We start from the raw sequence: 49640 nt of genomic DNA, 5'->3' as shown, positions 1-49640 counted from the left end.
TACATTTGATACTTCTGTAGAGGCTCACAAACTTGTAATTGGTCAAGCTAATGGTAATGGTATTATGGTGTATAACTATAACCCAAGCGATGAAACTCTAAAACTTGATTGGGTCGGTGAGCCTCCTAAAGTTGAAGAGAAAAAAGAAGAAAAAAGCAAAGGTTGGTTTGAATGGTAAGTGACTTTAAACTGTCTGAGCAAAGCGAGTTTTTAAAGTCACAAGCAGTTTTGCATACTTTTTCTGCATTGAAAAAAGTATGTCGTTACAGCTTACGCAGTAAGCAACGAAACTTTTTAAAAAATATTTTTTTATTCCAAACACCGCAGGAAGTTAGTACATTAGAATTGCCTGAATCAACTAGAGGTAATTACCCTTGTTATTATATAGATAGTGACAATACTAAACATACAGTAGCTTATGACCAATTAACTGATGCACAAAAACAATCAGCTAAATCAATGTTATGTATAGATCATTCGGCTATGTTGTACCCTACTGATGACTTTATGAATTATATTTATAAAGGACAATTATTTGGTGATCCTGATTTAGGTTTAGGATTTTTTGGTGATTATGATATGGATGAAGTTAGAGGTAATAATAGTAAATACAATAAAAGGTAAGCATGAATATTTTTAAGAAAATAATTTGTATATTAGGGTTATCAGCTACCGCAAATTTAGTAGTTGCTATGCCTACTACTCTTTCAGTATCAACTGATGGTAAATATGTAGTTAGTGCAAATAATGATGGTAATGTTTATTTATATAACTTAAATAAAAAAACTATTAAAAAGATAAATGATAAAACAGTTAATATCTTTAGTGCTAACTTTATTAATGATACCCATGATTTCATATATCAAACCTTTGATGATAATGTTGTCCATGTTGTAGATGCTGATAATCTAAAAACTATTAAATCTTTTACAGGGCAAAAAAACAGTGTTATGCAAGCTGTGAATAAAGATTTAAATACTTATGCTTTTGCTACACGAGGTGGCAATATGAATATTGCTAAAATAGATAATAATAAACTAGGTGACACATATTCGTATGGTAACCAGTTTATGGCTATGAATTCAAACTTAGTACCTACTTTTTATAAAAATAAGTTAATTACTGCTACTGGGAGAGGTTCTCTATTTATATTTGATATTAATGAAATATTTAAAAGTGAAAATAAAGATAATCCTAAAAATCAAATAGAAATTCATAAAAACTCTGGGGCTGTTATGAGTGCCATAGACCCTAATGGTGAGTTTGTGTATACGGCTGATAGTGGTTTAGCTGGAATAAAATATAATTTAGAAACAGGTACAGTTTCTAATACAGCTCTTTATTATCCAGATGATAATTTAAAAAATATTTCTTATTTGCAACCAAGAGAAGATGCTAGGAAACAATTTTTATACAATGGTCTTACAAACTTCAAATTTATAGATAAAGACAAGATTATAGTTACTTTTAAAGGAGTTTCTCAACCATATTTATGGGCTTTTACGTTTGATACTAATAAATTAGACTGGAGCAATAATACCAAGTGGAAAAGACCTGTTTTTTTCTCTAAAAATTATCTTCCATTAGTCGATAACCCTCTTGACTATGTTACAGGTAACTACACAATAGGACCAAGACCAAATGTAGATGGTTATAATACTACATTTGATACTTCTGTAGAAGCTCATAAACTTGTAATTGGTCAAGCTAATGGTAATGGTATTATGGTGTATAACTATAATCCTAGTGATGAAACTCTAAAACTTGATTGGGTCGGTGAGCCTCCTAAAGTTGAAGAAAAGAAAGAAGAAAGTAAGGGTTGGTTTTGGTAGGAAGTAATTCCCCTTCGGGCCTGTCCCAAACTTGATTTGGGATCTAAGGGGTGGCAGTCGTAGACTGACGGGGTAGTACTTTTAAAAACCACACCCCGCTAACAAGTTGGCACCTCTCTCAAGTGAAGAACATGAGGTAAAATTATGAAAAAAATATACTATTATATTAATAATTTCATAGGTTCTTTTAATATAAATATATTAAGAAAATTATGGGGCTATCAAATTTTAATAAAGGGCTCACTTTTATTAATATCTGCATTTTTTGCTGCTCTTGCATATATGTTTATTTATAGTGGTGGATATTATTTTAAACATCAAATGAATATTTTAAATATACCCTCTAGCTCTTTTAACTCTTCGTTCTTAGATACTTTTGACTTAACTAAATCAATAGAAGTTTTTGCAAGTGAAACTACAACAAAGATCACATCGCTTATTCTATTCTTAATAATTATAATCTGTAGCTATATAGGTCTTATTACAGCAGTATCATATTGTATTTATAATTATGTTATAAATACAGAAAGTATTACATGTAAGAACTATATAGGCAGAGGGATTGCACAAGCTATTTCTACAATATCCACAATCTCTCTTTTTCCTATTTTGATTATTGTATTGCTATCATATTTCCCAACAAGAGCAGAAGAGTTAGCTAGAACTGATATAGAAAATAAAATATTTGAAAGTATCAAAAGTAAAACAGAATATATTCCATTATACACTGATAATAATTTTAACTATGTTGCGTATCCTCAAGAAAGCACTATTTGTAGAACTCCATTATATAAAAATTACATAGATATAAAAGACATTCAAAAATATAAAAAAGATCAGTTCAAAATGACCTTGGCTCCAAAACTAAAACAGATAAAATATAATTGTTCTGAACTAGGCGATAAAAATTTTAGAAAAGATATTTGTAATAATTTAAAAAGTGAAACGATTGCTAATAACTCCATGGAAGATATTGCATATATTTATAAAATGAAAAATATTTACTGTGATAAAGAAACTCAAAAGGACTAACAATTGAACCAATCAGATAAATATAAACAACAACTTGAAATATGCACTTCATAACTAATTCACTTATACATTTTTATAAAATTTTATTTTTCTAAATCCTGAGTTATTATAGATGGACTTCTTTTCGAGACTTTATCAATGGGCACAAAATCTAAATACTCATGCTTGTAGAAAAGATTATCATCCTTTCTAAGTCTAAGTACCATATCTTCACTATTTAACTTATTATATGCTCCATTGATTAGTTTAGCTGTTTTATCATCTCTTAAAGCAAATAGCATATCATCATTATGCCATAGCGCATCTATACTATCTTCTGCTTTTACTTGGTCATATTCTGTCAGTGGCTGATAATGCTGTAGTGCTATTAGATAGCCTTTTCTGGTACTAAATGTAGATGCTAGTTTGTATCCCATAGCTATTCTGCGTTGTGATAATGCTTCATCATTAGATATTAAGTTAGCATCATTATCATTTAGATTATTTAGTAAATATAACAACTTACCTATTGCTGTTGGTGGTAATACTAATATCAACTCATCACTCACAGACTCTAATGCCTCTAATGTCGTTCCTATATCTACAGTCTTACCATTCGTTTGCAAACTCTCTAAATAGCTTTTGACATTACTATCTGTTGGGACATCATAAGTATCTACTAACATTTGATACAAACATCTTCTTTCTAACTTCTCCGCTACATCTTTTGATACTAATTCATCATCTAGATCAAAATTAGCTCTAGCTAATTGATAATAATAAAACTTCTCTAATGTATAGTGCTCATCTACAGTAGCTTCAAATATCAAAGCATCTCCAGTTGGATACTCCAAATCATGATTATGTGTAGACAATAGATACTTCGAATCAGCATATACTAACCATTTATCATCTTTATAATCTATCTGATAGGGTTTTGTTAATGTCTGCTTCTTGATATCACTTATTTTAAGTCTACCTAGATTTAGCTTTTCTATCTTTTTATCATGCTTTGTACTAACTGTCCTACTCCACAATAACAACCCATCTTTTATTTGATTATCTTTGTCTGTAGGGTATTTACTATGATTATCTCCCTCTAAGACATATTTATTATTTTTGACTGTTACTTTCGCTGTCTGTGATAATAGTATCTCACTATCTACATATTCCTCTGTAGTAATCAAATCAAACACTCCATAATCTTCATCTATTTCATGCTGATATGATTTATATGCGATAGCTGTCTCATTATCATAGTCAATATCTGCTATCACATCTGGTTTATACGGTAGTCTTGCTTGTTTCTCTGATATCTGTTTGAAATTATATCTACCTGCCATTAGTAAGCCCATATATAGCAAACTAGCTTGATATGTCTTGCCTATATCCAACCATCTATTTATATTATTCTCTGATAAGCTCTGTAAATACTTAACTCCATCATCTACTGCATCTTGATTTGCAAACTTATAGCCTGCCTTATATCCCAAGCCTTTTACTTTAGAATCTAAATCTGAATTTATAGCTCCCCAATTTATTAATGATGTATTACTATCTAATTTAGCCTTACTAAAATCTAGTGATACTATATTTGGATTACTAACTACTGACTGATCTAACATACACATACTAGCTCTTACAAAGCTTATATAGATATAATCTCTATTTGATAATAATACTTGTTCTAAATCTGGACTTGTATCAAATCTATTTGCTACTTGACGTTTACCATAGTTATATTTATATACTGAGTTTGTCTTTGATTTACTCAAATACTTCTGTTGTGAGTTAAATACTTCTCTAACCAAATTTGTAGGTACAAAATATAGCTTTGATAACTTAGGGCTATATATAACCTCACCTATATAATAAACATCATCTGCGACATCATCAGGATGTTTATATTCTGCTTGTTTGGTTTGATAATTTTGTAGCTTAAATGATGACTTACTGATATCAGCATCCATCATTAGCTTTTCGCTTACATTATATTTAACATCTCCTGCTTTGACATGCTTAAATGGTGCTTTCTCTGTGTGATTCTTTGCACTCATTCCAAAACTAGCACCTTTAACATCTAATTTCTCTGCTGAGATCTTGGCAACATTTGATTTGATATTAATATTCTTAGTAGCTGTAATAGCATGTTTACCAGGGCTAGTCTCTGTAAGTTTATTAGTACTAATAGTTGTACTATCTACTATTATGCTCTCTGTTCTATTAGCTGTCTTTGTTACTATTGTTTCTTTTTTGATTTCACTTTTAAAATCATTTGAATGATAAGATTCTTTGGCTGTCTTTGACTGTTGGGTTAGCTTAGTATCATCTTCATAGGTTGTTGTAATATTACCCTTACTAGTCTCTCGAACTTCACTTGATGATAGTAGTTTCTTCTTTTGAGATCCTGCATAATCCTCTTGAACTATACTGTTATCATTGACTACATTCTTTTGGACTTTGCCACTTTTATACTCTGATACACTACTTTGGCTCTTCGCTCCTGATTCATCCTTATCATCCCAATCAGATGGGCGATTATCATATATTTTGGCCATAACTAAGTTTACATTTTTTTAAAAGAATCTAACAAAAATGATAACTAAAAATAACATCAAGAGCTAGTGTTATTTTTTCAACTTTAATTCAAAATTAACTATGTTTATCGAATACACATAATCGATATCAAATTTGAAAAATCAAAACCTAATAAATTTTTCACTTCATCACTTTTTAGCAATGCTACTAAGCCTGCTTTGGTATTATCATGTTTGAATATTTTTTCTATCGTAGCGTCATTTTCAGTCAGCTGAATTTTCAAAAAATCTTTTTCTAAAAAAATCTTACACCCTTCTTTTAAACTTGGGTGATGTGCTAGACCATATTCGTATGCTTTTAATTGATTATCATTTAATGTCATATTTACAAACTCTCATCTTCTTTGACCCAACTTTGCATAGCTGCAATAAGCTCAGCAAAAATATCTGCCATCAGCAATAAATCAACTTCATGACCAACATTATCTTCTTTATTTAGATCTTTTATACCATCTAAGAATTTGATACTTTTAAACTGTAACTTAGTATTTGCTGTCATAGCAAGCTGCTCTTTCCAAGTTATAGCTAGCTCCGTAATGTACCCTCCACTATCAATAAATGATTTGATATTATCATTCAACATCGAGCTACCTTGACATGAGATATTTGCAATACTATCTCCTATAGCACTTGTGAGCTTACATTTTTCTGCTATTTCAATATCTACTGGATAAGTATCTTCGACAAGCCATTCTGTTAGAATATCTGTTTCTTCTTTAATGACAGGCTCAAACCTTGCTTCACATCTATGCAATAGATCTAAAACTTCTGTAATTTGTTTTTCTGAAACACTATCAATTATTAGATAGTTATTAGTCAGATCCAAATAGCCGTGAATCTTTCTAAACTTACTAAATGCTAGAGGTAGTAGCTTTTGCTCCATATCCTCTTTTATTTGTGTTTTTTCTTTTTTGCTTACATATCTAGTGAGCTCTAACTCTTGAATATACTCTTGTGCTTGTTGGTTGATAACTTGAGCAGGAAGAATTTTTTCTTCAGTAAGCAAACAAAATGCAGCTAAATGATTAAACTTAAAAAGGCATTGTTCATCTTTTATAAATGGGTTTGTAAAGCCTCTCGAAGATTTCTGAGAATTACTACAAGGAATAAATGCGAGTTTATTCATCGAATCTTCAAAAATATCTATATTAATATCAGTGACTTTGAATGCTGTAAGATTTTTAAAAAACATAAAAAACGATTAAATATAATAAAACTGTCTCAAAATAATAAAACATCTAATCATAAAGTAAAACTATTAAACTACAAATTTAATAGTTTATATGATTTAACTATCTCAAAACTCATGACTGTTGTTGCTGTATCTGCTGGGAAATATTTGATTATAGCTACTTTGTCAAAGATGATTTTCTTAGAAAACTGATATTCCAAAAGCTTGTCATAATTAGTAGCGCCATACACTAAGCTAACATGAGGATCTAAATTATATTCACTTTCTCTATCTAATTTTCTTCCACTAGCAAAAAGATTATCTAGCTGTATAGTTTTTGATAATTTGAGATAATAGTTCATAAAATAAGAATCTCTATCTATAGCTATACTATCAATATCTAATGAGATACTCTCATAATCAAGCTGACACGCCCAATATCCAAAATCTTCAACAATATTTTTAGCAGAGCTAAATAATGTCAAATGAGGTATAAATGATGGTTGTCTAGCAATATAAGAATTATAGTTTATACATCTAGCTAGAGCTAGGAGATATTTCTGTGCTGGTATTAGCCAAACACTATATTTATGAGATGACACAATTATTAACTCATTCTAACAAAAATTGTAATATTTGTTATAATAGCAAATCTTTAGTTATATAAATTATAAATTTCTAGGAATAAATATGTCACAAATAGTTGTTTGCGCAATGTACAAATTTGTAACGCTTGAAGATTATGAAGCTATGCGCCAGCCTCTGCTTGATACTATGATAAAAAACAATATCAAAGGTACACTACTTCTTGCTAATGAAGGTATTAATGGGACAGTAGCAGGACCTCGTGAAGGTGTAAATGTGTTATTAGCATATCTAAAATCTGATTCTAGATTAGCTGATATTGACTACAAAGAGTCTTATCATCAAGAAATGCCTTTCTATCGTTCAAAAGTAAAACTTAAAAAAGAGATTGTAACTCTTGGTATCGAAGAAATTGATCCAAATAAAGTCTGCGGAAAGTATGTAGAGCCTAAAGATTGGAATGCTCTTATATCTGATCCAGAGACTATACTTGTAGATACTCGTAATGATTATGAGATCGAAATAGGTACATTCAAAAATGCTATCAATCCAAATACAGAGACTTTTAGAGAATTTCCAGAATATGTCGATAAAAACCTAGATCCTAAAAAGCACAAAAAAGTAGCTATGTTTTGTACTGGCGGTATTAGATGTGAGAAATCTACAGCTTTAATGAAAGCTAAAGGTTTTGATGAGGTTTATCACTTACAAGGTGGTATCTTAAAATATCTAGAGGAAGTACCTAAAGAGGAATCCATGTGGGAAGGTGAATGTTTTGTATTTGACTCAAGAGTGGCTGTAAATCATGATCTTGAGAAAGGTAACTATGATCAATGTTTTGCTTGTCGTATGCCTATAACCGAAGAAGACAAAAAACGCCCAGAATATGTTAAGGGTATAAGTTGTCATCACTGCTACGATAAAGTTACAGAAGAGCAAAAAGCACGCTTTGCAGAACGTGAAAAACAATCTCAACTAGCTGCTGAAAGAGGATTTTCACATGTTGGTGATGATGCCAAAAAATTAGCAAAATTGAACAAACAACAAAAACAACAAGCAAAAGAAATGGCTCGTAAAAAAGCAAAAAGTAAAATTTAACTTCTACTTATAAACAATCAAAATTCAAATCATTTTTTTACAAGCAATTTTATATTCCTACTGTTAAAATATAATATATTTAAATATTTCTTTTAAGATATAATTCTCAACATAAAAGGCTATAACTCTTATGCAAGAAAAAATCACACAATTTGAGAACTTTTTAACTCAACTACAACAAAAAATCACATCTACTCTTGAGCAATCTGAAACTAGCTCGGCTAAATTTATTAGTGACAAATGGCAAAAGCCAAATACTCCTGAACAAAAACTCAAAGGCTATGGTAACTCTATGATTATAGAGGGTGGCGAAATCTTTGAAAAAGGCGTCGTTGCATTTTCTAGAGTACACGGAGATGCTTTACCACCATCAGCTACCGCAAAAAGACAAGAACTTGCTGGTAAATCATTTATTGCTACTGGTGTTTCATTAGTTATTCACCCTCGTAATCCTTTTGTACCAACATCTCATGCTAACTTTAGAATCTTTGTTGCTGGTGCAGATACAAATAATCCTATATGGTGGTTTGGTGGTGGTTTTGATTTAACCCCTTACTACCCTTTTGAGGAAGATGCTATTTACTGGCACCAGACTGCAAAAAATGTTTGCGATAAACATGACGCTAGCTACTATCCTAGTTTCAAAAAATGGTGTGATGAATACTTTTATATCAAACATCGTGATGAATGTAGAGGCGTTGGAGGTTTGTTTTTTGATGATTTAAATGATAAATCTTTTGATGAATGTTTTAAATTTGTGACTGATTGTGCAAATTCATACTTAGATGCTTATATACCAATAGTAGAAAAAAGAAAAAATATCGAATATTCACAAAAGCATAAAGATTTTCAACTTTACCGTCGTGGTAGATATGTCGAATTTAATCTAGTCTTCGACAGAGGTACAATATTTGGCCTTCAAAGTGGTGGACGCACAGAATCAATACTATCATCAATGCCACCTATGGCTACTTGGAAGTATAACTGGCAACCTGAGCCTGGTTCTGAAGAAGAAAAAGTATATGAATATATAAAGCCAAGAGATTGGATTAAATAGTGTTCACAAGTAAAAAACATATCATTTATGTAAAAATAATTATGTTACAATAAGCTCAAATTATTAGAGGTTTTTTTAAGATTATGAAAATTAATTTTTGTGCAGGTCCAGCTGTTGTGCCTACATCTATAATAGAACAGTTACAACAAATGATGATTGATTATAAAAATACTGGAGTATCTTTATTATCTATTTCACATCGTGATAAAGTTTTTGATGAAGTGCATGCCTCTATTCAAAAAAATCTCAGAAGTTTACTTAATATTCCAGATAACTACTCTGTGCTTCTAATGCAAGCCGGTGCTACGGCACAATTTGCTGCTATACCTATGAATTTAGCAGATAAGTATAATAAAGCATTGTATGTATGTAGTGGGCAATGGTCAGAAAAATCTGCTCAAGAAGCTGCTAAATTTACGTCTGTAGATGCTGTGAAATATGATGATAATATTGCTCAAAGTTTCCAAGCAGATACATACGATTATATATATTATACAGACAATGAGACTGTAGATGGTTTTCAGATTAACAAACTTGCCAAGTCTTGCAATACAGAAATAGTTTGTGACATGTCATCAAGCTTTTTATCAAAGCCTATCAATATTAGTGATTACGGTTTGATATATGCTGGTGCGCAGAAAAATGCTGGTATACCAGGCTTAACTATAGTTATCGTCAAAGATTCTTTAATCAAAGCAAAAGATAATATTCCAGTAGTATTTGACTATCAAGTTACCAAGAAATCAAATTCAGTTTACAATACTCCTTCTGTTATCTCATGGGTTACTTTTGAGTTGACACTAGAATATTTAATTAACAAATTTGATAATTTGAAGAATGTAGAATCTTTCAATAGCCAAAAAGCAAATCTACTCTACTCAGCTATTGATAGTTCAAAGATTTTCAAAAATGAAATTAAGCCAGAATATCGCTCTAACATGAATATTATATTTCATCTATCAAATGAAGAACTAACTGATAAATTTCTAAATGAAGCTAGTAAAGCTGGCTTTTATGGCTTAAAAGGACATCGAAGTGTCGGTGGCTGTAGAGCTAGTCTTTATAATGCTGTCAGTCTAGAAGATGTTGAAAAATTAGTACAATTTATGCAAGGTTTTGAAAATGAACAACTCTAAAATAATAACTGTAGATGGACCAAGTGGTGTCGGTAAAGGAACATTATCAAAAAAATTAGCAAAGCACTTTGACTATAAACTTTTGGATAGTGGCGCAATATACAGAATAGCTGCATTACACTGCTTCAATACTGGCGCTAATTTAGATAATGAAGATGATGTTTGTAGTAAGCTTGAATTACTAGATATATCGTTTAAAGTTCAAAATGATTCTATAATAGTCCTTCTAAATAATGCTGATGTGACTAAAGCTATCCGTACTGAACAAACTGGGATGCTAGCATCAAAAACTTCTGCATATCCAAAAGTACGCCAAATGTTACATGATAAAATGCTCTCTTTTGCAACTGCTGCTGGACTTGTAGCAGATGGTAGAGATATGGGTACAGTTGTTTTCCCTGATGCTAAATACAAACTCTTCTTAGATGCTAGCTCAGAAGTTAGAGCTCAAAGAAGATATGATGAGCTACTGACAAAAGGTGAAAATCCTAATTTTGATAAAATTAAAAATGATATTGAACAAAGAGATTTTCAAGACAGAAATAGAAAAGTAGCTCCTTTGAAGCCTGCTGATGATGCTATTTTAGTTGATACTAGCAACCTATCTATCGAAGAAGTTTTCCAAAAAGTTTTAAATCATATTAACAATCTTTAATTTCTCCACACCAACAACATAAAATATCACAACCATTAGCTCCTGAAACAACAGAATGTTGTGAGTTAATAGGGTTTACAAAAAAATCACCCTTGCTAAACTCTCCTCTTTCATCACTCATAGAACCATCTATAACATATACCCATTCAACATCTGGATGACTATGTTGGCTTAATTTTGCATTTGGCTCTAATCTAATAAAATCTATTTGAAAGTTTCTTGAATCATCTTTAGCTAATAACTTTTTAGAAATTCCTGGTTTAAATGCTTCAAGGTTGATATCTTTTAAATTTATTTTCATTGGGCTAACTCCACTCAAACTAAACACTGCTAATAATTCTACTTTATCATAGATAAAAATAACTTTATAATTACACGATTAAAAAAGATTTTAACCAAATTAATCAATGTCTGAAATTAATTCTCTAAATAAAAAGTTAAATAAAATAATTATTGAAACAAATGGTTTATCAATATTTAATACTCTTGAACTACTAAGTTATGAGAATCTAGATGAACATGAATCGCAATGTCTTCAAGATTTCATAAAAAAACTCAAATTATTTAATAATGATGAGCTAGATATAGAAGACTTACTAAATCACCCTATTGGTATAGCATTTTATGACTTTTTAAAGAGCTTCCCTCTTAAATATCATGAAGAGCATATCCACCTAACAGGCTCTCTCTCAGCAGAGTTTATTTACCCACGCCTCAAGAAACTTTTAGATGGTAAAAATGGTAATATTTATAGTCAAAAAATAGTAAATATCTATGGCGAAAATGCACTACCAATAAATTCTGTAGAAGATGTTGAAAAACTTATAGTTTTAAAAGATGGTGAAAAATTCTCGAGATATTTAGATCTTTTATATCTTGCAAAAATTATTCTCAATACAAAACAAGATCATATAGATGCCGCTTATCACATGGCTAGTGAACTATATCATAAACATAATGTAGGAAGTATTAGGCTCAAATTCACACTATCACGCTCTACAAGTGATGAAAAAGAAGCAATTTTAAATGAGGACTTAGCAACAGAAGAGGATGTAGTTCTTGGACTTTATGAAGGTTTTGAAAAATTCAAAGAAGAATATCCAGATTTTGGCTATGTACTTTCTCCATCATTTAGAAAAGAAGCTAATTTTTTTGATGCTACAAAGTTTAAAACAAAAAAAGAAAGTTTTGAATACCAAGTAAACTGTCTAATCGATATATTAGAAAAATATCCATTTCTACAGAATGTAATGAAAGATATAGATACTGTCGGTGATGAAAAAAATATCTATAAAAAAGCCCATTTTGAAACATTAAAACAAGGAATTAGAAAACTGCAATATTATGGTTTTAAAATTCGCTCACATCATGGAGAAACTTTCCATACACTAAAAAAAGGTGTTCAAGCAGTTGATAATGCTTTAAATATTTGGAATATTGATACGCTAGAGCATGGCCTGTCAATAGGTATCAATCCAAACTACTACTTTCAAAGATTGCTACAAAAAGTTCTAAAACTTAATCAGAACTCTCAGCCTCTTGATGACAAATCTATGGAATATCGAGAGATACAAGAAATTCATTGGAATGAAAATAACTCTTCAATTAGAGATAAAATCACAAATGGAATAAAACTAAATTCTGATGAAATTTTAGAATTTACAAAAATAAAATTCCATACAGCTATAGAGATAGAAAGATATCAACATGATGTTCTAAATAGAATTATCAGTAAAAATATTGGTGTTGTTGGTCTTCCTTCTTCTAATCTCAAATTAACTACAGCCATTCCAGACTACAAAGACCACCCTTTCAGCTGGTGGGAGAAAAAAGGTATCAAACTAGGTATTGGTACGGATAACTACATTACTTTAGATACTAACTATATTAGAGAAATGCTGATTATTTTATTTTCTGATGCACATAATCTAAAAATTACTAAATTGCTAATGGTGGCTTGTAAAGAAAATAGACGAGCTTACATTAGTAGCCTACTCTGGAAAATGAATAAGAAATAAATATTATTTAGATATTTTGAAGAGCTTCTTCAACCTTTTTTCTGTAGTTTTTATCAGCTTGAGCAAACTGGTCAAGCATTATTTCTTGGATATCTTGACTAGCATGTATCAATCCTTCTGCAATATTATTAGCTAACTGTTGCTGTTGAGATTCGCTCATTAATCTAAAAAGATCTCCAGCTTGTGAATAGTTATCTTCACCTTGTGCATCATAATAATCAATATAACCCTCTATTTCTATAGGTGGCTCTATATATTGTTTGGCATCTGAAGGAGAGTCAGAATGCGCATTTGGATAAAAATTAGGCATTTCATTCTGTGATACATTAAGAGCTGTACCAGCCATTGCTCCATCACGCTGATAATTATGCATTGGACATTTTGAAGCATTTACAGGTATATGACTTGCATTTACACCGACTCGATATCTATGAGCATCTTGATAAGCAAGTAGTCTAGCTTGTAACATCTTATCTGGAGATACTCCAACACCAGGCACCAAGTTATTAGGAGCGAAAGTAGCTTGTTCTACTTCAGCAAAATAATTATTAACATTACGGTTTAACTCTAAAACACCTATTTTTTGAAGTGGGAAATCTTTATGTGACCAAACCTTAGTTAAATCGAAAGGATTTATACTAAATTTTTTCGCTTGCTCTTCAGTCATAATTTGTAATTTAACATCCCATTTCGGATAGTTTCCACTTGCTATAGCATCAAACAAATCTTTTTGAGCTCCATAGCTTGGCTGCCTAGATGCTTCTTCATTTGTGAGATTTTTAATTCCTTGTTGTGTTTTAAAATGCCACTTAACCCAAAAACGGTTACCTTCTTGATTATAAAAGCTAAGTGTATGAGAGCTAAATAAATGCATATGCCTATAGTTCTTTGGGATACCTCTATCAGACATCAATATTGTCATTTGATGCAAAGATTGTGGGTTTCTTGACCAAAATTCAAACTGGGCCACAGGATCTGGTAGGTTAGTTTGAGGATTCTTTTTTTGTGAGTGTACAAAATCTGGGAATTTATTAGGATCTCTTATGAAAAATACTGGTGTGTTATTTCCTACAATATCAAAATTACCTTGCTTGGTATAAAATTTGATAGCTGCACCACGCACATCTCTAACATAATCACTAGAATCTTGACCTCCACCAACAGTAGAAAATCGTACAAAAACATCAGTCTGTTTATTCTGATCTCTTAAAAAATCAGCTACTGTCAAATCTGATAAGTCTTTTTCAAGAGTGAACGTACCGTACGCTCCTGTTCCACGTGCATGAACTACACGTTCAGGGATTCTCTCACGATTAAAATGAGCTAGTTTTTCAAATAATCTAAAATTATCAAATGTTAGCGAACCATTTTTACCTGCACTAATACTTGTATTATCATTAGGTACTGGAGCACCATTTGCTGTAGTTAGTATCTTATTCATGTTCTCTCCTCATTGAAATAAATATCAATCATTATTAAGCGCAGCAATACATATCGAACGCATTATTAAAATAGGCACTTAATGAAATAGTATATATATGAATAGAATTGGTCAATATTGTTAAGAACTTTAAGTCTAGAATAGTTTTTTGATAAAAAAATTAATAACCAGCTTTTATAACACTGCCATTAGCAATACCTGCTACTGACTTAAGATATGCGTTAGCTACTTTTTCTGCTTCTACAGGTTCATAACCCACAAAGAATGGTCCATATTTTGCTAATGCTTCTTTGACTACAGTTGGACTAACAGTATTTATACGGAAGTCCTTATACTCAAGAGTTGCTGCTTTTACAAACCCTTCTACTGCAGCATTTACTGTAGCTGCCACAGCACCTAAAGCAATTGGTTCAACATTCAATATCCCAGTAGTCAATGTAAATGAACCACCCTTATTGATATAGTTTGCACCAATTTGCACTAGGTTGATTTGTCCAAGTAGCTTATTTTTAAAACTGAAGTTCCAGTCTTCTTGAGTTAAATCATCAACAGCTTTAAAAGCTACTTTACCAGTAGTAGATACTAAAGCATCAAAAGGACCTACTTTTTCAAAGAAATTTTTGATAGATTCTATATCTTCTATATCAATACGGTGTGAACCATTACTTCCACTAAATGTTGCAGGAATAACTTCATAACCAGTGCTAATGAACTTATCATAAGTCGCTGATCCTATTACTCCGCTTGCACCTATTAGAACTATTTTTTTGCTCATTTGAGACTCCACTTATTACTATTTAGCTTCTAAGTATTTTAGAAGATTTTCAGGGGAAGACTCACCATAAGGATCATCTTCAGCGTTATCACGCTTACCAGGCTCTACAAACATCTTTTCGATTTCGTGATTATTAACAATCATCGCATATCTCCAAGATCTCTTACCAAAGCCAAGATTTGACTTATCTACAAGCATATCCAAACCTTCCGTAAATTCACCATTACCATCAGGAATTGGTTTAATATTTTTAACATCTAGTGCTTGTATCCACTTATTCATTACAAAGCTATCATTTACAGATAAAACATAAATTTCATCTATTCCTAGCTCTTTAAATCTAGCCGCATTATTCTCAAATCCAGGTAGTTGATAAGTAGAACAAGTCGGAGTAAACGCTCCAGGTAATGAAAAAACAATTACTCTTTTGTTATCAAAAATATCAGCAGATGTAACATCTTGCCATCTAAATGGGTTTGATCCACCAATACTTTCATCTCTTACTCTAGTCTTAAAAGTTACATTAGGTACTCTTTTAGTCATGTCTAACTCCTTGTGTTTTGTTAAGTTACACTGTTATTGTATTGCTTTAATAAATAATTTAAAATATATTATATTTATACTAGCTATAAGCTTTACTTATATGAATACTCGTACTCTTGAATATATCATTTCTGTATATGAAACTAAAAGCTTTATTACAGCGTCAGAAAAGTGCTTTGTCAGTCAACCAGCTCTTAGTATGCAAATAAAAAAATTTGAAGAGCTTATAGGTATACAAATCTTTGAAAGAGGTACAAAACAAGTACTTATAACAAAAGCTGGTATGAAAATAGTTAACCAAGCCTATAAAATTCTAGACGAAGTAAAAAACTTAAAAAAAATATCAGAACTGCACTTAAATAATGGAAAAATAAGTATCTCGATAGGAGCATTTCCAACATTATGTCCGTATTTAATGCCAAAAATACTACCTGCTATCAAGAAAGATTTCCCTAATCTGAGTATATCCATAATCGAAGAAAAAACTGATACTCTTGTAAGTATGCTTGATCAAGGTAAGATCGACTTTGCTCTTTTGGCGACTCCTACCGATAACTATCAGTTTAAAAGAAAAAAAGTCTTTAATGATAAATTCTACGTAGCTGTAGCAAAGACTAATCCCATAGCAAAAAGCAAAAAAATTTGCATAACTGAAATAGTTAAGCAAAATCTTATGCTATTAGATGAAGGACATTGTCTGAGAGATCAAACTTTAAAACTCTGCTCATTAAAAGATTTTAATAATAATGATTTCAAAGGTAGTAGCTTAGAAACATTAAGACAAATGGTATCCATTGATGAGGGCATTACACTAATTCCCGAAACAGCACGCATAAAAACTGAAAATGTTAAATATATTGATATTGATAATAGAGATTTTTACAGAGAGATTGATTTAGTTATGCGTAAAAGCTCTATCTATGAGGACTTATTTACCAAGATTAGTGAGATAATTTCAAAAAACTATAAATAGATTATTTAGCATTAGTACTTTCAAATATCTTATCTGCTGATTTGGCTACAAAACCTTGATATAACTTACCACTTTGATCAGGATAGCGTTTTGCAAACTCATAGTAACAACAAGGAATTTCTTTCCACCCCTCTATAAATTTAACTTCAGAGTTGCCTGAGATTGTACTTGATTGTTCTAAATAATCTGCTGGTGTTCCTTTGATTTCTCCACCTGAGCTATTCAATACAAAGCCATTCAATTTTAGAAAATCATTAACTTCAGAAACTTCGCTAAATTTTTTCAAATCGTTGATAAAGACAGTAAAATGATTCGCTCTAAAACCAAAAGCATAAAACCAAGCGGCATATTCAGACTCTTCGAGAAGCTTTTGATAAGTTTTGTAACTTATAAAGCTCCAACTTGCACCTGATGTTAACAAAGCCTCAGGATTCTTCAGTAAACTATTAGGTATACCTTCTACACAAGCTTCCATCGTTTTTTGTAAGAATGGGCTAAATTCACTAACTAGAAGCTTACTAATAAACACTTTAGGCTGATTATGATCACTATGTTCAAGATGAATAGCCTTTAATCGCTTGACGTCAAAGTCATAATGTCCACATACCTTATAGCCAATATCTATAAAGGGCTTTGATAGCACATTTATATCTATTTTTGGATTATCTAACGTTCTTAATGCTATATGATCATTGACAGGCTTTTCACCCTCAGCCACAAAAGAATCATAAACTTGCTTAACATGTGGATTAGTTTCAATATACTGATCCCAAAGTTTATCTAAAATCTTAAAACTCATAAACTAATCCTCCAGATTAAATTTGATTCCTTGAGCTAATGGTAAATCTTTACCATAATTGATTGTGCTAGTCTGACGTCGCATATATGCTTTCCACGCATCTGAACCAGCTTCACGACCGCCACCAGTATGCTTTTCACCTCCAAACGCGCCTCCAATTTCAGCACCTGATGTACCAATATTCACATTCGCAATACCACAATCACTGCCTGAACTAGATAAAAACTTCTCTGCATTTTGGATATTATCAGTAAATATAGAGCTTGATAAACCATATCTAACACTATTGTTGAATTTGATTGCTTCATCAATATCTTTGAATGGCATTATGTATAAAATAGGACAGAAATTCTCTTCTGCCACTATTGGCATATTAGCATTTGCTTCAATTATTGTTGGCTCAACAAAGAAACCAGCTTTTGCAATTTTTTTACCACCAGTTAAAATTTTACCGCCTTCTATTGTAGCTTGATCTACAGTTTTTAAGAAATTATCAACTGATGCTTGATCTATAAGAGGTCCCATAAGATTTTTTTGATCTAACGGATCTCCAACTGTAACTTGTTTGTAAGCATTGACCATTTTATCTTTGACCAAATCATAGATTGATTCATGTACAAATAGTCTTCTTAGAGAAGTACATCTCTGCCCTGCTGTACCAACTGCTCCAAAAACAGCTGCTGGTATTGCTAATTTTAGGTTAGCTGATTCATCAATAATTGTAGCATTATTACCGCCTAACTCTAGAATTGACTTACCAAATCTTTTTGCTACTTGTTGTCCTACATCTTGACCAACTTTTGTAGAACCTGTGAAAGATACTAAATTTACCCTTTCATCATTAACTAATGCCTTTGAAACCTCAATCTCTTTAGAAATTATTGTATAAAAAATTTCAGGATAACCATGCTCTTGAATTACTTTTTGACATATATTGTGTACAGCAATTGAACATAGCGGTGTCTTTTCGGACGGTTTCCACACCACAGTATTACCACAAATGACAGCTATAAAAGCATTCCAAGACCACACAGCTACTGGAAAGTTAAATGCAGAAATAACTCCAACTACTCCTAATGGATGCCATTGCTCATACATTCTATGATCGTGACGCTCAGAATTCATCATCACACCGTATAACATACGTGATTGTCCTACAGCAAAATCTGCCATATCAATCATCTCTTGAACTTCGCCATCACCTTCTTGCTTAGATTTACCCATCTCAAGAGATACCAAGCTTCCTAGATGATCTTTATTTTTACGGAGCTCTTCGCCAATAAGTCTAACTAACTCTCCTCTTTTAGGTGCTGGAACTTGACGCCATTGTTTAGCAACCTCCGCAGCCTTTGTAATAGCATATTGCATATCATCTAGACTTTGATTTTTAACTTTAGCCAAAAGCTCACCATTTGCTGGACTTAAAGTTTCTATAACATTTTTATTATCATCAGTTATATATGCTTCTAAACCTAAATTTAATTCTTGTAAAATACTCATTATGTCCCCCTAAATTAATCTGCTTGTATCAAAAGTCCTGAATTTCTATAGTACTTTCCGAATCTATTATCATAAAACTCTTGTAAACATATAGATTCTTGGTTTATAAATCCTGTAGGGTTATCTTTAGAGCTAAGCAATAGATCTATACTTACACACAAGCTTGTTGCAGTAGTTAATTGTAATGCTGAGAAATATTTACCAAACATACGTTTTGAAGGATATTTTTGTGCAAAATGACGCTCTGCTTTTAGACCTTTTCGGATACCATCTACTGATACATAGATAAGAACTACATCTTGATTAATTCTTGGAATCGCTCTTTCCATGATTTTAACCATAGTATCCAAATCTTCGCCTAGCTTCATATCTTGCATTAAGAATTTCATCTTATCACAATGCCCTGGATGACGGATACTTTTGTAGTTTATATTTTTAACCTTACCTGCATAAGTCTCGATCATCGAGCCAATACCACCAGAGGTATTAAAAGCCTCATAGGTAAGCCCATCTATTTTAATCTCTTCAACATCAGCTAATGGAGCTAGAGTTCTTTTTTTACCATCAACGACTCCTTCGCAAGGCTTTGCATATTCATTTATTAGGCCTTCTGTAGACCAAGTCAAACCATATTGAAGTGTATTCGAAACATTTAAAGGTAAAGCTCCCACCCTCATACGTACGGTATCAATTGAGTCGAACTCTTGCATAAGATTATTAGATACAATACTTATAAATCCTGGAGCTAGGCCACATTGCGGTGCAAAGAAACTATTTTCTGCTTTATCTGCTATACTTTTGATATAGTTGGTAGCCTCTACATCTTCTGTCAAGTCAAAGTAGTTAAGCTCTAACTCGCCTGCTATCTTAGCTATATCTTTATTAAGAAAAAACGGTAAACATGAAACTATAGTTTTTATATCATTCTGCTGCACATAGTTTTTTAAGTCTGAAGAGTTTGTAGCATCTAACTCTACGTATATCAAATTATCTACATTTTTTTCCAAAACTGGTTTGTCATGAGGAATGTATCTATCAATTAAATGAACAGTATAGTCACCACTTTCAACCAGTAAGCAGCTAACCAAAGACCCGACTCTGCCGGCACCAAGTATTACGATATTTTTCATAAATACCTCAAAATTACGCCTCTTGTACTTTAATTTATATCACTTGGACTGCTATGAGTAAATATAATTCGTGCTAGATTAATTAGATTACTTTGAAATTATTTAATAGAAAATAATAAAAATACAAATGATTAGTTAATTTAAAATATAATAAGAGCAACTTTATACTACTAAAAAATAAAATAATATACTTTTTTGAATTTGCCAATATCTACAATCCACAATAAAGTAGTCTTGCCTTGTTTTACATCTATTTTTTGACGAATATTATTAACCTGAATTGTATAGTTGCCACTATCAATCTGTTGTTCGAATAGGTCAATGCTATTGGGTAATAACAACCATGATCTCATATCTGCTCGCTTCGGATCAGTATTTGATAGGTCAAATTTTAAATGACTGCCCAAAAGCCCTCCTAGAGGAAAATTTTTATCATAATCATATTTAAATGCCTCAATAACAACACTTTGTGTAACAACTCTAGAGTAACTCTCTATGAGCGATTTCATAGCATATAGTGTCGTGTCAAGTAATGTCTCTGTATAAGTATCTACTAATGCACTACCTCCCGATGAAATTACTACTCTTTTCGGCTCAAAAAAACTATATTTTGTTTTGTATACAGGAAACTCCAGTTTCTTGATTCCTATATTGCCTAAATCAAGATTAACTTGTGCAGATTTACGTATATTGACAAGGCCTTGTTCATAAAAAACCACAACTCTACCCATTCCCATAGAAAAGGGAGATATTTCACCAGCTACTGCAGATCGATACTCATTAGCTGTTTGATCAAGATATTTGTTACCAATTGTATATTTTTGAGCATTTTCAAGGTCGTTCAAAGATTCCTGATAATTTTTTGAAATAGCTGAATCCAATAAACTTTTTAGATAGTAAGCCATTGGATTACCATAAGCATTAGGAATTATTGATGAAAATTCAAGCATGGCTTTTAATGACTTAAAGTTATCTAAGCCTAATTCATCGCTAGTGATATCATTTCTATCAAGATCCTCTTTAGCAAGCTCCTTCATACCACCTGCTATTATATTTTGTTCATTTCTCCATATTTTGGCAGTCTCTAAACTATCCAGTGATTTAAGTGCTTGATTAACATCATTCGTTTTTAAATAATTTAGTGCTTGATATGTATACAAAAAGCTTATTGCATAGTCTGGAATATTATATGATGTTTTGATGTCATAATAGTTGTATGTATTTTTATTTAATAAAAACTTTTTTGCTTGCTCTAATGACTGGTCTTTATCTTTAGGGATAGATTTAATCGCTAGATCATAAAATTTTATAGAATCTAAGTAATTATCGTTAAGCTGCAGTAATCTTCCAGACTCCAAATTATTAAGGTTTTTTAACTGCTTTATATTAGCGATATTATTATTTTCATTTATTGCTTCAGATATATTATCTTCTACGAGATTTTTTCGCACTGGAGCAAATATCCATGGATAATTATAAGATGCAAATTTTATTTTTGTGACATCTTTTTTTGTGGTTGTACACGAGCTCAAAAGAACTACTGACAACGCTAATATTAATAGCTTATTGGATTTTTTCTTTTTCATCTTTGATAACACCAATGCCAAGGCTCATAAATATACCCATAATCATTATCACGCGGAAAACTCATCTTAAAACCAAACCTGTGAGCATTTTTACTTAACCACTCAAAAGCTAATGTATTTTCAAAAGATTCTGTTAAAACTTCTTTTTCATCTCCAGTAGTCAAATCTATAGCTCTACCTGTATGATGCTCACTCTCTCCAGGCAGAGCATTTACTCGCATAATTTGTTCAAGTGTTTGACCACTAGCTAGTTTTCTATCTATAATTTTTTGCTGATAATCATAACTTCTAAAACCAGAAACTATATACAAAAGAATACACTCTTTTTCTGCTGCTTCTTTTAGTTCTAACCAAACTTGATGAGTATTCTTTTCTAAGAACAAATCTCGAGCAAAAAAATCCTTGCCAGCATAGATTAAGTCTTCCTTTTTAGCTTCGGGAAATATTATTTTTCTTACCATTTAGCTGACTCTTCCAACCTTAATAACTCACAAAGATATTTATCATGTTCAGAGGTATTAATAACTGTTTCATTAGCTGAGCGTAAATTTAATTTACCAAAATCAATATCTATATTATCTTTACTAGCATTTTTTGCAGTGTGTAAAGTAAGATTAGTTTGTCCCCCTGTCATTGCAAGATATACATCAGCCAATAACTCACTATCTAATAATGCTCCATGGAAAGTACGATGATCATTTCTAATGTAGTACCTTTTACAAAGAGCATCTAGATTATTTTTCTGAAGAGGATGTTTCTTCCTAGCAAGTTCCAAGCTGTCAACGATTTTCGCAACATGTTGTTCTAGAGTGCCATACTTATTATTTTTCAGAAGCCCAAGCTCCCAGTTTATAAATGGCACATCAAATGCAGCATTATGGATAATAACTTCGGCACCTTTAAGAAAATCAATCATCTTTTCAACATTTTCTTCAAAGAGTGGCTTATCTGCCAAAAACTCATTAGTTAGACCATGAACTGCTAAAGCTCCAGCCTCAACTTCATAATTTGGATTACAATAAAAATGTAGATTATTACCTGTAACTTTCCTATCAATGACTTCAACAGCCCCGAATTCTATAATCCTGTTACCTATTTTATAATCAAAACCCGTCGTCTCAGTATCTATAAAAACTTGCCTAGACATCAAAATTTCTCTATTTTGTTACTAAGCTTTATTATAACAGTAGATTACTATAAATATAACGTATAGTTGAGAGAAAGATAGTTCTGCCTCTCTTTAAAATTACTACTACGAGAGTAAATATTTGTATAATCTAAACCCAACCAAGAGCCATAGAAAGCATTGTATCTTACGCCAGCGCCGTATTGATAAGCAAAATTTGATTTATTTTGTAAAACTTGTGAATAATCAACATAAGGAATAAATCTTTTACCATATATTGTTGCTGTATAACTTGACTGTAATGACCAAGAAGCAACATTTTCTCCTGTACCTAAGAAATTATCATATATCAAAGCTGCACTAGGCCTTACGGAACCAAAAAAAGGTACACCAGCAATATTATTTGGGCTAACAGATGAAGAGTCATTGACTCCTCCAACACCCCTATCTGTTAAAAGAGCTTCTGCTTCAAAGTTAATATCTGAAATAGCTAGGCCATAATTCAAATCAAATGCGCCAACATTTCCACCATTTTTAGTTTGGAAACCTGATACATTTGAATACGCAGCTCCAAAAAACTGATAATCCCCTACTGTATCCATCTCGTAGACATATTTACTATTTAAAGAAAACCCCACACCACTTTTACTAGCAGCATTAGTTACACCAAAATAGCTATCAGGGTTTGCATTTAAAAGTACCGCATTTAGATGCAAATCTTGTGTATGATAAGAAAGATTTATATTCCCACCTGACTGCATAAAATATGTCCTAGTCAACGTCGAGACATAGTTCGAAACAATATCAAAGTTACCGTACATCACAGTTGAGTTTGCCACATAACCAAAAAATGGACTTTCTGAAAGGTTTCCTAGAATAAAATATAATGTATTTGGACGTACATTGAAGCCTTCATCACTGTGATCTTGATATAACGTAAACCCAACGAGTGACGTAAACCATTTAGAAATAGTTGATGCCGCATAAAAATCTACTGCATAAGAAAAAAGTCTATTTTCACCTCCTTGGGGAACTCTATTTAGTCTTTGCCAATCAATCAATGCTACTTTTGTTCCAAAGTAGATATAATTATCATCTAAAATACCTTGCTGTCTTGCTTGGAGCATAAATAGAGGATCTCCAGTATCTTCCTGAACATTCAGCATTGCATGAGTTAACGTTTCACTAACTCTAAAGCCGTTAAACCAAGAAGTTTTTATAGAATCAATATTTAGTGCTTGGTTAACTTTAGTATCAAAGGTTTTCTTAGCTAGTGCTCGTTTTTCACTATCTGTAAGAGCCTCACCTTCTTTGATTGATAAGTCTTGAATAGCTTGCTGCGCAACTTTCTCTTGCTGTGCTGTACTTAGTGGAGCTTTATTAAAGATATAATCTTGGTTAGGAAAGACTCTTCTATAAGCATTAGATTCAAGCCGACGAATATTATCAGGATCATAGCCACTTTCTACAGAACTAGCATCAGCTGAATCAGAACTTGTATCAGCACTGACAGCTACACTAAATGGGAATAATACTAAAATACTTGCTAAAGCTACTATCTTTCTAAACATGAAACTACAATTCTTTGCTATCTAAGTCCTTGTCATTTTCTTCTATTATGTCAACTATTTGTTGTTGGCTTAGTGCTTCACCTTCTTTTATTTCTATATCATCTATAGTATCAGCCACTCTTTTACTCACAGGAATTTTTTTGCCATTCTCTTCTATGTAATATGCATAACAAAAACTACATACAAACCCAAAGATAAGAAAAAAAGATAACCTTATATACTTCATTTTATATTTTTTTAACAAATTGAGATTTTAATTTCATAGCCCCAAAACCATCAACCTTACAATCTATATCATGGTCTCCAGTAACTAAACGGATATTTTTAACCTTAGTTCCAACTTTAATAACTTTTGATGAACCTTTTAATTTTAAATCTTTAATAACACTTACAGTATCACCATCAGCAAGTAGATTACCATTTGAGTCTTTGATAACCAACTGTTCATCAATAGATTCATTAATTTGCCATTCATAACCGCATTCTGGACATATTAGTAACTCACCATCTTGATAAACATATTCGGATTGACATTTAGGACATGAAGGATACTCAGACATAATAATCCCCTTTAAATTCTTTAGTGTGCATTAATATAACATTATAGTCTGCTAATTACTATCAATTATATTTAATCGCACCATATACTCAAACAATCTAATTTTATATAAATATTCTCAAATACATAGTCATAATATTATCTTGCTCTGAGAAAGTTTTTGCCCTTCCTTTAACATACGTATAGCTAAAACCAAGCCACCCATCAGCAAAAACATTATATCTAAAGCCAGTTGCCAAAGATGCTGCATAATTATCAGATGCTTGTTGGATCTGAGAGTAACTCACGAATGGTACAAAATCCTTATTCATAACATTCGCTGTATAGTCAAGCTGTGAAGACCAGCCAAAGACATTACCTCCACTAGTCAAAAAATCATTCGACTTTAAATCTGGAAAAATTGATGATGCAAAAGATTCTCTTAAATTAAAACCTCCCGAAACATCTGTCATTGAGGTTACACCTTTATCTGTAAACACAAATTCATTAACAAGCTCCAATTTGCTAATATTCATCCCCACATTAAAGTCCACAACTCCAACGTTGTCATTATAGTCATTTGTAAAGCCTGAGACATTTGAATATGCTGCTCCAACATACCAATAGTCTCCAACACTTTGTAAGTCTTGGGTATATTTCATATTTACAGAAAAACTTAACTTAGAGTTACCTTCATATGCATTAGCTACTTTCAAAAAATCATCCTTAGATGAAGCTAAGAATACAAAATTTGTCTGCAAGCCATCTTTATTATACGAAAGATTCACATTACCCCCAGATTGCATAAAATACAAACGTGTTAAGGTAGGTATAATATTAGTAGACTCATCAAAATTCCCAAAATTCACAGTTGATAGCGCAGCATATGAATAAACAGGTAATTTATTCAAATTACCTAATATAAAATATACTCCACCAGGAGTTGCTGACCACTTACCATCAATAGTATAGGTATTTAAAGAAGCAAAAACAGATGTCCAATCACCTAAAGTACTTGCTACATAATACTCTAGTGAATAGTTATTAATTGAACGTGATGATACACCATTTTGAGTATCTCGCCCCCAGGTTGGAATAAAAGAAGCCATTCCCCCCACATATAGATAGTCATCTTTTAGCAAACCGTTCTGGCGTGATAAAATGATAAACTCAGGATCTCCGGTTTCTTGCTGGGTATTAAGCATTGCTTGAGAAAGTATTACATTATTTTTTATCCCTTGATAGAATGGAGGCTTAACTTTATCAGCACGAGACAGCTTTAGAAGAGTTTTTCCAACATCAAACGTTGTCCCGGGAGCTATTGATTCTCCTTCATACTGTTCGACCGTATCTAAAGCAGAATTATCTTGAGAAGTATTAGCTTTTGATTTATCAGTATTAACTAACTTTTTTTGAGTATCTATATCTGCAACATCATTTGCCGCATAGACATCATAAGTCAGCACTAGCAAACTTATTAATATTAAAAAAATATTTTTCATCTATGAGCAAAAATCGTGATTAAATTAGAAAGTATAAGAATAAATGATAAATTATAGATCTACAACGTGATCAGATAGGTATTCAGCTACACCTTCAGGAGATGCTTTCATACCTTCATCACCTTTGTTCCAACCAGCAGGACAAACTTCACCATGTTCTTCATGGAACTGTAACGCTTCTACCATTCTAGTTATTTCATCCATATTTCTACCAAGAGGAAGATCATTAACAACCTGATGACGAACGATACCTGATTTGTCGATCAAGAAAGTACCTCTAAATGCCATACCACCTTCAGACTGAACATCATAAGCTTTAACAATTTCTTGATTAATATCTGCAACCATAGTGTACTGAACTGGTCCAATACCTCCGTCATTAATTGGAGTATTTCTCCATGCATTATGTGTAAAATGAGAATCTATTGATACACTTACAACCTCAACACCTAGCTCTTTTAGCTTAGCTGTTCTTTTGTCTAAAGCAATTAATTCAGATGGGCAAACAAATGTAAAATCTAGTGGATAGAATACCACAACAGCATATTTACCTTGGATAGCTTTAGCAAAGTCATAGCTATCAACAATTTCACCAGTTCCTAAAACAGCTGGTGTATTAAATACAGGTGCTTTTTTACCTACTAATACCATAATTCATTCCTCCATTTATACAAAGTTTTATGGTCAATATTAAAATTTAACGCTCTTAATTTTGCTTTCTAATTATACTTATGTCAACTCTATTTATCGTATATAATATTGATAACAATACTTATTAACAAAATTTAATATGCTTTTACCTGTTCACAAAAACACTAAACTTCTAATTTTTGACTGTGATGGCACAATCGCAAACAATATGAAAATACACGTTAATGCTTGGCTTAGTGTATTGAAAAATACCAAGCCAGAGGTCGAATCTATCGACTTTGATAAATATAACGGACTACCTAGTGAGTATATACTCAAAGAAGTATTCAAATTTGATGAAAGTGAAACACCCATAATCGCTGAAAAAATTAAAGAAGCTTCTTATGAACTATTAAGCCAAACTAGACCTATCCAACCTATAGTTGACTTAGTTATACACTATCATAATAAGATACCCATGATAGTAATATCTGGTGGCAAACAAGCCAATGTAATTAAGTCTTTAGATGTTCTGGGACTTACTGATTATTTTGACAGCATAATTACAGCAGATGACTCACACCCAAATAAAAGCTCACCTGATGCATTTACATTATTAGCGAATAAATACAATGTTAAACCTCGTGACTGTCATGTGTTTGAAGATGGTGTACCAGGTCTTATTAGTGCTCTAAAGGCTGGGATGACAGTAACTGATGTTAGAAATATTAACTTAGATATATAATTAATTAGAGTAAAATCACATGATAAAAAAAAGCTCACTATTAGGACTACTACTGTTATCTTCTTTGGGGTACACAGAAGTAGTAAATACGGCAACATGGACAACTAAAGATATCGAAAACGATTTCAAAACAAAATATTTCTGTAATAAGAATCTATCAAAAGAGGATTGTGATAAAAATTTTAAGAACATAAAAGATTATGGCATAGATGTCGGCTCTCTTGGTAATAAAAATATAAAATACATCCAACTTGATAAAATATCATATACTACAACCAATTCTTTCCCAGCTACAGGAAAAATAACATCTCATGTATCTGGACTTGTAATGCTTCCTAACACCAATCATCCAAAGGGAGTAGTCTTATACTATCACCCTACTGTATTTGATAATGCTGGAGTTCCTTCTAATCTAGATAAAAAAAATAAGACTAGCTTGTATCTAAATACTGTTTACGCTGGAGTATATGCCGCTAATGGATATATCGTTGTTGCTCCTGACTATATTGGTCAAGGAGATGACTATAAAAACTATCACCCCTATGTTTTATATCCGAAACAAACCATAAATACAGCTGTTGATTTATTGAATAATGCTAGTAGTGATATCCGCAAAAAATATGATCTGAAAGATAACTCAACACTAAATCTATTTTCAGTTGGTTATTCTGAAGGTGGAGCATATTCTATATGGACAGCCAAATGTTTAGGATGGCATGGTGACTGTGAAGGGGTAGATAAGTTAGATACACTATATAGATATAGAGCTGCTGCTGGATTAAGTGGAGCTTATGATGTAAGTAATACCACTCTAGACTTTATGACTGATAACAATGACTCTAGTAAGTATTTTTTACACAGTAAACTTATCACATCGATGCTAAAACCTGGTTTAATGGCAAACACTTTTATGAGTTATCTAAATTATAGCAATGTATCTAAAACTATAAGCACAAATGACATTGATAAAGGTTTCTTTGAAATGAAGTGTTCAACATTCTCACAAGAAAAGTGTAATCTTGAAAACAAACACTATAACTTCGATTCTTTATTTTTGCAGCAGCATTTACCGAATACACAATTTGCTGGAGCAATATTTAATAGTGCATTATACAAGAAGTTTCCTAATCAAGAATCTGCTTCTCATTACGCTATACCTACTGGTAACAACTCAATGTATGACTTATTTAATGAAAAAATATTTACCAATAAAGAACTTATTGAGACAATGAAAGCTGCAGATATTGTTAATTTTGGTAAAAAAACCAGAACTCCTTTGTATCTATTTGCACTCAAAGAGGACTCTGTAGTAACTCGACTTAATTATGATAAATTTATGCAAAATGCCAATGCTATAGTTGATGGTTTTATTTTGGATAATAACAAAATTGTTACAAGCACTACTGATTGGTTACCGGTACAGCTTGATATTAATGAAATTGACCATGTAACTGGTGAAACCTATGCTAATCTATTTGCATATAAATACATTGATGATATAAATAAGGTATACATATAAAACTATGATTGATGCTATTACACAGAGGACCGGTATTTTAGTCGATGAAACTGGTATTAATAAACTTGAGAATACTAACATCTTTGTAGCTGGATGTGGCGGAGTAGGCTCTTATGTGATAGAGGCTCTTGCCAGAGCAGGTATTGGCAAGCTTACTATAGTTGATATGGACGTAGTAGATCCATCAAATATTAACCGACAGCTAATCGCTCTTCATAGTACTATTGGAAAATCAAAAGTTGATATTATGAAAGAGCGCATCGCAGATATAAACCCAGAATGTAAGGTTAATGCTTTAAAGACTTTTATAAACCCAGAAAATACTCTTGAGCTACTTAGCAATGAAAAATATGACTATGTAATTGATGCTATTGATACACTTAATGCTAAAGTAAACCTCATTAAGGTAGCTCATCAAGACTTAGGTATAAAAACAATATCAAGTATGGGTGCCGGTGGAAAAACAGACCCAACGCAGATAAAAGTAGCAGATATATACAAAACTGATGTATGTGCTCTAGCAAGGGCGATGAGAACAAGATTAAAAAAATTACATGTTGCAAAGGGAGTCAAAGCTATCTTTTCAACACAAAAAGGTATAGACCCTCTCCCACCTAATGCTCCTGAGCCAAATCAAGATGGCAGATCTAGAGCTACAAATGGAACTCTTAGCTATATGCCTTCGCTATTTGGTCTTACGATAGCAGGTATTGTTATCAAAGAAATTGTTGGAAATCATTTTAATCAATAAAATATTTTAAACCCTAGAAATATACTCTCATATCATTTACCCTTAATGATTAATATAACTAAAAAGTCATTTAGAAAATGCCAAAAAAGTTTAGACTTAGATATGTATTACTTGTTGTAATTATTGTAGCAGCTGCCGTTTTTTTCTCGAGTAACTCCTCAGATGTACAAGTTGATGCAAATATGGGAGCTTGTGAAATATTAGATCAAAACCCTAACTGGAAATTATCACTAAAAAAAGCTCAAGATAAATATAATCTATCCCCAGCTTTTGCAATGGGTCTGATATACCAAGAATCTCGTTTCGATGCCGAAGCTAAAAGCAGTTACTCAACTGCTTATGGATATGCTCAAGCTATAAACAGTACATGGAAACACTTCCAAGAAGAAGTTAAGCAAAATGCTAAAAGAAATAATTTTGATGATAGTGTACAGTTTATAGGCTGGTATATGGCACAACTTTCAAAATCTCTAAAACTTAAAATGAGTGATAGCGAAAATCTATATATGGCATATATGCTTGGAGCAACTGGATATAAGCGCTACAAAGCTGGCACATTCAAAAATAAGGCTAAAATCGAAGAAGATAAAAATATAGCAAATAAAGTTAAAGCTTATACTAATTTATATAAGTCACAGTTGAAAGACTGTAAAATTTAGAATCTATACGCCAGTGTAGTCATTACTTTTGACTGAAGCTTCATTATAGCTTTTACAGGTTTAGGTAACTTTTTGCCTCCAGCTTTCTCTGCTTCAATTGCATGCTCAGATTCATCAAGGTACATTTGTTTAAGTATCTCACGTGAGCGATTATCATTAACTGGTAAGTTTTTTAAATGTGAATCCAGGTGTTTCATAACTTGTTTTTCTGTCTCCACAACAAAACCATAACTTAGACTATCACTAATAGAGCCAGCGGTAGCTCCTATACTAAAAGATGCCCAGTACCAAAATGGATTTAGTAAACTAGGCTTTGCCTCTAACTCATCTAGTCGCTCCGCACACCAAGCTAAATGGTCATACTCTTCGTCAGCTGCGTGATATAAGTGCTCTTTTGTTTCAACTGATTTTGCTACAGATGCTTGCCCTCTATAAAGTCCTTGAGCACAAATTTCTCCAGTATAATCAACTCGCATCAGTCCAGCTGCGTGTTTTTTATCCTCGTCAGATAACTTACCATCTCTTATATCACCAGCTGGAGACTTTCTATTGGGATTAAGAGGATGCTTTGTAAATCTTGCATAACTATCAATTTCTTCAACAATTCGATCTAAAAAAGATAATTTTCTCATAACTGAAGTCCTTTCTTAAATAAAACCAAATATCGCATTAGCTGCGACAATCGCAAACAACAGATTGAGTATCAAGAACACCCAACCCACCGTATAACCTTCTCTAATTGAAAATACAGCATAAATAGCCAGAACTATACCACATACAATCATAGGTTCATTTCTACTCAATAGTATACCAAAACATAACGCTACAAGCCCTATAAAAGCACAAACTCTAGCTATATTTATTTTATACTTACTAAAATAAGTAATTGAGAATATAATTGCCAATACTATGAATACTAGTAAATTATATATCTGAGAAAAACTAAAAAAAACCATAGTGGCACTAACAAATGCAATACCTTGCAAACCACTAAAAAACGGCTCTTTTTGGATCACAGCTGATAAGAATAAGAAAAAAGTTGCAAAAAAAACTATAAGATTTTTCTGAGCAACATCTGTTTCAACTAAACCAAACATAAATATTATTAGACCTACAATTCCCACTAGTAAGCCTACATTACTCATAATTTTTTTTAACATATAAAAAGACAAATCAGTTTAATTGAAAACTATTATAATTATAAACTATAATCGTTACAAAAGTTTTCATTGAATAACAGCTAAACTATTAGTTATAATTATGAAATATCTATTTTGATTCATTTTTTAGCATAATTAAGGAGATTTTAATGGCTAGAAAGAAAATAGCGCTTATTGGTGCTGGTAATATTGGTGGAACACTTGCTCATTTATCACTAATCAAGCAGCTAGGTGATGTGGTTCTTTTTGATATAGCTCCAGGCATGCCTCAGGGTAAAGCTCTAGACTTATTACAAACTTGCCCTATTGAAGGAGTTGATTTCAAAGTTAGAGGTACAAATGATTATAAAGATCTAGAACACTCTGATGTGGTAATAGTCACAGCTGGTGTACCAAGAAAGCCTGGTATGTCTCGTGATGATTTACTTGGCATCAACATTAAAGTAATGCAAGCTGTAGGCGAAGGTATCAAGCACAACTGCCCAGATGCATTTGTTATATGTATCACGAATCCTCTTGATATCATGGTAAATATGCTACAAAAGTTCTCTGGTGTACCTGATAATAAGATTGTTGGTATGGCTGGTGTACTTGATTCTGCAAGATTTAGAACTTTCTTAGCAGATGAGCTTAATGTCTCTGTACAGCAAGTTCAGGCTTATGTAATGGGGGGACATGGTGATACTATGGTACCTCTTACAAAAATGTCTAATGTTGCGGGCGTATCTCTAGAGCAACTAGTCAAAGAAGGCAAAATTAGCCAAGAAAGATTAGATTCTATAGTAGCTAGAACTAGAAGTGGTGGTGGTGAGATTGTAGCTTTACTTAAAACAGGTTCTGCTTACTATGCTCCAGCTGCTGCAGGTATACAAATGGCAGAAAGCTATCTAAGAGATAAGAAGATGGTACTCCCATGTGCTGCAAAAGTAAAAGCTGGTATGTATGGTGTTGACGAAGATCTATTCGTAGGTGTTCCAACAGAAATCTCTGCTAATGGCGTAAGGCCTATTGAAGTTGAAATTTCTGATAAAGAAAGAGAGCAACTTCAAGTATCAATTAATGCAGTTAAAGAGCTTAATATTGCCGCTGCTGAAATTTTATCAAAATAATTTTCTAGCATGTCTAGACAGTAACCATTGTACTGTCTACATCTCAAAAGTGATTCATCAAAGTCAAGTGTAATATTTGACTTTTTGGTATTCTAAAATCAAAAAAAATTGATAAAATTTCTTTAGTTAAAAAATCAATTATACTAAATTAGTATAGATTTGTTACTAATATAATATTTTTGAAATTACTTTAAATTTAAATAGGGTTTTTGTTTATTATGTCTAATGAAAAATACCTTGGCATCCATATAGATATATCTAAGGATCATGAGCTATCAGAACAAGCACAACAATTGCTTACTAATTACTATTGTCTAGAGAATGAACCCTCTCCACAATATGCTTTTGCAAGAGCTTCTGTTGCATACTCTTTTGGCGATATGAACCTTGCGCAACGCATATATGATGCTGCATCTAAAGGTTGGTTTATGTTTGCATCTCCGGTGCTTTCAAATGCCCCTCTTCCAGGTGCAAAAGTTAAATCATTGCCAATAAGTTGCTTTTTATCTTATGTTCCAGATTCATTAGAAGGCCTTATAGAACACTCATCTGAGCTTAGATGGCTGTCAGTAAAAGGTGGTGGTGTCGGTGGACACTGGTCAAATGTAAGAGCTGTTTCAAATAAAGCTCCGGGACCGATACCGTTTATGCACACAGTTGATGCAGATATGGTTGCTTATAGACAAGGTAAAACTCGCAAAGGCTCTTATGCTGCTTATATGGATGTTTCTCATCCAGATATAGTTGAATTCTTGGGTATACGTGTACCAACAGGTGATGTGAACAGAAAGTGCTTAAATCTACACCATGCAGTTAATTTAACTGATGACTTTATGCAAGCAGTTGCTGACGATGCAGATTGGAAACTTGTAGACCCTGATGACAAAACTGTTAGAGATATAGTCAAAGCTCGTAAAATATGGGAAACAATTCTAGAGACTCGCTATCGTACTGGTGAACCTTATTTAAACTTTATCGATACTGCGAATAGAGCGTTACCAAAATCACAAAAAGAGCTTGGTTTAACAATTAAAGGCTCTAACCTATGTAATGAGATTCATTTAGTAACTGATGAAAAGCGTACAGCAGTTTGTTGTCTTTCTTCAGTAAATTTAGAAAAGTATGATGAATGGAAAGATACATCTCTAATTAAAGATTTAATTAGATTTTTAGACAATGTTTTACAGTTTTTCATAGATCATGCTGGAGATGAAATTTCTAAAGCTAGATATAGTGCTTCTCGTGAAAGAAGTCTTGGCTTGGGTGCTATGGGCTTTCACTCATATTTACAGAAGCATAATGTTCCATTTGAATCTCAAAAAGCCAAAGAAATTAATGAAGAGATATTTAAGCGTATAAAAGAGCAAGCTGTAGAAGAGACTCTAATATTAGGATCTGAAAAAGGTGAAGCTCCTGATATGGCTGGTACTGGTCGTAGAAATGCTCACTTATTAGCAATAGCACCTAATGCCAATAGTTCTCTTATATTAAACACTTCGCCAAGTATCGAGCCTTGGAAAGCAAATGCTTTTACCTCAAGAACTAGGGTTGGTTCACATTTAACTAAGAATAAATACTTAGAAAGAGAGTTAGAAAAGGTTGGTAAAAATACTGAGGAAGTTTGGTCAGATATTATTACTAATGGAGGCTCTGTTCAACAGCTAGAATTCTTGAGTGATGATATTAAAGCTGTATTTAAAACAGCAATAGAAATGGATCAAGATTGGGTTGTATATTTAGGTGGACAACGTCAAAACCATCTATGCCAAGGTCAATCTCTTAATATATTTTTTCCAGCTGGAGCTTCTCGTGGTTATCTCCATAAAGTTCACTTCAATGCTTGGAAATATGGTTGTAAAGGATTATATTACTTAAGAACAGAGACTTCTAATAGAGCCGAAAATATTTCTAAGAAGGTTGAAAAAAATAGGCTTGTAGAATTCTCAGAGTTAAAACAATCTGAGAATGAATGTATCGCTTGTGAGGGCTAAAATATGAAAGTAAAAATATATACTAGAAATGGCTGTCCATTTTGCGTATGGGCGAAACAATGGTTTGATGAGAATGAAATATTCTTTGAAGAAACCATAATGGATGATCACTCTCAACGTCTTAGATTTTACGAAGAAATGAATCAAAGTGGTAAAGTTGCTTTCCCGATTTCAACTGTACCACAAATATTCATTGATGATGAGCATGTTGGTGGCTTTACAGATCTTAAAGCCAATGAGAAAGAAATCTTAGCTAAGAAATAGGTAATAATAGTGGAAGTAAAAATATATACAAAAACGAACTGTCCTTTTTGTGACCTCGCTAAAAGCTGGTTTGGTGCAAATGATATTCCTTTTACACAAATTACTCTTGACGATGATGAAAAAAGACTAAATTTCTATGCAGAAGTAAATAAGAATATCCTACTCGTTGAGGAACATGTTAAATCAGTACCACAAATATTCGTCAACGATGTACATATTGGTGGCTACGACAATTTAATGGCTAGAGCTGGTGAAGTTATTGCTCGTGTCAAAGGTTCTTCTCTAACAACTTTTTCTAAGACATACAAGCCATTTAGCTATCCTTGGGCTGTTGACCTAACTGTCAAACATGAAAAAGCTCACTGGATAGAAGACGAAATAGATTTATCAGAAGATGTAACTGACTGGAAAAATGGTAAAATTACTAAAGTTGAAAAAGAATATATTACTAATATTCTAAGGTTATTTACTCAATCGGATGTAGCTGTTGGTCAAAACTATTATGATCAATTTATTCCGGCTTTTAAGAATAATGAGGTCAGAAATATGCTTGGCTCATTTGCTGCACGTGAAGGTATTCATCAAAGAGCATACGCCCTTTTGAATGACACTCTTGGCCTTCCAGATTCTGAGTATCATGCTTTCTTAGAATATAAAGCAATGACCGATAAAATCGATTTTATGATGGATGCGGATCCTAGTACTCGTCGTGGTTTAGGACTTTGTCTTGCTAAGACAGTATTTAATGAAGGTGTAGCCTTATTTGCATCATTTGCAATGTTACTTAACTTCCAACGCTTCGGTAAAATGAAAGGTATGGGTAAAGTTGTTGAGTGGTCAATCCGTGACGAATCAATGCACGTCGAAGGTAACGCCGCATTATTTAGAATGTACTGCCAAGAAAATCCTTATATAGTTGATAATCAATTCAAAAAAGAAATATATCTAATGGCTAGCAAAGCTGTTGAACTTGAAGATAAATTTATTGATTTAGCTTATGAGATTGGTACTATCGAAGGTCTAAAAGCTGATGAAGTAAAAGAGTATATTCGTCACATTACAGATAGACGTTTAAATCAACTTGGTTTAAATGAAATATATAGTATTGATAAAAATCCTCTTACTTGGTTAGAGTGGATCTTAAATGGTGCTGATCATACCAACTTCTTTGAGAACCGAGTAACAGAATATGAGGTTGCAGGTCTAACAGGTAACTGGGATGAAGCTTATCAGCACTAATTCTACTTTTTATTAATTTTTCTTATAATTAGTTTCTTTTATATCCCTTACAAAAATTTTAAATATCTATTTCGTATAAAGCTATGTTTTAATATTCATAGGTAGTATAGATAAATATTAAAAATGGATTTTCAAAATTTAGAAAATATTATTAACCATGATATTTCACATGGCTTCTCAGGAGTAGCTGTGAATGTGGTTTTTCATAACAAACCTATTTATAAAAATAATTTTGGTTACGCATATAGATATAATCAAGAAGGAAATCTTGTCAGCAACCCACAATCTTTAAGAGATAATATGCTTTTTGATATAGCTTCTCTGACAAAAATTTTTGCAACCACTTATGCAGTCATGTACTTATATGAGCGAAAAAAAATCAAACTAGATGATAAGATAACAAAATACATTCCAGAATTTAAATTTGAGAATACCTCTTATATCCCAACTATTCGAGATTTATTAAATCATGCTACTGGTGTAGCTCCATTTTTTGATTTTTATAATAATCATATTGCAGACTCTCTATATAGCCAAGACAGAGAAACTACTATCAGATTCTTAAAAACAAAGATGTCTGTCATTGAACCAGCACAAAAGTATTGCATCTACTCAGATATAGGTATGAAAATATTAGGATGTTTAATTGAGACTATAACTAATCAAAGAATGGATGATTTCCTAGAAAAAAATATCTATTCGAAAGCTGGTGCTCAAAATACCTGTTTTAATCCTTTGGAAAAAGGCTATTTACCAAATCAAATAGTAGCAACTCAAATTGACGGCCATGCTAATTGTGGTACAACTAATTTTAATAATATAAAAACTGATACTCTTCGAGGCTTAGTTCACGATGAAAAAGCACTCTACTCAATGAGCGGTATTGCTGGTCATGCAGGATTATTTTCTACTATTGACGACATTACCAAACTAGCAGGCTTGTTATATCAAGAAAATACATTTTTTACTCAAGGCACCATAAAAGAATTTAGTCAACCATCTAACATTAACCCTTCTTTTGGATTAGGGTTTTGGACAGCAAATGGACGCAAGAACAGACCTTTTTTTGGTAAAAAATGTAGTGATCAAACTATAGGACATACTGGATTTACAGGTCAATGCTTTATTTCTGATTCTCAAAATAAGATTACCATTATAATTATGTCGAACAGTGTGCATAGTCCTATTATCTATCCTAGAATTTTTGAAGGCAAAACTTATAGAACAGGCATGTATGGACAATTAATAGACTCGATATATACGGAGTTAGGTTTATGAATTTAAATTTTAGATACAGTTTTAAGTTTATTCTTCCTGTATATATCATCTCAGCTATCATTGGTGGCTATGCCTTAGCAATTGTTGGAGGCATTGGTAAAGATATTCAATATAACTTCGACCTGGATAATCACCAGTTATCTATTTTATTAGGCTTAGTATTCCTAGGTGGTATTTTAGCAAAAGTTGTTTGGCTAGCTACAGATCGAATTGGTCGAAGAGCAATGATAATTTCTTTTGCAATAATGTATATTATAGGAACTTATCTTTTTGTAATATCTAATAGCTATAATACTCTAATAGTAGCCAGATTTATTCAAGGAGCTGCTATTTTACTTTGTACTTATGCATTTCCTATATATATTACAGAAATATCTCCAGCTAATAGAAGAGGTATGTATGTAACTTTATTTCAACTATTCTGGACAGCTGGAATGTGTTTATCAGGAGTTATAATATTTTTCTTTTATAATACTCTTAGCTGGTATCAATATTTATACATTACAATATTTCTTGTAATAGCTTTGCTCGGCTTGATTTGCATATTACCCCCGAGCCCTACTTGGCTTGTACTAAGAAAGAGGTATGATGATGCATATATAGTCATAAGTAAAACTCAACCCACTTTGACAAAGCAGGAAATACAAAAGCATATCGAAGAAGTTAGAGTTAGCCTCAGAGAACACAAGCCTAAGACTTTTTTACAAAAAATTTTAATTGGAAAAGATATTCGGCCTGTTTTATTAGTAACAACAATCTTAATATTAAATCAATTGACTGGTATTAATTTTATTATTTTTTCTTCAGAGCTAATTCTTTCACCATTAACAAATAACATTTATATAACTCATATAGCAAACTCTCTAATTTTAGTTGTTAACTTTGGAGTCACCATATTAACCATCTTTTATATAGATAAGTGGGGAAGAAAAAAAGTTATCTTTACAGGACTAACAATTGCATTAATAAGCATGATACTGCTAGTAGTATTATATAGCCTACCTACTTTTGACTATAATTACATACTAGTAATTTTGTTCTTAATAACATGTATTGCCGGATTAGCATTTGGTCCTTCTGGAGTCATCGTAACCCTTATAAATGAACTATTACCGAATAGAGTAAGAATTATTGGTATCTTCATAGCGGATGTAGTTTCAATGTTATTTGCATTCTTCTTTATTGGATATTTTTTACAAATAGGCGAGAGATACGGCTTTAATATTATGTTTGGAATTATTTTTATAAGTTCATTTGTATATTTATTGATTGTTAAAAAACTTATTCCAGAAACTGCTGGCAAAACATTAGAAGAAATAGAAAATGATTTTCAATAAATCCTAAGCTAATTATTAATTTTACATTTACATTTGATTATTTTTTGATAATATAATATAAATTTTAATTTATGAAATAATTATACAATGCCAAAAAGAAAAGTTATAAGTTTTTTTACTTTATTTATTTTTTGTTTATCTTATATATATGCTAACGTTGATCAATATCAGCAAAAAATGGTATATTTCGGCTATGGATCTCTGATTAAAAACTCTGATGGACTACATATAGGACCTTGGCAGGCTAATGGTCCTGATATGGCCGTAGATTTTTTGAGAGTTAGTGGATTATATTTTGCTCCTCCTACATCTAGTTCTGCATGTATTAAGCAAGAAGATGGGACTTGTAAAAAAATGACTGTTCCTCTTCCGGCTGCAATGTGCTTAAGTGTGAATGATAAGGATGGTAAAAGTACAGGCTATCTTTTAGCAAATCAAGTTAGACTAGCGGTTACATTTATCCCACAAGGTTTAATAACTCTCGATGCAAAAAGGACTGCTATGCATTATGCAGTTGTTGACAACGATATTAACTTCGACCAAGCAAGAGAAGAATTAGCAAAGAGAGAAGGGACTTCAACAATTGAAAATATAGCTTACATAAAGAGAGAAAATCAAGACTATAATAAATTTGAACTCTCGACAAAAGCAAAATCCTTGAATGAACAAGATATTAACGAAATAAAAAATTGGATGGATAATCAAGGAGTAGATGTTGTATTCTTTGCCTATTTTGATGCAAACTTCACAGAGCAGATGCAAGCATTATCAAATGCTTTAATTGATAAAATAGATGTATCTGAATGGAACTCAGAAAATGTTCATGGGTTTTATGACATGCTTAGATACTACAACTGGGGAGCTTTAGGAACTGCAAATAACTATATTGTTACTACTCCTGAAAATACCCAACACGCTAGTAAATTCTGGATTAACTCTCAGAATAACTTACTAACATATACAAAAGACTTGCTTAACAGTGGCATAAATCCCAAGGAATTTAGTCATTGGCATATCGACTGTAGTCAGTTTATCGCCAATGATCTTTAAAGTTCTTTGATCAATTAAATTCTAATGAATAAGTAGCTATTGTATTTAAAGCTTCATTATTAATTTTTCATTTCTTTTAAACTTTCTAACTCTTGTAAGGCTTCAAACCATTCTAATTCAGTTTGTTCTATTTTTTCTTTTAACTGAGAATGCTCAAGTAAAGTTTGCTGAAGTTTTTGCTTATCATCATATAAATCCTGATTTTGGAGAGCATCTTGCATTTGTTGATCTTGCTGTTGTAATTTTTCTAACGCCCTTTCAAGTTTTTTGACTTTATCCTGAAGTGGCTTAAGTTGCTTTCTTTTATCTGCAGATAATTTTCTATCTTGCTTTTTAGTATCATCACTAGATTCTGGTGACTTACTTGATATATTATTCTCAGTCTTTTTAACTTCAAGAATATACTTATAATAATCTTTCATATCCCCATCAAAAGGCTTAACCTGCCCTTCACCAACAAGCATATACTCATCAACTGTTGATTCTAATAAAAATCTATCATGCGAAACTAATATTATAGCTCCTTGGAAACTCTGTAATGCTACAGTTAAAGCCTCTCGAACGCCAATATCTAAGTGGTTTGTTGGTTCATCTAGTAATAAAAAGTTAGGCTCTTGATATACAATCATTGCTAGAGCTAATCTAGCCTTCTCACCACCAGAAAAGGTTCCTGCCTTTGCCAAAGCCTTATCGCCCACAAAGTTAAAACTACCTAAAAAAGTTCTAAGCTTTTCTTGAGTTGCTTGTGAGTCTAAGCGTTGCATATGTAATAATGGCGAGGCTTCAGAATCGAGCATATCTAATGAGTGTTGCGAGAAGTACCCTACTCTAAGATTTGGATGCTTTTCAATCTTACCTGATAAAATATCAATCTCACCAATTAGAGATTTAATCAAAGTTGACTTACCAGCTCCATTTAAACCCAATAGACCTATACGCATCTCATTATAGATATTTAGTTTTACATTATTTAAGATCTTCTTATCACCATAGCCAAGATCAGCATTTTGTAGACTAACTAAAGTTCCACCTAAATGCTCTTTAACTTGTTTAAATTCAAAGCCAAATTCAGAATCTGACTTAACAGCTTCTATTCGCTGTATTTTTTCTAACATTTTGACACGACTTTGTGCTTGTTTTGCTTTTGATGCTTTAGCTTTAAATCTATCAACAAAACTCTGTAAATGAGCTATATGCTTTTGTTGTTTCTCAAACTGCTTTTGTTGTAGTACTTTTTGCTCATAAGACTGCTTTTCATAAGATGAATAGTTACCAGCATAAGTATCTATATTCTTATTATCGATATGAAATATTTGCTTGACAACATTATCTAGAAAGATTCTATCATGTGAAATAAGTAGTAAAGAACCTTTATATTCCTGTAGATACTCTTCTAACCATAATACAGCATCTAAATCTAAATGGTTAGTTGGTTCATCGAGTAGTAAAATATCTGACTCTTGTAGCAGTGCTTGAGCAAGATTTAAACGTATCTGCCAACCACCTGAGAGCTCTTTTACCTTTTGTTGCAAATGACTAATACTAAAACCTAAACCTGAGAGCAATTTACCAGCTTGAGACTCTATTGCATAACCTCCTAAAGATTCATATTCTTCATGATATTTTGAGTAATCTACAAAGTTCTCAGACTCTAAAGATTTTTGCATTTGGATCTTCAATTGTTTTAAAGATTCTATACCATTGACTACATAATCTATCACTTTAGCTTCGAAATCATTAACCTCTTGCTTAACAGTAACTATACGGGTATTTTTAGCAATCTCAATATCGCCCTTATCTGGTGTTAAATTGCCTTGTACAAGGTTAAAAAGTGTCGTTTTACCTGTACCATTTTTGCCCACAAGGCCTATTTTTTGATTAGGAAAAATTGAAAAGTTAATACTATCAAAAAGTTCTTTTATCTCTACTTGATAAGATACATTTTTAAAGAAAATCATTTGTTTTAATATAAGTATTTCATTAGCTAAATTATATACGTTGAGTATTTATATAAAAGTGATTTTCAAATATAAGCTACTGATTTAGCTTATTTAGTAATGATAGATACACAAAGCAAACAATATAAGCAACTACAGTACCCCAATTAATACCCATAATTGGATATAACCAATATATCAATAAGTCATAGATTAATAATATAGAAACTCCATAAGAGAAATGTTTTAACACACCTGGAAATAGCTGATCTTTGTATGTAAATATCAAAACTGTAGTCACGGACGTTAGCATAACTGGAAATGATGAAAAAATACCGGCCCACTCATGACCCACTATACGAGACACTCCAGTAATCACTAAGACTAATGAAGCAACTAAAATAATCCTAAATGTAATAACAATTAGTTTATTAGCAGGTTTAAGCTTAACAGCTACCTTTGTATGCTTATTATCAGCAACTCTTCTGAAAAAAAGAATCGTGATAAACATGGCGACCAAGAATATCATGAAACCAGAGAATATATTAATACTAAATTTTGTAAGAATATAGCCACTGATAAAATAAATAATAAAACCAACAAAAAGAGCGCTTAAAGTATTAAAATAACGATTATTAAGAAATAATTTGCCACCTAAATAAAAACCTATTGTAAATAACAAAGTACAACAGAATCCTGCAAAAGCATAAGGCATTGAATCTATCAAAAACTGTAATCCATTCTCACGCGCATAAAAATAAGTAAAAAGACCAACACTAAGTGGTAAACCTGAAAATAAACCTCCTAATCTAGGACTTTTCTCAGATATATATATTAATCCTAGTACCATTAAAGCTGATAATATTATTTTTATAGTAATCAACAACATATAAAAAATACCTTTATAAAATATAGACTAAAAGTTTACACTATTTGGTATTTTTATAAATCATTTTACAGATCTAATAATGCTATACTATTCAAAGCATTTATTTATATTGGTATCTATGATGCAAAATGTAATTATTGTCTTATTTAATGAGTTTGAAACCTTAGATGTTTTTGGGCCAGTTGAAATTTTTGGGAGTTTCAAAGAACACTTCAAACTTGAGTATTATTCTCTAGAAGGTGGTAATGTATATAGTAGTCAGAATGTCTGTATAAATACCAAAAAACTTTCAGATGCTAATTTTAAAAACTCGATATTATTTGTGCCTGGGGGTATTGGTACAAGAGAGTTAATATACAATACAAAATTAATAACTGAATTAACTAGACTAGCAAATAATACTAAATATATACTTACAGTCTGTACCGGCTCATCCTTATTTTCACAAACAAATCTGCTTAATAGCAAAAAAGCCACCTCTAATAAAAAAGCTTTAAAATGGACAAAATCTATAGCTCCAGATGTAAATTGGATAGACAAAGCTAGATGGGTAAAAGATAGTAATATTTATACAAGCTCTGGCATAAGTGCAGGCATAGATATGTCTCTTGGTTTTATCGCGGATATCTTAGGCTATGATGTAGCTAAACAAAAAAGTATTGAGTTAGAATACTCATGGCAAGAAGATGCAAATGTTGATGAATTTGCAGATATTTATAAGTAGTTAGTCATTTGCAAAGAGTTTTAAAACGCTATCAAGCTGAGGCTGTTGAATATTCCAAAATATAATATTAGCTCCAATATAATTCTTATCAAAATCATATAATTCTGCTGGTGTAAATTTCTTCAATGTTTTTGGATTTGTGTATGTATAATCAGGCTCTTGAACTGCAATAGCTATAGTATTTATATCTGCCTTATATTTATATAAAAATTGATAACTATTTTTCATCTGACTTTTTCGATATGGTACTGTGTCAGGATTACCTATGCCGATATTATTTTTGATTGCTATATCAAATATCTCTTGCATAAAGCCATGATCATTATTCCATTCACACGGTAAGAAATTGATATATTGGACTACTTTGCTTTGCTTAAACTGTTTTTTAAGATAAAGCATATTGCTAACTACTGAACCTACATAAGTCTGACAAAACTTATCCGTTAAAAACTTATCATCTATATCAATAGATGTTTCAGGTAAGTTTATACCTGCTATTTTACCATCATATTTTTTAGCTAGCTGATCTATCAACTTATGAAATCTCTTGTTTACTTTAGGATTCCATTGTTTAGTAACCCAACCAGCACCTAAAGGCTGCCCCTCTCCTGCGAAATCAGTTTGTCTGAGCACTCCATCATCATAGGTTTTAGATTGTAAGTATTCTGGAACTGGAATACTCTTAATTTCAAATGATTTATCTTGTAGCTGTATAAATAGCTTTTTATTATATTTTTTGAGTAATTGATAATCCTCCTCGATATCTGAAAAATCATAGTTATCTTCTTCTGGCTCCAACCTTTTCCAAGAATAAACTATTTGAGCACCTTTTACCTGAGGATTATCAATTACTTTGAGATGATCTTTTACAGAATCTCCTCCTAAAAATAAATATAGCTCTGGATTACTCGCAAAACATAAATTAAAGGCCATAAAACTTACTACAAGTATAATTATCTTTTTCATATATATCCTAAATTAAAAACTACAAACCATTAGAGTGTATAATAGCGAGTAGTTGTCAACCAAAAACTTATACAGCAAATTTACGATGAGTAAAACAAGAAAAATCATACATATTGATATGGATTATTTCTTTGCTCAGGTAGAGGAAAAAACAAATCCGAGCCTCAAAGATAAACCATTTGCTGTAGGTGGTACAAATCCCAAACGCGGTGTAATATCAACATGTAATTATATAGCTAGAGAATATGGTGTACATTCTGCTATGCCAACAGCTATCGCTCTTCAAAAGTGCCCAGATCTTATACTTCTAAATACGGACTTTGCAAAATATAAAGCAGATTCTGCAATTATTCGTGAGATATTTTATTCTTTTACAACTAAAGTGGAGCCTCTATCTCTTGATGAAGCGTATCTAGATGTTACGGATGTTACAGTATATAAAAATAGTGCAACACTAATTGCTCTAGCGATTAAGCAAGAAATTTTTAACAAAACGGGACTCACAGGATCAGCTGGAGTAGCTCCAAACAAACTACTTGCAAAGATAGCTAGTGATATTAACAAACCTAATGGCTTATATGTAATCACTCCTGAGCAAGTTAATGATTTTGTTAAAAATTTACCAGTTAAGAAACTTTTTGGTGTTGGTAAGGTCTCCCAAGAAAAACTAAAAAGTATGAATGTCGAGACTTGTTCAGATTTGCAGCAACTAAGCTTAGCTACTCTAGTAGATAAGTTTGGTAAATTTGGAAGTAGTTTATATAACTATGCTAGAGGTATAGATAATCGTGAAGTTAATCCAGTTCGTATTCGTAAATCTGTAAGTGTTGAAAATACATACCTTGAAGATCTAAAGACTCTCGAGGCCTGCCTAGAGAAACTACCAAGTTTATATGATAAATTGACTAGTCGTATAACTGACGAGCATTATAAGTCTATTATTGGTATTGTTGTCAAATTTACAGATACAAAATTTAATAAAACCAGTCTGACTAGAGTAGCAAAAATACTAGATAAAGAAGTGATAAAAAATCTAATAATTGAATTACATCAGAAACAAAATCACCCTATTCGATTGATTGGTATAGGTGTAAGGCTTGGAGAAGTTGATGACAGGCAGATGAACTTATTCTAAAATCTTTTTATATTCTTCTAGAACTCTGAAAATCTCTTGTTCATGCTCTAACTGATTTAACTTCATGCGAAACTCTTTTGAACTAGGTAAATCAGCAAGATAAAAACTTGCATGAGTTCGAATTTCTTTAACTGCTACTTTGGCCGTTTTTAGTTTAATAAGTCTTCTTAAATGTTCTCCTAGTACTTCAACACGCTCAATTGGTGTTGGTGGTGGTATTAGCTCGCCATTATTTAAATACTCAGCAATTTGCCTAAAAATCCAAGGATTACCACGAGAGGCACGCCCCACCATCACAGCATCAACCCCTGTATGGTCAATCATCGCTTTAGCACTATGTGGGCAAAATACATCGCCATTACCTATTACTACAGTATCTACAGCTTTTCTAACATCACGGATAATATCCCAATTTGCTTTACCAGTATACATCTGCTCACGCGTACGCCCATGTATCGCAATAGCACTTACACCAGCATCTTCACAAGCCTTAGCCACCTCAATAGCATTTATATTTGCATCATCCCAACCAATACGCATCTTTACAGTTACTGGTTTATGTACTACCTTGACAACTGCTGTTAGTATCTCATGGATTCTATCAACATCTTTAAGAAGTGCTGCTCCAGCTTGTAGTTTTTTAGCAATTTTTGGCATAGGACAGCCCATATTTATATCCAGAAAATCACATTCCGTATTCTCTGCAATATATTTTGTCGCACCAACAAAACTCTCCAAATCTGTACCAAATATTTGTATCCCAAGAGGCTTCTCACTGTTTTCCATATAGAGCATTTCCATAGTTTCCCAGTTACGCTCTACTACGGCTTTGTTACTTACCATCTCGGTATATATCAGTCCTGCTCCATGCTCTTTACATATAGTACGAAATGCACTATCACAAAAACCTGCCATTGGTGCAAGTACGACATTATTTTCTATTTCAATATCAGCTATTTTAAAGCCCATCTTTTACACCATCTAATAGAAACCATTGCCCCATTTGTTTGGGTTGGCCAAAGCTTATACCATATTTTTTAAACTCTTGTTGAACTTCATCTACCTGATTTTCAACGATTCCAGATAATGCTAATCTGCCACCTAATTTTAAGCTACCAGTTATATTTTCAACCAAGCTTATCAGCACATTAGAGAAGATATTTGCAACGACCAAATCAAATTGTTGTGTAGGAAAATTATCAGTAAATTGCGTTTTATTAGCTACGCTATTCTCTTGAGCGTTTTTTATAGATGATTCTATTGAATTTGGATCAATATCTATACCTTCGGCATACTTTGCACCTAATTTAACAGCACCTATAGCGAGCACTCCAGTACCGCAACCATAGTCTAGAACTGTCGTATCTTTGCCAACATGCTGCTCTAGCCACTCTAAACACATTTTAGTTGTTTCATGATTACCACAACCGAATGCAATACTTGGATCAACTATTATATAAGTATGCTTATTATCTTGGGGTGGTTGCTTCCAATTTGGGTAAACAACTATATTTTTACCAATCTCTATAGGTTCATAATCATATAACCAAGCTGCTTCCCACTGCTGGTCTTTAATTATTTCGTAATCTATTTCGCTTTCAATTATATTTTCAAACTTTTGTTGAATATTAGCAATGATAACATCTATATTATGATGGTTCTCATATAAGACTGTAATACTGACTATATCATCGGATTTATCTATTCTTGTTACAGAACCTGCATTGTTATCAAAGAGATAATCCTCGACTATATCAAAATATTTAGATTTTAGCGTAAATTCTAACTGGTGCCATTGTTGCATTTTATAAAAAAATAATTCAAAACTTTATATATCGTAAAATAATACTAAATATACTAATTAACGGCTAGATTAAATTTATTATTTAGTGTCTGATAATTAACCTTATTTCAACAATCTTCATTTTAATTTTCTTATTTTGACCTAGTTCTTCTTAACCAAAAAATGATTAACAATCCTCAGTACATGCACTGCCATATATCCAGCACTAGCCACTAACAAGCCTGCGACAAAACTACCTAAAAACAACGGTTTCCAAAACTCATGTAAATGATTGAGCATATAAGAACCAAATGTTTCCCAGTCTGAGATATAAACCTGCTCTCCAAGCAAAAAGCATCCAAATATATAATTACCCAAATACATTGGCACCCATGTTAAAGGATTACTAATCCATACTGTTGAAATCGCTATTGGCATATTAGCTCTCAAAATTATAGCTGAAATAACTACAGGAGTCGTTTGCAGGGGCAAAGGAATCATCATCCAAAAAAAGCCGACAAAAACACCTCTTGCTACAGTGTCATAATTAGCAATCCATAGACTTTTATCTGTAATTCTATACGCAGCAAAGCCGAGTAATTTAGAGTTTTCTAATCTTCTTCTCTTTCTAATTAGTTTTCGAGCTCTTCTTGTATTCATACGCTTATCTTCTACAAAAAGTTTCTACCAAGAATCAATATCCATACATTAATAAATGTTTTCTTATATTTAAGCTCAGAATATATAACCCAACTCTATGGCTGACTATAAGACCAAAATAGTCTATTTGCGTCATCACCTGGGCTAAATTCTACTTGCTTATTATCGATATATTCACCATATCTTGAATTAATGAATTGTCTATCTGGTGGCACATAAGCAGCACCTTGAGCTCTCTCTTGTTCAACTTCAGGACCATAATACATTGTATATGGATTTGCTGGACGCATATAAGAATAGCTGATTGCTACACTCATCAAACCAAGTGTCATTAAAATTATCTTTTTCATTTCATATCTCCTTTAAAAGGCTTTTAGGCCAAAATTAATTATAACCTTTTTTAGTTACTTATATGAAAAAAATTTAACTTTAGACTATCGATATTTTGTTACAATTATTCTTAGCAAAAATATATACATAAGTAACTATGCAACAATATAGTAACAAATATAATAAAAAAGCTATTTTGTTAGTTAATCTGGGTACACCAGATAACTATGATGCAAAATCGATCAAAAAATATCTCAGAGAATTTTTATCTGATCGAAGAGTAATAGAAGCTAATCCTTTATTATGGAAGCTAATTTTAAATTTAATTATTCTACCAATTCGGTCAAAAAAGAATGTTCATACTTATGAAGCCGTATGGAATAAAGAGCATAATAAGTCGCCTTTGCTCCTATACACCGAGAATCTAGCAAAAAAATTAGATCAAAAACTCGATAACTATATAGTAGATTGTGCGATGCGTTATGGTAATCCAAGCATTGAAAGTAAGATCAAAAGCTTACAAGATCAAGGAGTTACTGAGATAATAGTATTTCCACTATATCCTCAATATTCTGCGACTACTACTGCAACTGTGTATGATGAGGTTTATAGAGTATTATCAAAGCTAAGATGGCAACCCACTATCAAAGCAATAAATCCTTACTATGATAATAAGTTTCATATTCAAACTATTAGTCAACAAATTAGAAATTATCTGCAAGCTACAGACTCATATCCGGATATAATTTTATTTTCTTTCCACGGCTTACCAAAGGAATATTTTGATAAAGGTGATCCCTACTATTGCCATTGTCACAAAACTTATCGCTTGGTTAAAGA

General features: G+C 32.1%; 51 protein-coding genes (1 of these 51 cut by a window edge). 23 read left to right on the top strand and 28 right to left on the bottom strand.

Translation table 11 applies throughout. The features are described 5' to 3' along the window. Positions 1 to 171 precede the first annotated feature (171 nt). From FQ699_RS09555 to FQ699_RS09545, 3 genes are all read left to right on the top strand, one after another. Positions 172 to 624: a hypothetical protein gene (locus FQ699_RS09555; protein WP_146422119.1), complete on the top strand. Its 453-nt coding sequence runs from the start codon at positions 172 to 174 to the stop codon at positions 622 to 624. A 2-nt stretch (positions 625 to 626) separates the two neighbouring features. Then, entirely contained in the window at positions 627 to 1832 is a 1206-nt protein-coding gene (locus tag FQ699_RS09550; protein ID WP_146422118.1) for a WD40 repeat domain-containing protein, read from the top strand. 144 nt (positions 1833 to 1976) lie between these two features. Then, positions 1977 to 2864: a hypothetical protein gene (locus tag FQ699_RS09545; protein WP_146422117.1), complete on the top strand. Its 888-nt coding sequence runs from the start codon at positions 1977 to 1979 to the stop codon at positions 2862 to 2864. An 83-nt stretch (positions 2865 to 2947) separates the two neighbouring features. On the opposite strand, the gene FQ699_RS09540 is transcribed toward FQ699_RS09545, so the two are convergent. The 4 genes from FQ699_RS09540 to FQ699_RS09525 form a co-directional block, all read right to left on the bottom strand. Then, positions 2948 to 5401 carry a hypothetical protein gene (locus FQ699_RS09540; RefSeq protein ID WP_146422116.1) on the bottom strand — a complete coding sequence of 818 codons (2454 nt, stop codon included), beginning with the start codon at positions 5399 to 5401 and terminating at the stop codon, positions 2948 to 2950. Positions 5402 to 5505: 104 nt separating this feature from the next. Next, entirely contained in the window at positions 5506 to 5763 is a 258-nt protein-coding gene (locus FQ699_RS09535) for a hypothetical protein (RefSeq protein WP_004287836.1), read from the bottom strand. 2 nt (positions 5764 to 5765) lie between these two features. After that, entirely contained in the window at positions 5766 to 6632 is an 867-nt protein-coding gene (locus FQ699_RS09530; RefSeq protein ID WP_146422115.1) for a recombination-associated protein RdgC, read from the bottom strand. Positions 6633 to 6703: 71 nt separating this feature from the next. Beyond that, the gene (locus tag FQ699_RS09525; RefSeq protein ID WP_146422114.1) at positions 6704 to 7213 is read right to left on the bottom strand and encodes a hypothetical protein; all 510 of its coding nucleotides are present in this window, start codon (positions 7211 to 7213) and stop codon (positions 6704 to 6706) included. Positions 7214 to 7301: 88 nt separating this feature from the next. Here FQ699_RS09525 and trhO point away from each other — a divergent pair, with 88 nt between their 5' ends. The 4 genes from trhO to cmk all read left to right on the top strand — a co-directional run bounded on the left by trhO (position 7302) and on the right by cmk (position 11142). After that, positions 7302 to 8294: an oxygen-dependent tRNA uridine(34) hydroxylase TrhO gene (gene trhO, locus FQ699_RS09520; protein ID WP_146422113.1), complete on the top strand. Its 993-nt coding sequence runs from the start codon at positions 7302 to 7304 to the stop codon at positions 8292 to 8294. A gap of 130 nt (positions 8295 to 8424) precedes the next feature. Further along, a complete protein-coding gene (gene hemF / locus FQ699_RS09515) occupies positions 8425 to 9351 on the top strand; it encodes an oxygen-dependent coproporphyrinogen oxidase (protein ID WP_146422112.1) in 927 nt (308 codons plus the stop codon). An 83-nt stretch (positions 9352 to 9434) separates the two neighbouring features. Continuing rightward, positions 9435 to 10487 (top strand): 3-phosphoserine/phosphohydroxythreonine transaminase, encoded by a 1053-nt coding sequence (serC, locus tag FQ699_RS09510; RefSeq protein WP_146422111.1) that lies wholly within the window; start codon positions 9435 to 9437, stop codon positions 10485 to 10487. Next, positions 10474 to 11142 (top strand): (d)CMP kinase, encoded by a 669-nt coding sequence (gene cmk, locus FQ699_RS09505; protein WP_146422110.1) that lies wholly within the window; start codon positions 10474 to 10476, stop codon positions 11140 to 11142. The genes serC and cmk overlap by 14 nt, the downstream gene beginning before the upstream one ends. On the opposite strand, the gene FQ699_RS09500 is transcribed toward cmk, so the two are convergent. Then, positions 11129 to 11443 carry a cupin domain-containing protein gene (locus FQ699_RS09500; RefSeq protein ID WP_146422109.1) on the bottom strand — a complete coding sequence of 105 codons (315 nt, stop codon included), beginning with the start codon at positions 11441 to 11443 and terminating at the stop codon, positions 11129 to 11131. The two genes, cmk and FQ699_RS09500, sit on opposite strands and share 14 nt — an antisense overlap. A 106-nt stretch (positions 11444 to 11549) precedes the next feature. Here FQ699_RS09500 and FQ699_RS09495 point away from each other — a divergent pair, with 106 nt between their 5' ends. Then, positions 11550 to 13160 (top strand): amidohydrolase family protein, encoded by a 1611-nt coding sequence (locus tag FQ699_RS09495; RefSeq protein WP_146422108.1) that lies wholly within the window; start codon positions 11550 to 11552, stop codon positions 13158 to 13160. A 7-nt stretch (positions 13161 to 13167) separates the two neighbouring features. Here FQ699_RS09495 and FQ699_RS09490 read toward each other — a convergent pair whose 3' ends face one another. The 3 genes from FQ699_RS09490 to FQ699_RS09480 form a co-directional block, all read right to left on the bottom strand. Next, on the bottom strand, positions 13168 to 14601 hold the full coding sequence (locus FQ699_RS09490) for a catalase (RefSeq protein WP_146422107.1): 1434 nt from the start codon (positions 14599 to 14601) through the stop codon (positions 13168 to 13170). A 160-nt stretch (positions 14602 to 14761) separates the two neighbouring features. Then, positions 14762 to 15376, bottom strand: coding sequence for a short chain dehydrogenase (locus FQ699_RS09485; RefSeq protein ID WP_146422106.1), 615 nt, complete (start codon positions 15374 to 15376; stop codon positions 14762 to 14764). 18 nt (positions 15377 to 15394) lie between these two features. Further along, positions 15395 to 15919, bottom strand: coding sequence for a peroxiredoxin (locus FQ699_RS09480; protein WP_146422105.1), 525 nt, complete (start codon positions 15917 to 15919; stop codon positions 15395 to 15397). 100 nt (positions 15920 to 16019) lie between these two features. Here FQ699_RS09480 and oxyR point away from each other — a divergent pair, with 100 nt between their 5' ends. Then, complete coding sequence (oxyR, locus tag FQ699_RS09475; protein WP_013923043.1) at positions 16020 to 16892, top strand: oxidative stress transcriptional regulator OxyR; 873 nt, start codon at positions 16020 to 16022, stop codon at positions 16890 to 16892. A gap of 1 nt (position 16893) precedes the next feature. Here oxyR and FQ699_RS09470 read toward each other — a convergent pair whose 3' ends face one another. The 11 genes from FQ699_RS09470 to FQ699_RS09415 form a co-directional block, all read right to left on the bottom strand. Beyond that, a complete protein-coding gene (locus FQ699_RS09470; RefSeq protein ID WP_146422104.1) occupies positions 16894 to 17691 on the bottom strand; it encodes a DUF1338 domain-containing protein in 798 nt (265 codons plus the stop codon). 3 nt (positions 17692 to 17694) lie between these two features. Continuing rightward, entirely contained in the window at positions 17695 to 19191 is a 1497-nt protein-coding gene (gene amaB / locus FQ699_RS09465) for an L-piperidine-6-carboxylate dehydrogenase (protein WP_146422103.1), read from the bottom strand. Positions 19192 to 19205: 14 nt separating this feature from the next. After that, positions 19206 to 20321: a saccharopine dehydrogenase family protein gene (locus FQ699_RS09460; RefSeq protein ID WP_146422102.1), complete on the bottom strand. Its 1116-nt coding sequence runs from the start codon at positions 20319 to 20321 to the stop codon at positions 19206 to 19208. 170 nt (positions 20322 to 20491) lie between these two features. Beyond that, positions 20492 to 21907, bottom strand: a complete 1416-nt coding sequence (locus tag FQ699_RS09455) for a COG3014 family protein (protein ID WP_146422101.1) — start codon at positions 21905 to 21907, stop codon at positions 20492 to 20494. Continuing rightward, positions 21904 to 22368, bottom strand: coding sequence for a M15 family metallopeptidase (locus FQ699_RS09450; protein ID WP_146422100.1), 465 nt, complete (start codon positions 22366 to 22368; stop codon positions 21904 to 21906). Before FQ699_RS09450 ends, FQ699_RS09455 begins: the two co-directional genes overlap by 4 nt. Next, the gene (dnaQ, locus tag FQ699_RS09445) at positions 22362 to 23054 is read right to left on the bottom strand and encodes a DNA polymerase III subunit epsilon (RefSeq protein ID WP_013923037.1); all 693 of its coding nucleotides are present in this window, start codon (positions 23052 to 23054) and stop codon (positions 22362 to 22364) included. The genes FQ699_RS09450 and dnaQ overlap by 7 nt, the downstream gene beginning before the upstream one ends. A gap of 47 nt (positions 23055 to 23101) precedes the next feature. Then, on the bottom strand, positions 23102 to 24604 hold the full coding sequence (locus FQ699_RS09700; protein WP_179951702.1) for a hypothetical protein: 1503 nt from the start codon (positions 24602 to 24604) through the stop codon (positions 23102 to 23104). Positions 24605 to 24608: 4 nt separating this feature from the next. Then, positions 24609 to 24830: a hypothetical protein gene (locus tag FQ699_RS09430; RefSeq protein WP_146422099.1), complete on the bottom strand. Its 222-nt coding sequence runs from the start codon at positions 24828 to 24830 to the stop codon at positions 24609 to 24611. Position 24831: 1 nt separating this feature from the next. Further along, positions 24832 to 25164, bottom strand: a complete 333-nt coding sequence (locus FQ699_RS09425; protein ID WP_013923034.1) for a zinc ribbon domain-containing protein YjdM — start codon at positions 25162 to 25164, stop codon at positions 24832 to 24834. A gap of 103 nt (positions 25165 to 25267) precedes the next feature. Next, on the bottom strand, positions 25268 to 26644 hold the full coding sequence (locus FQ699_RS09420; RefSeq protein WP_146422098.1) for a hypothetical protein: 1377 nt from the start codon (positions 26642 to 26644) through the stop codon (positions 25268 to 25270). A gap of 51 nt (positions 26645 to 26695) precedes the next feature. Further along, on the bottom strand, positions 26696 to 27295 hold the full coding sequence (locus tag FQ699_RS09415; protein ID WP_013923032.1) for a peroxiredoxin: 600 nt from the start codon (positions 27293 to 27295) through the stop codon (positions 26696 to 26698). Positions 27296 to 27434: 139 nt separating this feature from the next. On the opposite strand from FQ699_RS09415, the gene FQ699_RS09410 reads away from it, so the two are divergent. The 4 genes from FQ699_RS09410 to FQ699_RS09395 all read left to right on the top strand — a co-directional run bounded on the left by FQ699_RS09410 (position 27435) and on the right by FQ699_RS09395 (position 30948). Then, positions 27435 to 28019, top strand: coding sequence for an HAD family hydrolase (locus FQ699_RS09410; protein WP_146422097.1), 585 nt, complete (start codon positions 27435 to 27437; stop codon positions 28017 to 28019). Between the two features lie 22 nt (positions 28020 to 28041). Further along, positions 28042 to 29538: an alpha/beta hydrolase family protein gene (locus FQ699_RS09405; RefSeq protein WP_146422126.1), complete on the top strand. Its 1497-nt coding sequence runs from the start codon at positions 28042 to 28044 to the stop codon at positions 29536 to 29538. A gap of 4 nt (positions 29539 to 29542) precedes the next feature. Continuing rightward, on the top strand, positions 29543 to 30289 hold the full coding sequence (locus FQ699_RS09400; protein WP_146422096.1) for a tRNA threonylcarbamoyladenosine dehydratase: 747 nt from the start codon (positions 29543 to 29545) through the stop codon (positions 30287 to 30289). Positions 30290 to 30366: 77 nt separating this feature from the next. Continuing rightward, the gene (locus tag FQ699_RS09395) at positions 30367 to 30948 is read left to right on the top strand and encodes a transglycosylase SLT domain-containing protein (RefSeq protein WP_146422095.1); all 582 of its coding nucleotides are present in this window, start codon (positions 30367 to 30369) and stop codon (positions 30946 to 30948) included. Here FQ699_RS09395 and coq7 read toward each other — a convergent pair. Together coq7 and FQ699_RS09385 are read right to left on the bottom strand one after the other, a co-directional pair. Then, positions 30945 to 31580 (bottom strand): 2-polyprenyl-3-methyl-6-methoxy-1,4-benzoquinone monooxygenase, encoded by a 636-nt coding sequence (gene coq7, locus FQ699_RS09390; protein ID WP_146422094.1) that lies wholly within the window; start codon positions 31578 to 31580, stop codon positions 30945 to 30947. The two genes, FQ699_RS09395 and coq7, sit on opposite strands and share 4 nt — an antisense overlap. A gap of 15 nt (positions 31581 to 31595) precedes the next feature. Next, the gene (locus FQ699_RS09385) at positions 31596 to 32108 is read right to left on the bottom strand and encodes an MFS transporter (protein WP_146422093.1); all 513 of its coding nucleotides are present in this window, start codon (positions 32106 to 32108) and stop codon (positions 31596 to 31598) included. A 149-nt stretch (positions 32109 to 32257) separates the two neighbouring features. Here FQ699_RS09385 and mdh point away from each other — a divergent pair, with 149 nt between their 5' ends. From mdh to FQ699_RS09350, 7 genes are all read left to right on the top strand, one after another. Continuing rightward, on the top strand, positions 32258 to 33217 hold the full coding sequence (gene mdh / locus FQ699_RS09380) for a malate dehydrogenase (protein WP_146422092.1): 960 nt from the start codon (positions 32258 to 32260) through the stop codon (positions 33215 to 33217). 218 nt (positions 33218 to 33435) lie between these two features. Beyond that, positions 33436 to 35208, top strand: coding sequence for a ribonucleoside-diphosphate reductase subunit alpha (locus FQ699_RS09375; protein ID WP_146422091.1), 1773 nt, complete (start codon positions 33436 to 33438; stop codon positions 35206 to 35208). Between the two features lie 3 nt (positions 35209 to 35211). Beyond that, positions 35212 to 35472 (top strand): glutaredoxin, encoded by a 261-nt coding sequence (locus FQ699_RS09370; RefSeq protein WP_041263737.1) that lies wholly within the window; start codon positions 35212 to 35214, stop codon positions 35470 to 35472. Between the two features lie 6 nt (positions 35473 to 35478). Beyond that, the gene (locus FQ699_RS09365; RefSeq protein ID WP_146422090.1) at positions 35479 to 36711 is read left to right on the top strand and encodes a ribonucleotide-diphosphate reductase subunit beta; all 1233 of its coding nucleotides are present in this window, start codon (positions 35479 to 35481) and stop codon (positions 36709 to 36711) included. A 123-nt stretch (positions 36712 to 36834) separates the two neighbouring features. Further along, on the top strand, positions 36835 to 37989 hold the full coding sequence (locus FQ699_RS09360; protein ID WP_146422089.1) for a serine hydrolase: 1155 nt from the start codon (positions 36835 to 36837) through the stop codon (positions 37987 to 37989). After that, complete coding sequence (locus FQ699_RS09355) at positions 37986 to 39326, top strand: MFS transporter (RefSeq protein ID WP_146422088.1); 1341 nt, start codon at positions 37986 to 37988, stop codon at positions 39324 to 39326. Before FQ699_RS09360 ends, FQ699_RS09355 begins: the two co-directional genes overlap by 4 nt. Before the next feature lie 87 nt (positions 39327 to 39413). Next, positions 39414 to 40376, top strand: a complete 963-nt coding sequence (locus tag FQ699_RS09350; RefSeq protein ID WP_146422087.1) for a hypothetical protein — start codon at positions 39414 to 39416, stop codon at positions 40374 to 40376. Between the two features lie 59 nt (positions 40377 to 40435). Here FQ699_RS09350 and abc-f read toward each other — a convergent pair whose 3' ends face one another. Then, a complete protein-coding gene (gene abc-f / locus FQ699_RS09345; protein ID WP_146422086.1) occupies positions 40436 to 42334 on the bottom strand; it encodes a ribosomal protection-like ABC-F family protein in 1899 nt (632 codons plus the stop codon). Positions 42335 to 42410: 76 nt separating this feature from the next. Further along, positions 42411 to 43202: an MFS transporter gene (locus FQ699_RS09340; protein ID WP_146422085.1), complete on the bottom strand. Its 792-nt coding sequence runs from the start codon at positions 43200 to 43202 to the stop codon at positions 42411 to 42413. A gap of 121 nt (positions 43203 to 43323) precedes the next feature. Here FQ699_RS09340 and FQ699_RS09335 point away from each other — a divergent pair, with 121 nt between their 5' ends. After that, positions 43324 to 43926 (top strand): DJ-1/PfpI family protein, encoded by a 603-nt coding sequence (locus FQ699_RS09335; RefSeq protein WP_146422084.1) that lies wholly within the window; start codon positions 43324 to 43326, stop codon positions 43924 to 43926. Here FQ699_RS09335 and FQ699_RS09330 read toward each other — a convergent pair whose 3' ends face one another. Next, on the bottom strand, positions 43927 to 44892 hold the full coding sequence (locus FQ699_RS09330; protein ID WP_146422083.1) for a hypothetical protein: 966 nt from the start codon (positions 44890 to 44892) through the stop codon (positions 43927 to 43929). A gap of 85 nt (positions 44893 to 44977) precedes the next feature. Between FQ699_RS09330 and dinB the strand changes: the two genes are divergently transcribed. Then, positions 44978 to 46027, top strand: a complete 1050-nt coding sequence (gene dinB / locus FQ699_RS09325) for a DNA polymerase IV (protein WP_146422082.1) — start codon at positions 44978 to 44980, stop codon at positions 46025 to 46027. On the opposite strand, the gene dusB is transcribed toward dinB, so the two are convergent. The 4 genes from dusB to FQ699_RS09305 all read right to left on the bottom strand — a co-directional run bounded on the left by dusB (position 46019) and on the right by FQ699_RS09305 (position 48820). Beyond that, positions 46019 to 46996: a tRNA dihydrouridine synthase DusB gene (gene dusB / locus FQ699_RS09320; RefSeq protein WP_146422081.1), complete on the bottom strand. Its 978-nt coding sequence runs from the start codon at positions 46994 to 46996 to the stop codon at positions 46019 to 46021. The genes dinB and dusB overlap by 9 nt on opposite strands. Beyond that, positions 46986 to 47831 (bottom strand): 50S ribosomal protein L11 methyltransferase, encoded by an 846-nt coding sequence (prmA, locus tag FQ699_RS09315; protein WP_146422080.1) that lies wholly within the window; start codon positions 47829 to 47831, stop codon positions 46986 to 46988. Before prmA ends, dusB begins: the two co-directional genes overlap by 11 nt. Positions 47832 to 47972: 141 nt before the next feature. Then, complete coding sequence (locus FQ699_RS09310) at positions 47973 to 48470, bottom strand: DUF2062 domain-containing protein (protein ID WP_146422079.1); 498 nt, start codon at positions 48468 to 48470, stop codon at positions 47973 to 47975. A 95-nt stretch (positions 48471 to 48565) separates the two neighbouring features. Continuing rightward, positions 48566 to 48820: a hypothetical protein gene (locus FQ699_RS09305; RefSeq protein ID WP_013923010.1), complete on the bottom strand. Its 255-nt coding sequence runs from the start codon at positions 48818 to 48820 to the stop codon at positions 48566 to 48568. Between the two features lie 137 nt (positions 48821 to 48957). Between FQ699_RS09305 and hemH the strand changes: the two genes are divergently transcribed. Next, positions 48958 to 49640 carry the 5' portion of a ferrochelatase gene (gene hemH / locus FQ699_RS09300; RefSeq protein WP_146422078.1) on the top strand. 319 nt of this gene lie beyond the right edge of the window, so the window shows 683 of its 1002 coding nt (coding positions 1-683); the start codon lies at positions 48958 to 48960; its stop codon lies beyond the right edge, outside the window.

The organism is Francisella salimarina, assembly GCF_007923265.1.
GTDB lineage: Bacteria > Pseudomonadota > Gammaproteobacteria > Francisellales > Francisellaceae > Francisella > Francisella salimarina.
Note: the sequence above shows the minus strand (reverse complement) of the source record. Positions and strands in the feature narration are given on the sequence as shown.

Bases quoted from the DNA above. Each gene is read 5' to 3' on its own strand.
- FQ699_RS09555 (WP_146422119.1), top strand. From the start codon at position 172: ATGGTAAGTGACTTTAAACTGTCTGAGCAAAGCGAGTTTTTAAAGTCA.
- FQ699_RS09550 (WP_146422118.1), top strand. From the start codon at position 627: ATGAATATTTTTAAGAAAATAATTTGTATATTAGGGTTATCAGCTACC.
- FQ699_RS09545 (WP_146422117.1), top strand. From the start codon at position 1,977: ATGAAAAAAATATACTATTATATTAATAATTTCATAGGTTCTTTTAAT.
- FQ699_RS09540 (WP_146422116.1), bottom strand. From the start codon at position 5,401: ATGGCCAAAATATATGATAATCGCCCATCTGATTGGGATGATAAGGAT.
- FQ699_RS09535 (WP_004287836.1), bottom strand. From the start codon at position 5,763: ATGACATTAAATGATAATCAATTAAAAGCATACGAATATGGTCTAGCA.
- FQ699_RS09530 (WP_146422115.1), bottom strand. From the start codon at position 6,632: ATGTTTTTTAAAAATCTTACAGCATTCAAAGTCACTGATATTAATATA.
- trhO (WP_146422113.1), top strand. From the start codon at position 7,302: ATGTCACAAATAGTTGTTTGCGCAATGTACAAATTTGTAACGCTTGAA.
- hemF (WP_146422112.1), top strand. From the start codon at position 8,425: ATGCAAGAAAAAATCACACAATTTGAGAACTTTTTAACTCAACTACAA.
- serC (WP_146422111.1), top strand. From the start codon at position 9,435: ATGAAAATTAATTTTTGTGCAGGTCCAGCTGTTGTGCCTACATCTATA.
- cmk (WP_146422110.1), top strand. From the start codon at position 10,474: ATGAACAACTCTAAAATAATAACTGTAGATGGACCAAGTGGTGTCGGT.
- FQ699_RS09500 (WP_146422109.1), bottom strand. From the start codon at position 11,443: ATGAAAATAAATTTAAAAGATATCAACCTTGAAGCATTTAAACCAGGA.
- FQ699_RS09495 (WP_146422108.1), top strand. From the start codon at position 11,550: ATGTCTGAAATTAATTCTCTAAATAAAAAGTTAAATAAAATAATTATT.
- FQ699_RS09490 (WP_146422107.1), bottom strand. From the start codon at position 14,601: ATGAATAAGATACTAACTACAGCAAATGGTGCTCCAGTACCTAATGAT.
- FQ699_RS09485 (WP_146422106.1), bottom strand. From the start codon at position 15,376: ATGAGCAAAAAAATAGTTCTAATAGGTGCAAGCGGAGTAATAGGATCA.
- FQ699_RS09480 (WP_146422105.1), bottom strand. From the start codon at position 15,919: ATGACTAAAAGAGTACCTAATGTAACTTTTAAGACTAGAGTAAGAGAT.
- oxyR (WP_013923043.1), top strand. From the start codon at position 16,020: ATGAATACTCGTACTCTTGAATATATCATTTCTGTATATGAAACTAAA.
- FQ699_RS09470 (WP_146422104.1), bottom strand. From the start codon at position 17,691: ATGAGTTTTAAGATTTTAGATAAACTTTGGGATCAGTATATTGAAACT.
- amaB (WP_146422103.1), bottom strand. From the start codon at position 19,191: ATGAGTATTTTACAAGAATTAAATTTAGGTTTAGAAGCATATATAACT.
- FQ699_RS09460 (WP_146422102.1), bottom strand. From the start codon at position 20,321: ATGAAAAATATCGTAATACTTGGTGCCGGCAGAGTCGGGTCTTTGGTT.
- FQ699_RS09455 (WP_146422101.1), bottom strand. From the start codon at position 21,907: ATGAAAAAGAAAAAATCCAATAAGCTATTAATATTAGCGTTGTCAGTA.
- FQ699_RS09450 (WP_146422100.1), bottom strand. From the start codon at position 22,368: ATGGTAAGAAAAATAATATTTCCCGAAGCTAAAAAGGAAGACTTAATC.
- dnaQ (WP_013923037.1), bottom strand. From the start codon at position 23,054: ATGTCTAGGCAAGTTTTTATAGATACTGAGACGACGGGTTTTGATTAT.
- FQ699_RS09700 (WP_179951702.1), bottom strand. From the start codon at position 24,604: ATGTTTAGAAAGATAGTAGCTTTAGCAAGTATTTTAGTATTATTCCCA.
- FQ699_RS09430 (WP_146422099.1), bottom strand. From the start codon at position 24,830: ATGAAGTATATAAGGTTATCTTTTTTTCTTATCTTTGGGTTTGTATGT.
- FQ699_RS09425 (WP_013923034.1), bottom strand. From the start codon at position 25,164: ATGTCTGAGTATCCTTCATGTCCTAAATGTCAATCCGAATATGTTTAT.
- FQ699_RS09420 (WP_146422098.1), bottom strand. From the start codon at position 26,644: ATGAAAAATATTTTTTTAATATTAATAAGTTTGCTAGTGCTGACTTAT.
- FQ699_RS09415 (WP_013923032.1), bottom strand. From the start codon at position 27,295: ATGGTATTAGTAGGTAAAAAAGCACCTGTATTTAATACACCAGCTGTT.
- FQ699_RS09410 (WP_146422097.1), top strand. From the start codon at position 27,435: ATGCTTTTACCTGTTCACAAAAACACTAAACTTCTAATTTTTGACTGT.
- FQ699_RS09400 (WP_146422096.1), top strand. From the start codon at position 29,543: ATGATTGATGCTATTACACAGAGGACCGGTATTTTAGTCGATGAAACT.
- FQ699_RS09395 (WP_146422095.1), top strand. From the start codon at position 30,367: ATGCCAAAAAAGTTTAGACTTAGATATGTATTACTTGTTGTAATTATT.
- coq7 (WP_146422094.1), bottom strand. From the start codon at position 31,580: ATGAGAAAATTATCTTTTTTAGATCGAATTGTTGAAGAAATTGATAGT.
- FQ699_RS09385 (WP_146422093.1), bottom strand. From the start codon at position 32,108: ATGTTAAAAAAAATTATGAGTAATGTAGGCTTACTAGTGGGAATTGTA.
- mdh (WP_146422092.1), top strand. From the start codon at position 32,258: ATGGCTAGAAAGAAAATAGCGCTTATTGGTGCTGGTAATATTGGTGGA.
- FQ699_RS09375 (WP_146422091.1), top strand. From the start codon at position 33,436: ATGTCTAATGAAAAATACCTTGGCATCCATATAGATATATCTAAGGAT.
- FQ699_RS09370 (WP_041263737.1), top strand. From the start codon at position 35,212: ATGAAAGTAAAAATATATACTAGAAATGGCTGTCCATTTTGCGTATGG.
- FQ699_RS09360 (WP_146422089.1), top strand. From the start codon at position 36,835: ATGGATTTTCAAAATTTAGAAAATATTATTAACCATGATATTTCACAT.
- FQ699_RS09355 (WP_146422088.1), top strand. From the start codon at position 37,986: ATGAATTTAAATTTTAGATACAGTTTTAAGTTTATTCTTCCTGTATAT.
- FQ699_RS09350 (WP_146422087.1), top strand. From the start codon at position 39,414: ATGCCAAAAAGAAAAGTTATAAGTTTTTTTACTTTATTTATTTTTTGT.
- abc-f (WP_146422086.1), bottom strand. From the start codon at position 42,334: ATGATTTTCTTTAAAAATGTATCTTATCAAGTAGAGATAAAAGAACTT.
- FQ699_RS09340 (WP_146422085.1), bottom strand. From the start codon at position 43,202: ATGTTGTTGATTACTATAAAAATAATATTATCAGCTTTAATGGTACTA.
- FQ699_RS09335 (WP_146422084.1), top strand. From the start codon at position 43,324: ATGCAAAATGTAATTATTGTCTTATTTAATGAGTTTGAAACCTTAGAT.
- FQ699_RS09330 (WP_146422083.1), bottom strand. From the start codon at position 44,892: ATGAAAAAGATAATTATACTTGTAGTAAGTTTTATGGCCTTTAATTTA.
- dinB (WP_146422082.1), top strand. From the start codon at position 44,978: ATGAGTAAAACAAGAAAAATCATACATATTGATATGGATTATTTCTTT.
- dusB (WP_146422081.1), bottom strand. From the start codon at position 46,996: ATGGGCTTTAAAATAGCTGATATTGAAATAGAAAATAATGTCGTACTT.
- prmA (WP_146422080.1), bottom strand. From the start codon at position 47,831: ATGCAACAATGGCACCAGTTAGAATTTACGCTAAAATCTAAATATTTT.
- FQ699_RS09310 (WP_146422079.1), bottom strand. From the start codon at position 48,470: ATGAATACAAGAAGAGCTCGAAAACTAATTAGAAAGAGAAGAAGATTA.
- FQ699_RS09305 (WP_013923010.1), bottom strand. From the start codon at position 48,820: ATGAAAAAGATAATTTTAATGACACTTGGTTTGATGAGTGTAGCAATC.